This is a genomic window from Microbacterium sp. SWDP-B6 (assembly GCF_059803615.1).
Map to the genome: position 1 here is coordinate 1 of NZ_JAPFGV010000014.1, position 56723 is coordinate 56723.

Sequence of the window (56723 nt, forward strand, 5' to 3'; positions counted from 1 at the left end):
AAGCTAAGCCTCACAGCGCCGATGGTACTGCAGGGGGGACCCTGTGGGAGAGTAGGACACCGCCGGACTTCTTTTAAACAGAAGAGCCACCCAATGTTGGGTGGCTTTTCTGCGTTAACGTGCGTTCGCGATGCGAGTGCCTCGACTGGCGCGGCACTCGCGGCCCTGCGAGATCCGCTATCGCTTGAGCCGTGACTCGAGCACGGATGCTGTCTCGCGGACAGCGGCTGCGAGCACGGTCTCGTCGAGATCCGTCCCGGCCCAGGTCACCGCGACAGCGGCTACGGGCCAGCCCGCGTGATCGCAGACGACCGCGCCGACGCTGCGCAGGCCCTCTGCCACCTCGCTGTCTTCGGTGGCATAACCTCGTGCACGCACCGTGCGCAGCAGCTCGCGCAGCTCGCTCGGCTTCCGAGGCCCGAGTCCGGTGCGGTCGGGAAACGCTGACGTACTCGGGTAGAGAGCTCGCACCTGCTCTCGGGGAAGCGCTGCCAGCATCGCGCGCCCCGACGCGGTCAGGTGGGCAGGAAGCCTCACTCCCACATCCGTGATGAGGGCCTGGCGTCGTGGGGCCCGCTCCTCGACGATGTAGAGCACGTCGCCGCCGCTCATCACCGCGAGGTGCGCACTCTCGCCGAGGCGGTCGGAGAGGGCGGCGACGAGTGGGCGCCCCAGACGCGCGAGCGGCTGCTGTCGCGCATACCCACCGGCGAGCTCGAACGCCGAGGTGCCGAGACCCCATCGTCGGTCCTCGCGCAGGTGGAGCACGAATCCGTGCTCGGCGAGGGTGGCCAGCAGGTGATAGACGGTCGAGCGCGGCAGCTCGAGTTCGCGAGCGATGGCTGATGCGGCGACCGGGGCCGGCCGCCCGGCGAGGTACCGCAGGATCCGCAGCGTGTTGTCGGCCGCCGGGACCTGTGCTGCGGCATCCGCTCTGTCTGGGATCACAGACAAAGGATCCCACGAACCGGTGTCGCCCGCGACCCTGCGGGTGTGGAATCGAGACATGACCGAACTGTCCTCCGTCCTCGTCGGCGATGCCCCACTGAGCCACGCCGATGTCGTCGCGGTCGCCCGCCACGGTGCGCCGGTGGCGATCAGCCCCGCAGCCCTCGCCCGAGTGGCGGACACACGCCGGGTGATCGACGGACTGGCCGCCGATCCGAACCCGCACTACGGCGTCTCCACCGGATTCGGCGCGCTCGCTACGACGTTCATCGCTCCGGATCGCCGGCTGCAGCTGCAGGCCAGTCTGATCCGCTCGCACGCGGCCGGCACCGGCGCGGAGGTGGAGCGCGAGGTCGTGCGCGGTCTGCAACTGCTGCGCCTGCAGACCTTGACCTCTGGGCGGACGGGCGTTCGCCCGGTCGTCGTCGAGACCTACGCGGGGCTGTTGAACGCGGGCATCACACCCGTCGTTCGCGAGTACGGCTCACTCGGCTGCTCGGGCGACCTTGCTCCCCTCGCACACATCGCCCTCGCTGCGATGGGCGAGGGCGATGTCCGCGCGGCGGATGGCGAACTCGTCGCGGCATCCGCGGCGCTCTCGGCTGCGGGCATCGAGCCGCTCACCCTCGTCGAGAAGGAGGGGCTCGCGCTCATCAACGGCACCGACGGCATGCTCGGGATGCTCGTGCTGGCGCTGCACGACCTCGAGACCCTGCTGCTCACCGCCGACATGGCCGCGGCGATGTCGGTCGAGTCGCAGATGGGCACGGATGCCGTGTTCGCGGCCGACCTCATGGCTCTTCGTCCGCAGTCGGGGCAGGCGGAATCGGCCTCGAACCTGCGGTCGTTCCTGCGGGACTCGCCGATCGTGCACAGCCACAAGGGGCCGGAGGACGGCCGCGTGCAGGACGCGTACTCGCTGCGCTGCTCGCCCCAGGTGCACGGAACCGCGCGCGACACGATGGGCTATGCCTCGATGATCGCCGAGCGAGAGCTCGCCAGCGTGATCGACAACCCGGTCATCACTGTCGACGGCCGCATCGAGTCGAACGGCAACTTCCACGGCGCACCCGTCGCAGCCGTCCTGGACTTCCTGGCGATCTCCGTGGCTGACGTCGCGTCGATCTCGGAGCGCCGTACAGACCGGGCGCTCGATCCGGCCAGGAACCACGGCCTGCCCCCGTTCCTGGCCGACGAGGTCGGCGTCGACTCTGGGCTGATGATCGCTCAGTACGCTTCCGCAGGCATCGTCTCGGAGCTCAAGCGCCTCGCCGTGCCGGCATCCGTCGATTCGATCCCTTCGTCGGCGATGCAGGAGGATCACGTGTCGATGGGCTGGGCCGCGGCCCGCAAGCTCCGTCGGGCGATCGACGGACTCGCCCGTGTCATCGCCATCGAGATCCTCACCGGCGCCCGCGCGCTCGACCTGCGCGCCCCGCTGCAGGCAGGCCCTGCGACCGGTGCCGTGCGCGATCTGGTGCGCACCGTCGCCGCAGGACCAGGACCCGACCGATTCCTCTCCCCAGACATGGAAGCCGTGACCGCACTCGTGCAGTCCGGCGCAATCGCCCGCATCGCAAAGGAGCACGCGCATGACTGACACCACGGCCCCCGACTCGACGACGACGACGAGCACCGCCCCCGACTCGAGGACGACGACCGCGACAGGACCGCGCGTCGTTCGCGCCGCCCGCGGCAACCAGCGCACGGCCAAGAGCTGGGGCGCCGAAGCCGCCAAGCGCATGCTGATGAACAACCTCGACGCCGAGGTGGCCGAGCATCCCGAAGACCTCGTCGTCTACGGCGGCACCGGCAAGGCGGCGCGCAGCTGGGAGGCGTACGACGCGATCGTCCGCACCCTCGACGAGCTCGAGCCGGACGAGACGCTGCTCGTGCAGTCGGGCAAGCCGGTCGGCGTCTTCCGCACGCACGAGTGGGCGCCGCGAGTGCTGATCGCGAACTCGAACCTCGTGGGCGACTGGGCGAACTGGCCCGAGTTCCGCCGGCTCGAGGAGCTGGGGCTGATCATGTACGGGCAGATGACCGCGGGGTCGTGGATCTACATCGGAACCCAGGGCATTCTGCAGGGGACCTACGAGACGTTCTCGGCCGTCGCCCGGTCGCTCGGCAGAGACTCGCTGAAGGGAACGCTGACTCTGACCGGCGGTGCCGGCGGAATGGGTGGCGCGCAGCCGCTGGCGGTCACCCTCAACGACGGTGCCGTCCTCATCGTCGACGTCGACGAATCGCGCCTCGCCCGTCGTGTCGAGCACGGCTACCTCGACGAGTACACGACCGACCTCGACGCGGCGATCGCCCGGGTCGTCGCGGCGAAGGACGCCGGCGAGGCCCTGTCGGTCGGCGTCGTCGGCAACGCGGCGGAGGTCTTCCCCGAGCTGCTGCGCCGCGGTGTGCCGATCGACATCGTCACCGACCAGACCAGTGCGCACGACCCGCTCGCCTACCTGCCCGTCGGCATCGCAGTCGCCGAGTGGAAGGCAGAGGCCGAGCGGGACGCCGAGGAGTTCACCCGCCGCTCGCGCGAATCGATGGCGCAGCACGTCGCCGCGATGGTGGCCTTCCAGGATGCGGGGGCCGCGGTCTTCGACTACGGCAACTCGATCCGGGCCGAGGCGCAGCTCGGTGGCTTCGACCGCGCCTTCGAGTTCCCGGGGTTCGTGCCGGCGTACATCCGCCCGCAGTTCGAAGAGGGCCGTGGGCCCTTCCGCTGGGCCGCTCTCTCGGGAGATCCCGAGGACATCTACAAGACCGATCGTGCGATCGCCGAGCTGTTCCCCGAAGACAAGGCTCTGCACCGCTGGCTCGAGAAGGCCGGTGAGAAGGTGCACTTCGAGGGCCTGCCTGCCCGCATCTGCTGGCTCGGCTACAAGGAGCGTCACCTGGCGGGCCTCAAGTTCAACGAGATGGTGGCCTCCGGCGAGCTCGCCGCCCCGATCGTGATCGGCCGCGACCACCTCGACTCGGGTTCGGTCGCCTCGCCCTATCGCGAGACCGAGGCCATGAAGGACGGGTCGGATGCCATCGCCGACTGGCCGCTGCTGAACGCGCTGCTCAACACGGCATCCGGCGCATCGTGGGTGTCGCTGCACCATGGCGGCGGCGTTGGGATCGGCCGCTCGATCCACGCCGGCCAGGTCACCGTGGCCGACGGCTCGGCGCTCGCCGCCGAGAAGCTCGAGCGCGTGCTCACCAACGACCCCGGCACGGGCGTCATGCGACACGTCGACGCGGGGTACGAGCACGCTCGCGACATCGCCCGCGAGCGCGGCCTGAAGGTGCCGATGCTGTGAGCACCTCGCTGATCACGAACATCGCTGAGCTGACGACCAACGTCGGCTCATCCGACGGCGACCGCTTCGGCACCCTCGTCGAGGCGGCCGTTCTCATCGACGGCGAGCGGATCGCCTGGGTCGGCTCGGCCGACGACGCACCGGATGCCGACGAGATCGTGGACGCGGGCGGACGTGCCGTCATCCCCGGGTTCGTCGACAGCCACAGCCACCTGGTGTTCGGGGGCGATCGTGCCGCCGAGTTCGAGGCGCGGATGGCCGGGCAGAAGTACGCGGCCGGCGGCATCCGCTCGACCGTCGCGGAGACCCGAGCGTCGAGCGACGATCAGCTGCGCGCGCGGCTGCGGGGATTCGTCGACGAACTGCTCGCTCAGGGCACCACCACGATCGAGATCAAGAGCGGCTACGGGCTGAGCGTCGCGGACGAAAAACGTCTCGTGCGCCTCGCTGCCGAGGTCACGCCGGAGGTGACGTTCCTCGGTGCCCATGTGGTTCCCGCGGACTACGCCGGCCGTGCCGACGAGTATGTCGACCTGGTGACCGGGCCGATGCTCGACGCCTGTGCACCGCACTCGAAGTGGATCGACGTGTTCTGCGAGACCGGGGCGTTCTCGGTCGAGCAGTCGCGGCGGGTGCTCGACGCCGGCATCGCGAAGGGACTGATGCCGCGCGTGCACGCGAGCCAGCTCGGCCCGGGTGACGGAGTCCGTCTCGCAGTCGAGCTCGGCGCGGCATCCGTCGACCACGGCACCTACCTGACGGACGCCGACACCGCAGCGCTCGCCGGATCCGACACCGTGCTCACCCTGTTGCCCGGGGTGGAGTTCTCGACCAGGCAGCCGTATCCCGACGCCCGCCGACTCATCGACGCGGGAGTCACCGTGGCGATCGCCTGCGACACGAACCCGGGGTCGAGCTTCACCTCCTCCATGCCGTTCTGCATCGCGATCGCCGTGCGCGACATGGGGATGACACCCGCCGAGGCCGTGTGGGCGGCGACCGCCGGGGGAGCGCTGGCACTGCGGCGCGACGACGTCGGCGTCATCGCACCTGGGGCGCGGGCCGACCTCGTGCTGCTGAAGGCTCCCACCCGCATCCACCTGGCCTACCGCCCGGGGGTGCCGCTCGTCGAGCAGGTCTGGAAAGACGGTGTCGCGGTTTTCCACGCTCGCGGAACGGAGGATCATGGCCCTGTCGCACGATGACCTCTGGCCGCGTGCCGGGTCGTGGCCCGCGTTCGCCGCAGGGGATGATGCGGATGCCGTGCTGCTCGGTGTTCCTACGTGGCGCACCTCGCTGTCGCCGACCGGCGCGCACGCGACACCCGCCGCGATCCGGGAGGCGCTCACCCGCTACAGCGCCACCCTGATGGGTCCGCCGGTCGTCGACCTCACCGAGGCGCTGCGCGTGCTCGACGCGGGCGACATGGCCGAACCAGACGGAGAGGACGGCATCGCTGCGACGGTCGCGCGGGTGCGCGAGCTCGCCGATGCCACGCGCCTCGTCATCGCGCTCGGCGGCGACAACGCTCTGACCTACCCGGTCGCGCGGGGCGCTCGGGCCACCGGACTGATCACGATCGACGCCCACTTCGACCTGCGCGACGGGATCTCGAACGGCTCACCCGTGCGGCGGCTCGTCGAGGATGCGCCGGAGGGCGAGCGGATCGATCCGACGCGGATCGTCCAGATCGGCATCGCGGACTTCGCGAACTCCGCCGCGTACGCCGCGCGCGCCGCCGACTGGGGCATCCGCGTGATCACCCTCGACGAGGTGCGCCGAAGGGGCATCGCCGAGGTCATCGCCGAAGCCACGCGCATCGCGGGAGCGGGCGCCGGTGCCCGCATCCACCTCGATGTCGATGTCGACGCCGCCGACAGGGCCGCAGCGCCCGGTTGCCCGGCATCCGTCCCCGGCGGCTTCGCCGCGTGGGAGCTGCGCGCGCTCGTCCGCGCGCTCGTCGCGGATCCGCGGGTCGTCAGTGCGGACATCGCCGAGGTCGACGCGACGGCCGACGCCGATGACATGCGCACGGTGCGCCTCGCCGCGCTGTGCGTGCTCGAGATGCTCGCCGCCCTCGCCACCCGATGACTGCGAGTTCTCTCCGCGCAGCGTCGATGATGCTCGTTCGCGCGGGCGGCGTGCCGAACCTCAGAGGCCGGCAGCCCTCTCCAGCTGCGCGAGCCTCTCCTGCGGGTTCCCGGTGAGCGTCACGATCGGCGGCGCACCACCGGCGCGTTCGAGGTCGTCGAGCGCATCCATAAGAGCGCTCTCCATCGCCTCTCGGAGGGCCGGATCCTCGTCGTCGGGAATGTCGATCGGGTGCCGCAGGTCCAGCGGCACGACGGCGATCAGATCGATGTGGGCCATGGAGGTCTCGACCAGCTCCTGGGCTCGAGAGAGCAGGGCGCCGTCGCCGCGTCCCAGCATCTCCAGCGCGGTGAGGTAGGCGAGGAAGTCGACGGGACCACGTTCCGAGATGACGGAACTCTCTCGCGCCGACTCTCGCAACCGAGAGACCGTCACGCGGAGCTGCGCCACGAAGCTCGCCGCGCCAGTGGGCGCCCCCGACTCGACGTCGTCGAACGGATCGCCGAGCACCGTGTACTCGGGATGTGCCGCGCGGAAGTCTGAGATCAGGGTGCTCTTGCCGCTCGCGTGCGTGCCCGACACGACGATCCGCACGCCTCAGACTCCGGGGATGACCAGGTGCGCGATCGTGAAGATCGCGAGGCCCGCCAGCGCGCCGACGAAGGTGCCGTTCAGGCGGATGTACTGCAGGTCGCGGCCGACCATGAGCTCGATCTTCTCGGTGGTCTCGATCGGGTCCCAGCGCTCGACGGTGTCGGTGATGATCGACGCGATGTCGTGGCGGTAGCGGTCGACGAGGAACACCGCGGCATCCGACACCCACGTGTCGACGCGGTGCTGCAGTGCGGCATCCGTCGTCAGCCTGTCGCCGACTTCCCGCAGAGCCTGAGCCGCGCGGACGCGCAGCCCGCTCTCGGGGTCGGCGAGGGCGGCGAGCAGTCCGTTCTTCGCCGTGTTCCACGCCTCGGCGGCGAGGGCGCCCACGCGGGGGCTGTCGAAGAGCGACGACTTGGCGTTCTCGAGCTTGGCGCGCGTCTCCGGGTCGTTCTGCAGGCTGTCGGCGAGGCGGGCGAGGTACCCGTCGACCGCGAGACGGGCCGGATGCTGCGGATCGGCCTGCACGGCGCGGACGAACTTCACGGCCTCGTTGTAGGCCGTGTCGTCGACGAACCGGTGCGCGAGCTTCGGCACCCATCCGGGCAGCCTGCGTGAGATGAGACCCGAGAACGACTCGGCGTTCGCGTCCAGCCAGCGGCCGATGCTGTCGGCCGCGAGGTCGACGGCGCCGTGATGCGCGCCGGCCTCGACGATCTTCTCGAGCCAGGCGCCGGCGGGCGGGCCCCACTCGGGGGAGACGAGGTGCTCACGGGCCAGGTCTGTGATGAGGTCTCGCACGTCGTCGTCGCTGAGGGCGTTGAGCACGGCGGTCGCGATCGTCGCTCCCTCGGCGCCCACGCGCTCGGCGTGGGCCGGCTCTCGCAGCCACTCGCCCGCGCGCTTCGCGATCGCGGTGCTCGCGAGCTTGGTGCGCACGACGCTCGCCTCGAGGAAGTTCGTCTCGACGAACTCGCCGAGCGTGCGGCCGATCTCGTCCTTGCGGTTCGGGATGATCGCGGTGTGCGGGATCGGCAGGCCGAGTGGACGACGGAACAGCGCGGTCACGGCGAACCAGTCGGCGAGGGCACCCACCATGCCGCCTTCGGCGGCGGCGCGCACATAGCCGAGCCACGGCTGCCGTTCCTGGAACGCGAACGCGAAGACGAAGACGACGGCCATGAAGATCAGCGCGCCGAGCGCCACGGCCTTCATTCGTCGGAGAGCGCGAAGTCGCGCCTGGTCTGCGGGCGACAGGAGCGCCATCGGGGTTCGCGGCATGACGTCATCCTTTCACGGGGAGTTCGAGCCGAGTACGGCGTACCGCATCGAGTCCTGTCGTCCGTCGAGAGATCTGGGCTGTGTAGTACCATCACTACATTCGGAATCGAGGTACATCGTGTTCACCATGACCGCTCGAGAATTCAACCAGTCCGTCGCGCGCGCTCAGCGCGTCGCCGACGACCAGCCCGTGATGATCACGAAGCGCGGCGAGCCCGCGTACGTGCTCTTGAGCATCGACGAGTACGAACGGCTAGCCCCGGCCCGGCCCGGGTCGATTCTCGAGTTCCTCGCGATGCCGGAGGAGGACCTCGTGGACGACGACGGCGAGTTCGATCGCATCATCGACGAGATCGTCGCCGACCGGAAGACGGACTTCGGTCGTCCTCCGATCGAGTTCTGACCGATGTATCTGCTCGACACGAACACGTTCTCCGACGCGAGGCGCGGATTCGGAGCCGGCATCGCCGCTCGCACCTGGATGGAGAGCGGGGAGCCCGAGGCTCTTCACATGAGCGCCATCACCGACTATGAGCTGGAACTCGGTGTCCTCGGACTCCAGCGGCGCGACCCGCGTCAGGCGAGAGCACTCCGACGCTGGCTGGACGCGCTCCGACTCGGGCTCGGCTCCCGCATCCTCCCCGTCTCTCCGCAGATCGCGCGGACGTGCGCCGCTCTCAACGTGCCGGATCGTCGTCCGTGGGCTGACGCGCTGATCGCGGCCACAGCGTTGCATCACGGCCTGACTCTCGTGACGCGCAACACGAAGGACTTCGAGATCCCCGGCCTGTCGGTGCTGAACCCGTTCGAGGACTGACAGCGGCAGAGGCCGAGTACCCTCGAAACGTGATCGAAGACATCAAGAAGCGTGCACTGCACCGCACCAGCATCCTCGAAGGTCAGATGCGCGGAGTCGCGCGAATGATCGAGAACGAGGAGTACTGCATGGACATCATCACGCAGTCCCGCGCGATCCAGCGCTCTCTGGAGTCTCTCAACCGCCTGCTGCTCGAGAACCACCTGCGCACGCACGTGACGCACATGTTCGACGAGGGCGGGGAGGAGCGCGACAAGGCCGTCGACGAGCTGCTCAAGGCGTTCGACTTCGACCGCAAGTAGAGCCGCGCTCCTCCTCTCGATCAGCGTCCGCCGCCGAACACCTCGCCCTCCATGGCGTCGTAGCCCTCGGCCTGCGGGTCTCCGTGCGAACCGCCCGACAGCGCGTACTCCTCTTCGGGGGAGAGCACGAGACGGTGCCGGAAGAACAGGCCGAAGCCGAGCAGGATGATCACATAGACGATCGCGATCGCGATGATCGCCGGGCCGAACGTGGGGTTCAGCAGGAAGCCCACGAAGATCAGGGCGGCGATCACGAGGGCGATGACCGCACCCGGGATTCCCCACGGGCTCACGTACGGGCGGTCGACGTTCGGGAACTTCTTGCGCAGGATGATGAACGACACGAGCTGCAGTCCGTAGGCGACGACTGCTCCCCAGACGGCGATGTTCAGGACGATCGCACCGGCGACCGTACCCGCGCCCTCGGAGTCGACCGCGGTGAGCACGTCGAGCACGATCAGCGCGACGAAGCCGATGGCTGCACCCACCGTGAGGGCGACCCACGGCGTCTGGCGCTTTCCGGTGAGCGAGAGGAAGCGCGGGTAGTACCCAGCGCGCGACAGCGAGTACATGTTGCGTCCGTAGGCGAACATGATGCCCTGCAGTGAGGCGAGCAGGCCGATGAGTGCGAACAGCGCGAGCACGGCGGCGAGCTGGTCGCCCACGATCGCGCGGAAGCCGTCGAGCAGCGGTTCGCCGGCGGTGCCTGTCGCTTCGGCACCGAGCACGCCGGTGTTGAGGAACAGCACCAGGAGGCCCGTGACGATGAGGGTGCCGCGAGCCCAGAACCCCGCCTTGGGGATGTCGCGCGTCGGGTTGTGCGATTCCTCCGCCGCGAGCGGCAGCTCCTCGATGCCGAGGAAGAACCACATCGCGAAGGGCAGTGCGAACAGGATCGGCAGGACGCCGTGGGGGAGGAACGCCGTCTGGCCCTCGTCGGGCACGATGTCCCACAGGGCATCCCACGAGAACGCGCCCGAGAAGAGCGCCATGGCGGAGAAGACCAGGATGATCCCGATCGAGATCACCGACACGATGATCGCGAAGCGGAACGAGATCGCCGCGCCCGCGGAGTTCAGGGCGATGAAGACGATGTAGAGGATGAGGTACCAGACCCATCCGGGCAGCTCGAGGCCCAGCAGCTCACTCGTGATGCCGTTCGCATACGACGCCGAGAAGTAGACGATCACCGCCGTGGTCGCGACGTACTCGATGGTCTCGGCCGCGCCGGTGACGAGGCCGCCCCACGGGCCCATGGCTGAGCGGGCGAACGAGTAGGCTCCGCCGGTGTGCGGCATCGCGGCCGCCATCTCTCCGATGGCGAAGATCATGCCGTAGTACATCGCGACGAGGATGGCGAAGGCGATGAGCATCCCGCCGAAGCCTGCGAAGTCGATGCCGAAGTTCCACCCGGAGAAGTCGCCCGAGATCACGGCGGCGACCGCGAGGCCCCACAGGCCCCAGACTCCGGCAGACCTCTTCAGCGTGCGTTTCTCGAAATACTCACTCCCGGCGCGTGTATAGGTCGCTCCGGCGACCTTGCGGGATTCATTGCTCTGCTGGGACATCCGCTCTCCGTTCGCATGCGTGCAGGCGCCGGGTGCACCTTGCGGACGATTGTGACAGTCAATGGTGGTTTCGTCTACCTTTAAACGGCAAGGTGATCTACTCTGAGGGCGAAGCCGGTCGGCCGATCGCTTCACAGCACGAGAACGGAGCGTCAGATGGCGGGCAACCTGAGCATCGACCAGCTGGATGCCGGCATCGCCGCCGGCGAGATCGACACGGTGATCGTGGCCTTCGCCGACGCGCAGGGCCGGCTGGTCGGCAAACGTGTGTCGGCGCGGCTGTTCCAGGAGGACATCCTGGCCCACGGTGCCGAGGCGTGCGACTATCTGCTCTCGGTCGACGTCGACATGAACACCGTCGACGGCTACGCGATGTCGGGCTGGGATCGCGGCTACGGCGACATGGTGCTCAAGCCCGACGTCGAGACGCTGCGCAACATCCCCTGGCTCGACGGCACTGCTCTCGTCATGGCCGACCTCGTCTGGCAGAACGGCGAGCCGGTCGGGCCCTCGCCCCGTGCGATTCTCGACCGTCAGCGCGACCGCCTCGCTGAGCGGGGATGGACCGCCTACTCCGGAACTGAGCTCGAGTTCATCGTCTTCGACAACACGTATCGCGATGCGTGGGCGCGCAAGTACGAAGGTCTGACGCCCGCGACCGATTACAACGTCGACTACAACCTGCTCGCCTCGACCCGTATGGAGCCGCTGCTGCGCGACATCCGCAACAGCATGGACGGGGCAGGGCTCTACTGCGAGGGCGTGAAGGGCGAGTGCAACTTCGGTCAGCAGGAGATCGCGTTCCGCTATGCGGAGGTGCGAGAGACCGCCGACCAGCACGCGATCTACAAGAACGGTGCGAAGGAGATCGCCGAGCAGCACGGGCAGGCGCTCACGTTCATGGCCAAGTTCAACGAGCGCGAGGGCAACAGCTGTCACATCCACCTGTCGCTGCGCGACGAGTCGGGCGCTCCGGTCATGGCGGGCGACGGCGAGCACGGCTTCAGCCCCGTGATGGAGCACTGGATCGCCGGCATCCTCGCCACGCTCCGCGAGTTCACCCTGCTGCTCGCGCCGAACATCAACTCGTACAAGCGCTTCGCGAAGGGCAGCTTCGCGCCGACGGGAGTCGCGTGGGGAATCGACAACCGTACGTGTGCCCTGCGCGTGGTCGGTTCAGGCTCGGGGCTCCGGGTGGAGAACCGGGTGCCCGGGGGAGACGTGAACCCGTACCTCGCGATCTCGGCGATCATCGCTGGCGGGCTGCACGGCATCGAGAACGAGCTGCCGTTGCCCGAGCGGTTCACCGGCAACGCCTATGAGGCCGGGGTCGATCATCTGCCGACGACCCTGCGCGAGGCCGCGAAGCTGTTCAGCGAGTCGACCATCGCGCGCGCGGCGTTCGGCGACGACGTGGTCGAGCACTACCTGAACCAGGCCCGCATCGAGGTGGAAGCCTATGACGCGGCCGTCACCGACTGGGAGCGCATCCGTGGCTTCGAGCGCCTCTGACCCCAGGCCGCTGATCGGCGTCACGACGTACCTGGAGCGCGCGCAGCAGGGGGTGTGGGATGTGCGGGCGGCGTTCCTGCCTGAGCAGTACCTCACGAGCGTGACCTCCGTCGGCGGCATCGCGCTGCTCCTGCCTCCGCAGGATCCGGATGCCGCGGATGCGGCCATCTCGGGCATGGACGGCCTCGTGCTCTCGGGCGGTGCTGATGTGGCCCCCGAGCTGTACGGCGAGGACCGGCATCCGCTCACCGACCCCGCCCGCGTCGACCGTGATGCATGGGAGCTCGCCCTGTTCCGGGCGGCGGAGCGCCGTGGCATCCCGGTGCTCGCGATCTGCCGCGGTCTGCAGCTCGTGAACGTCGCCCGCGGCGGCACCCTGCAGCAGCATCTGCCCGAATCGCTCGGCACCGAGAAGTACCGCATCGGCGGCGGCGTCTTCGCCGAGAACGACGTCGAGGTGTCGACCGACACTCCGCTCGCCGAGATCATCGGCGAGACCGAGATGCGCGTGCACAGCTACCACCACCAGGGCGTCGGTCGACTCGGCGACGGTCTCGTGGCGGCTGCGCACTCCGACGACGGACTCGTGCAGGCCTTCGTCGACACCTCGGCCGGCCACATCGTCGGCGTCCAATGGCACCCCGAGGAGAACGCCGAGGATCGGCGGCTCTTCACCGATCTCGTCGCACAGGCCCGCGCGTTCGCCGCGCGGCGGAAGGAGGACGCCCGATGAGCGCGTTCACAGTCATCAACCCGTCGACCGGAGCGGCGATCCGCGAGATCGTTCGCGCCGACATCGGAGAGACGGATGCCGCGATCGCGCGCGCCGTCGTGGCGCAGCGCCGATGGGCCGCGCTGGCCCCGGTCGCTCGGGCCGATGCCCTCCGCGCGTTCGCTCGCACGGTCGAGGCCGCGGCCGAAGAGCTCGCCCAGCTCGAGGTGCTGAACTCCGGGCATCCGATCGGTTCCGCCCGATGGGAGGCCGGTCACGTCGCGCAGGTCCTCAACTACTACTCCGCCGACCCTGAGCGACTGTCCGGCCGGCAGATCCCGGTGGCAGGCGGACTCGATGTCACCTTCCACGACCCCTACGGCGTGGTCGGCGTCATCGTGCCGTGGAACTTCCCGATGACGATCGCCGCCTGGGCGTTCGCGCCGGCGCTCGCCGCAGGGAACGCCGTGGTGCTGAAGCCCGCCGAGCTCACCCCTCTCACGGCCATCCGCCTCGGCGAACTCGCTCTCGAAGCGGGGCTCCCCGAAGGACTCTTCGAGGTCGTCACCGGATCGGGCTCGGTCGTCGGGCAGCGGCTCGTCGAGCATCCGGATGTCCGCAAGGTCGTGTTCACCGGGTCGACCGAGGTCGGCATCGAGGTCGCGGCCGGATGCGCCCGAGCGCTCAAGCCCGTCACGCTGGAGCTCGGCGGCAAGAGCGCCAACATCGTCTTCGCCGACGCGGACCTCGAGAAGGCCGTCGCGGCGGTTCCGGGTTCGGTGTTCGACAACGCGGGTCAGGATTGCTGCGCCCGCAGCCGGCTGCTGGTGCAGCGATCGGTGTACGACCGATTCCTCGAACTGCTCGAGCCCGCTGTCGCTGCGTGGCGAGTAGGAGACCCGTCGAGCACCGACACCGACATGGGACCGCTCATCTCGGCCGCACACCGCGACACGGTCTCGGGGTTCCTCGACGACGCGAACATCGCCTTCCGCGGCAGCGCACCCGAGGGTGACGGCTTCTGGTTCGCCCCGGCCGTGGTGCTCGCCGATCCGTCCGACCGCATCGCGCAGCAGGAGGTGTTCGGCCCGGTCGTCGCGGTCATGCCGTTCGATGACGAAGCCGATGCGATCCGGCTCGCGAACGACACCGCCTACGGGCTCGCCGGCTCGATCTGGACCGAGAACCTCGGCCGCGCCGTGCGCGTCTCGCGGGGTGTTCAGAGCGGCGTGCTGTCGGTCAACTCGCACTCGTCGGTGCGATACGCGACGCCGTTCGGCGGCATGAAGGCCTCGGGTCTCGGGCGTGAGCTCGGGCCCGACGCCGCCGAGCACTTCACCGAGACCAAGAACGTCTTCTTCGCGACCGACGAATCCTGACAGCGACACCCGGCCCGACCTTTTCACTGCAACGGAGAAACACACATGAGCATCGATCTGACCCAGCGCCTCAAGGACCGCGTCGCCATCATCACGGGTGGCGCGAGCGGAATCGGCTTCGCCACAGCCCAGCGCTTCGCCGCCGAGGGCGCGTTCGTCGTCATCGCCGACGTCGACCCCGCCACGGGCGAAGCGGCAGCGGCCGAGGTGGGCGGAGCGTTCCGCATCGTCGACGTGGCCGACGAGGCCATGGTCAACACGCTCTTCGACGGGGTCGCCGCCGAGTTCGGGCGCATCGACATCGCGTTCAACAACGCCGGCATCTCGCCCGCCGACGACGACTCGATCGAGACGACCGAACTGCCGGCCTGGGATCGGGTGCAGGACGTGAACCTCAAGAGCGTGTACCTGTGCAGCCGCGCGGCGCTTCGCCACATGGTTCCGGCCGGTCGAGGCTCGATCATCAACACGGCCTCCTTCGTGGCGCTGCTGGGATCGGCCACCTCGCAGATCAGCTACACCGCATCGAAGGGCGGCGTGCTCGCGATGTCGCGCGAGCTCGGCGTGCAGTTCGCCCGGCAGGGAGTGCGCGTGAACGCCCTGTGCCCGGGACCGGTCAACACCCCGCTGCTGCAGGAGCTCTTCGCAAAAGACCCCGAGCGCGCGCAGCGCCGACTCGTGCATGTGCCGATGGGACGCTTCGCAGAGCCGTCCGAGCTCGCCGCCGCTGTGGCCTTCCTCGCCTCGGACGACTCGTCGTTCATCACCGCGAGCGCCTTCGTCGTCGACGGCGGCATCACCAACGCCTACGTCACCCCGCTGTGAAGCGCGATCATGTCGCTGTGACAGGCTGAGAAGCATGAGCGAGAACCCCTCCGACGGCGATCTCGTCGAGGTGCGCCGGGCGGTCTACCGGCCGCTGCGCCGAGGCAACGCCCTCGAGGATGCGGTCGCTCGCCTCGTGCAGACCATCCGTCTCGGCGTGGTCGCGCCGGGGGAGTCGCTGCCGCCCGAGCGTGAGCTCGCGGCATCCTTCGGAGTGAGCCGCGACACCGTCCGCGAGGCGATCCGCGAACTCGCGGACACGGGGTACCTCGTGCCGAAGCGCGGTCGATACGGCGGCACGTTCGTCGCGGATCCGCTGCCCCAGCCGTCGGATGCCGGGGCCGTGACCGCTGCGGAGCTCGACGACGTGCTGGGCCTGAGGCGGGTGCTCGAGACCGGGGCGGTGCGCGCGGCCGCGAGTCGTTCGCTGGATGCCGCGACGCGCGCCGACCTGTGGGCGCGGCATGAGGCGGCTCTCCCCGCCGGGCCCGAGGAGTATCGACGGCTCGACACCCTGCTGCACCTCGCGATCGCCGAGGCCGCCGGCATCCCCTCGCTCGTCGCTCTGCTCGCCGAGAACAGGGCCGATGTCAACGCATGGCTCGACACGTTCCCGTTGATGCCGCGCAACATCCAGCACTCGGGCGAGCAGCACGAGCGCATCGTCACCGCGATCCTGGCCGGGCGGCCGGATGTCGCTGAAGCCGCGATGCGCGATCATCTCGCGGGCTCCGAAGCGCTGCTGCGCGGCTTCCTGATCTGAACCCGCGCAGCAGCGGCTGCGCCTCACGGCACTGTCAGCTCACGGCGCTGTCAGCTCGTGGCTGCCTCGTCGGCGACGGCGAGAGCCTCGTCGAGCACGGTGAGACCGCGCACCAGGTCGTCTTCGCTGATCACGAGCGGCGGGGCGACGTGCATGCGGTTGAAGTGCGTGAACGGCCAGACGCCGGCCTTCTTGGCGGCGGCGGCGAAGGCGGCGACCGGCGCAGCATCCGCTCCGCTGGCGTTGAACGGCACGAGTGGCTCGCGCGTCTGCTTGTCGCGCACGAGCTCGACGGCCCAGAACAGGCCGCGGCCGCGCACCTCCCCGACGCTCGGGTGGGTGTCGACCCAGCGGTGCAGGGTCGGCTCGACGATGCGCTCGCCGAGGTCGCGCACGCGCTCGAGGATGCCGTCGCGACGGAACACCTCGAACGTCGCGACGCCCGCGGCACAGGCGAGCGGGTGGCCCGAGTAGGTGAGTCCGCCGGCGAAGGGCGTGGTGTCGAAGGCGCGCGCGATGCGCTCGGAGATGACGACGCCACCGAGCGGCACGTAGCCCGAGTTCACACCCTTGGCGAAGGTGATCAGGTCGGGGCGGCCGTCGTATGCGTCGATGCCGAACCACTCGCCGAGCCGTCCGAAGCCGACCATGACCTCATCGGCGATGTAGACGATGCCGTAGCGATCGCACAGCTCGCGCACGCCCTGCAGATAGCCGGGCGGCGGCACGAGCACGCCGTTGGTGCCGACGACGGTCTCGATGATGATCGCGGCGATGGTCTGCGGTCCCTCGAGCTGGATCGTCTGCTCGAGGTGGGCGAGCGCGCGCTCGGACTCCTGCTCCGGCGTCTCGGCGTGGAACGGCGAGCGATAGAGGTAGGGCCCGAAGAAGCGCACGGCGCCCGAGTCGGGAGTGCCGTTCGCCCACCGGCGAGGGTCGCCCGTCAGCGAGATCGCGGTCGACGTGGAGCCGTGGTAGCTGCGGTACATCGAGAGGACCTTGTGGCGACCGGTCGACTGGCGCGCCATGCGCACCGCGTATTCGTTGGCCTCGGCGCCGCCGTTCGTGAAGAACACCTTCTCGAAGCCCTCGGGCGCGACCTCGACGATGAGCCGGGCCAGCTCGCCCCGCACGTCGTTGGCCATCGCCGGCTGGATCGTCGAGAGACGCCCCGCCTGCTGCTGGATCGCTGCGACGAGGTCGGGGTGCTGGTGCCCGAGGTTCAGGTTCACCAGCTGGCTCGAGAAGTCGAGGTAGGCATTGCCGGCGTAGTCCCAGAACGTCGAGCCCTCACCCGCGGCGACGGGGAGCGGATCGATCAGGCCCTGCGCGCTCCACGAGTGGAACACGTGGCCGCGGTCATCCGCTCGCACCTGCGCCTCGGCCTCGGGGGCAGGCAGCGGGTGGGATGCACCATGGCGGTCGGTGAAGTTCGTCATGTCTCGTGTCTCAGTTCTCTGTCTGCTCGGAGCTCAGTGGTTGCTCGGGAAGCCCAGGTCGATCTGCGAGGGCGTGTGGTCGGGCCAGCGGGTGGTGACCACCTTCGACCGAGTGTAGAAGTGCACCGACTCGGGGCCGTAGATGTGCGAGTCGCCGAACAGCGAGTCCTTCCAGCCGCCGAACGAGTAGGCGCCGATCGGCACGGGGATCGGCACGTTCACGCCGACCATGCCGACCTCGATGTCGAACTCGTACTGACGGGCGGTGCCGCCGTCTCGCGTGAAGATCGCCGTGCCGTTGCCGTAGGCGTTCGCGTTGACGAGCTCGACGGCGTCGGCGTAGGTCTCGACGCGAACCACCGAGAGCACCGGGCCGAAGATCTCGTCGTCGTACACCTTCATGCCGGGGGCGACCTGATCGATCAGGCTGACGCCGATGAAGAAGCCCTCCGAGTCGAACTCCTTCGTCGTGCCGTCGACCACGACGGTCGCTCCTTCTGCAGCGGCTCCGGTCACGTAGGAGGCGACGCGGTCGCGGTGCTCGCGGGTGATGAGCGGGCCCATCTCGCTCGCGGTGTCGGTGCCGGCGCCGATCGTGAGGCCCTCGATGCGCGAGGCGATCGCGGCGACCAGGTCATCGGCGATGTCGCCGACCGCGACCAGCACCGAGACGGCCATGCAGCGTTCGCCGGCCGAGCCGTAGGCGGCCGAGACGGCGGCGTCGGCTGCGGCATCGATGTCGGCATCCGGCATGACGACCATGTGGTTCTTCGCGCCGCCCAGCGCCTGGACGCGCTTGCCCGCAGCCGAGGCGCGCTGGTAGATCGAGCGCGCGATCGGCGTCGAACCGACGAAGCTGATCGCGTTCACGCGTGGCGACTCGAGCAGCGCGTCGACCGCCTCCTTGTCGCCGTGCACGACATTGAGCACTCCATCCGGAAGACCCGCCTCCTGGAAGAGCTTGGCGAGCCAGACCGACGCGGACGGGTCCTTCTCGCTGGGCTTGAGCACGACCGTGTTGCCGCACGCGATCGCCGAGGCCACCATCCACAGCGGCACCATCACCGGGAAGTTGAACGGCGTGATCGCGGCGACGACGCCGACGGGCTGCTTGACCGAGTGCACGTCGACGCCACGCGAGACCTGTTCGCTGCGCTCGCCCTTGAGCAGGTGCACGAGTCCGGCGGCGAACTCGACGTTCTCGATGCCGCGTGAGACCTCGCCTGCGGCATCCGAGAGCACCTTGCCGTGCTCCGACGTGACGATCGCGGCGAGCTCGGGCGTGCGCTCCTTGAGCAGCTGGCGCAGCCGGAAGAACACGTCGGCCCGCTTGATGAGGCTCGTCTCGCGCCACGCCGGAAGAGCGGATGCCGCGGCGGCGATCGCCCGGTCGACCTCTCCGGTCGCGGCGAAGGCGACCTGCTTCGAGACCTGTCCGGTGGCGGGATCGAAGACCTGACCCGTGCGCGCCGCCTCGGCGGTCTCTGCTCCATTGATGATGTGACGGACGATGTCCACGGGGCTCCCTCGCAGTGCGTGATCCGCATCGAACACTCTGACCGGGGTTCGATACGCTGGCTTCCTCCCATGATCACAGAGCACGGAGGACAGTCTTGGCGTCAGAACGTAGCGACATCAGGGTTATCCGGACAGACCGTCCGGCGCACAGCGTGTACCTCACGGTCGCCGACGTGCTGGCCGACCCCGCCGTGCAGGCGGGCGAGCCTGACGTGCTCGTCGGGGGTGCGGCGTTGGATGCTGCGGTGCGGTGGGTGCACGTCTCCGACAGCGTCGGCGTCGCGCGTCTGCTCGACGGAGGAGAGCTGCTTCTGACGACGGGTGCAGGGTGGCCGTTCGACGACGGAGAGCTGCGCGCCTTCGCATCGAGGCTGCATCGAGCGGGCATCGCCGGAATCGTCTTCGAGCTCGGGACAGCCCGCGATGCCGTGCCGCAGCCGGTCGTGGATGTCTGCGCGACGGTGGGCCTCGCGCTCGTCGCCCTCACCCGCGAGGTGAAGTTCGTCGCCGTGACCGAGGCCGTGCACCACGCCCTGATCGCCGCGCAGACGCACGCGCTGCGTGAGCGGCAGCATCTGCACGAGCTCTTCACCGCGCTGAGCCTGCAGGGGGCGCCGGCCGACGTCGTGGTGGCCGAGACCGCCCGCGCCCTCGGCGCCCCGGTGGTGCTCGAGAACCTGGCACGCGAGGTGATCGCGGCCGAAGGGCTCGGGATGCCGATCGCCGAGGTGCTCGACGGTCGAGGGGGTGCCGAGCAGGTGCCCGTGCAGGCGAGAGGAGTGCGCTGGGGCACGCTTCTCGCGCTGCCCGGCCCGGCACACCCCGCCGGCCGCGTCACCGTGCTCGAACAGGGTGCGACGGCGCTCGCGTTCGGCTGCATCGCCGACGGCGGTGACGCGGAATGGTCGCTGCTGGCGCAGCGCGCCGTCATCGATGACCTCCTCGGTGCGCGGTTCGCCAGGGCGGACGACATCGATGCTCGGCTGCGCGCAGGGGGCTTCGCGCTCGCCGAACGCCAGTGTCACGGGATCGTCGCCCGCGGCTCGGCGTCCATCAGCGAGCTCGCCTATCGGGCGCGGCAGGCAGGCTTCGCGGTCGTGGCCGCCCGCGTCGACGACGACGATGTCGCGCTGCTCTCGCTGCCGGCATCCGCGGTGCTGTCCGACGAGGTGCTGCTGCGCATCGCCGGCCCCGACCGCGCCGTCTTCGTGGGGCCGGTCTCCGACGACGTGCTCGGTCTGCTCGGCTCTCTGCGCGCCGCGCGCGACCTCGCCGACAGCGACAGGGCTGAGGCCGGGGCGAGGGTGCGCCGCGTCGACGACCGCCCGCTCGAGCGGCTCGTCGCCACTCTGCGTGACGACCACCGGCTGCACGAGCACAGCGAGCGGATGCTGGCGCCGCTCATCCGTCACGATCAGGAGCGGAGAGGCGATCTGCTCGACGTGCTCGCCGCTCTCGTCGCGCACCCGGGAAACCGCTCGGCGGCCGCGGCGGCGAGCCACCTGTCGCGATCGGTGTTCTATCAGCGGATCACGCTGATCGGGGACCTCCTGGGCGCCGACCTCGACGACGGCGAGACGATCGCGGCGCTCCACCTCGCACTTCTCGCGAGGCGGCGCACCGCGGCATCGGCCTGAGCCGTCTCCGGAGCCCCTGAAGCGAGCGTCAGAGAACCGACTGCGCGTCGGTGAGCACGCTCCGCAGGATCTGCTCGATCTCACGGAACTCGGCCGGGCCGACCGTGAGCGGCGGCGCGAGCTGGATCACGGGGTCGCCGCGGTCATCGGCGCGGCAGTAGAGCCCGGCCTCGAACAGCGCGGGCGACAGGAAGCCGCGCAGCAGCCGCTCGGACTCGTCGTCGTCGAACGTCTCGCGCGTCGCCTTGTCCTTCACGAGCTCGATGCCGAAGAAGTAGCCGTCGCCGCGCACGTCGCCGACGATGGGCAGGTCGAGGAGCTTCTCGAGCTCGGCGCGGAACAGGGGCGAGTTCTCGCGCACCCGCTCGTTGAGCCCCTCCTCGTCGAAGATCGCGAGGTTCTCGAGCGCCACGGCTGCCGAGACGGGGTGGCCGCCGAACGTGTAGCCGTGCGGGAACGACACGTCGCCCTTCGAGAACGGCTCGTAGATCCGGTCGCTCACGATGGTGGCGCCGATCGGCGAGTAACCGCTCGTCATGCCCTTGGCGCAGGTGATCATGTCGGGCACGTAGCCGAGGCCGGTGCAGGCGAAGGTGTGTCCGAGGCGGCCGAACGCGCAGATGACCTCATCCGAGACGAGCAGCACGTCGTGGCGGTCGCAGATCTCGCGCACCCTGGCGAAGTAGCCGGGAGGGGGCGGGAAGCATCCGCCCGAGTTCTGCACCGGCTCGAGGAAGACGGCGGCGACGGTGTCTGCGCCCTCGAACAGGATCATCTCCTCGATGCGGTCGGCGGCCCAGCGTCCGAAGGCCTCGAGGTCGTCGCTCGGGCCGCCCATCTCGGCCGCTCGGTAGAAGTTGGTGTTCGGCACCCGGAAGCCACCGGGCGTGACGGGTTCGAACATCGACTTCATCGCGGGGATGCCGGTGATCGCGAGGGCGCCCTGCGGGGTGCCGTGGTAGGCGACCGAGCGCGAGATGACCTTGTGCTTGGTGGGCTTGCCCATCAGCTTCCAGTAGTGCTTCGCGAGCTTGAAGGCCGTCTCGACCGCCTCGCCGCCTCCGGTCGAGAAGAACACGCGGTTGAGATCGCCGGGTGCCTCATCGGCCAGGCGATCGGCGAGCTCGATGGCCGCCGGGTGCGCATACGACCACAGCGGGAAGAACGACAGTTCGGATGCCTGCTTCGCCGCGGCCTCGGCGAGGCGGCGGCGTCCATGCCCGGCGTTGACGACGAAGAGACCCGAGAGGCCGTCGAAGTAGTCCTTGCCCTTCGAGTCCCAGATGCGGTGGCCGTCGCCCTTGACGATGATCGGCACGCCGCTCTTGTCCATGGTCGACTGCCGTGTGAAGTGCATCCACAGGTGGTCTTTGGCCATGGCCTGGAGTTCGGCCTCGGACGGAGTCGTGCGTTGCGTGCTCATCTGGTCCCCCAGTTGTAGAGCTGCTTCTGCAGCTTGGCGTAGATGAAGGTCTCGGTCGACAGCACCCCGTCGATCGGGCGGATGTGGTCGTTGATCAGCGCGAGGAGGTCTTCGTCGTCCTCGCAGACGACCTCGGCGAGGATGTCGAAGGATCCGACCGTGATCACCACGTAGTCGATCGCGGCGATCTCGGCGATGGCCTCTGCGACGACGCGAGTGTCGCCCGAGACGCGGATGCCGATCATCGCCTGTCGAGGGAAGCCCAGCTGCATCGGATCGGTCACGGCGACGATCTGCATCACGCCGGACTCGGTGAGACGCTGCACCCGCTGGCGCACGGCGGCCTCGCTCAGGCCGACCTCACGCCCGATGTCGGAGTACGAGCGCCGGCCGTCCTCCTGCAGCAGCTCGATGATCGTCTTGGCCACACCGTCCAGTGGCGGATGCTTCTTCGAGGACATCATGATGCGATCCTCGCACCGCAGCGGGCTGTCTTCAACCGATTCCGCAGAATCGGCGGAGCTGCAGCGGGTAAACCGCAGAATATCGCGGTCAGGACTCGAGCGGGCCCAGCCAGGCGCTCGCCGCGGTGGAATGCGCAGACTCGGGGTCGGAGGGGTGGAATGCCCCTGCCAGGACGTCACGATAGAGCCGCGACAGCTCGTTCGACGAGAAGTACGAGCCGCCGCCGGCGACCAGCATCGCCTGGTCGACGACGTGCTTCGACATCGTGATCGCCCGGTGCTTGACCCCCGAGAGCAGCGTGAACCACCGGGCGCCGTTGTCGACCTTCTCGTCGACGTCGCGCGCGAGGACGGCGATCTGCGGCGGAAGGGCGTCGTACGCGAGGCCCATGTCGGCGATGCGCCAGCGGATGTCGGGATCCTGGCTGTACGCGGCACCTGTCTTCTTCGAGCGGCGCTTCTGCGCGGTGAGCACGGCCAGGTCGAGCGCACGGCGCGCGATGCCCGTGTAGACCGAGGCGAGGAGGATCTCGAAGACCGAGAAGATCCCGAAGACGATCGGGTCGGGGTTCGGACCCGGATCGATGCGGCGCACCACGTGCGCAGCATCCGCCGTGGCTCCGTCGAGTCGGGTCGTGCGGCTCTGCGTGCCCCGCATGCCGAGCGTGTCCCAGTCGTCGCCCGTCACGACCGCATCGGTGCGGTCGACGAATGCGAAGACGAGCTTCGGGGCGTCGGCGCTCGTCGTGTCGAGGCCGTGCAGCCCGAGCTTCGTCCACACGGGCGCGAGCGAGGTGAAGATCTTGGTGCCGGTGAATGCGTAGCCGCCGTCGGCGGTGGGTGCGGCCTCGGTGTCGCTGCCGAACAGCACCAGGTCGTTGCCGCCCTCGCTGATGCCGAAGGCGAAGACCTCGCCGGCGACCGCGCCGTCCTGCACGAACTCGAGGCCGGGCACGCCGCGGTCGGAGAAGACCTTGGCGACCCCGGTCCAGACGAGGTGCATGTTGATCGCGAGCGCCGTGGCCGGGGCGGCGGTCGCGAGGCGCTGCTGGAGGATCGCGGCCTCGGCGAGTCCGAGACCCGCGCCTCCGCGGTCGGCGGGGACGAGGATCGACAGGTAGCCGGCGTCGCGCAGCTCGGCGAGGTCCTGTTCGGGGAACGTGTTGTCGCGGTCGTGGATGGGAGCCCGCTCGCGGATGCGCTCGAGCAGGTCGTCGGGAAGATACGCGGTCGGGTCGAACGTGCTCACGCGAGGGCCTCTCTCAGCTGTCGGACGGTCTCTTCGGGCTTGTCGCGGTGCAGCGAATGCCCGGATCCCTCGACGACCGACATCGTGACGAGAGGGTTCGAGGCGAGAACGGAGGCTGCGACATCGCCGGTGAAGATGCTGTAGACCGCCGGATCAGAGGCGATCACATGGGTGGGGACGGCCAACCGCGCGGCATCAGCCGTGACATCCCACGGCGTGTTCTGCGCACTCGTCTGCTCGACCGCCCATGCACTCGCTCGGTGCACGGCATCGACCTTGAGCTCCCAGTCCTGCGGATGCCAGTGCGGATGCTCCTGCTGCACCAGCTCCACCCTGTTGTCGGCGAAGGCACGCTCCTGGCTGCGACGCACGATCGCGGCATGGCGGCCGTCGACGAGGATCGCCGGGTCGAGCAGCACCAGGCGGCGGGTCCACTCCGGAGCGGATGCTGCGGCCGCCGTGCCGGCGGCGCCGCCGAGAGAGTGGCCGACCACGGCATCCCACGCTCCACCGCCGTCGGGCTCGGTCGCGACGAGATCTGCCGCATAGGCGGCGACCGAGTAGTCGAGGGCCCTCGGGGCGTCGCCGTGACCGCGCAGGTCGACCGCGGTCGCATGCCATCCGGCGTCGGCGAGGGCGGTGCCCACCCGCCACATGAGAGCAGCGGAGGAGCCGAGGCCGTGCACGAGGAGCACTCGGCGATCGGAGGCCGGATCACCCCAGGAGATGCGGGGCAGCGTGAGCGGTGCGGGCATGCAGCAAGCCTACGACCGGGTCGTAGGGGGGAGGCGTGCGGAGTTCAGGGCAGCGGTGGCAGGTCGCCGTGCGTGGTCAGCACCCGCGCGGCTGCGGTGTGTCCGGCAGAGAGTCGCTCGGCGAGCTCTGCGCCGTCGAGCGTCGTGGCGAGGAACCCGGCCGCGAAGGCATCGCCGGCGCCGACCGGCTCGACGACCTCGACCCGCGGCGCGGGTACGAACACCGGCTCGTCGTCGCCGAGGAACGCGGTCGCGCCGACGTCGCCGTCCTTCACGATGAGCAGCCCGCAGTTCGGAAGGTGTGCGCGGATCTCGACGGCGGTGGCGGTGCCCCAGACGCGCTCGGCCTCATCTCGACCGACGAAGGCGATGTCCGCGGCATCCGCGAGCCGGGTCAGCGTCTCGGCCGCATCCTGCATCGTCCACAGCGCCCTGCGATCGTTCACGTCGAACGAGACCAGCGCGCCGGCTGTGCGCGCGTCGACGAACAGCTGATCGACCATCGCGCGGCAGGAGGGGGAGAGCGCCGGGGTGATGCCGGTCGTGTGCACGATGCGGACGCCGGCGAGCTGCGGGGCGTCGAGGAACCCGGGCGCCATCAGCGACGCCGCCGATCCGCGCCGGTAGTAGTAGACGGACGACGACTCGGTGCCCGGATCCTTGAACATGACGCCGGTGGGCGCATCCGCATCCGTCGTCACCCAGAGGTCGACGCCGCGGCGCGCGAGCTCGGTCGAGATGCGCACGCCGATCGGATCGTCGCCCAGGCGCGAGGCCCAGGCGGCCCGATGCCCTGCCGAGACGAGTCCGACGGCGACGTTGCCCTCTGCTCCGGCGAGCCCCAGTGCTGCCGTCTCGGTCTCGGCGAGCGGTGCGCCCAGAGCGGTGACGAGTCCCATGGACTCGCCGATGCAGACCACCTCAGGGGCGATGGATGCGGGGGAGGACGCAGAGCTCATGAAGGGGTGACCGCCAGGGGTTCGGTATCGGGGTGGGGACTCGCATCGCGATGACGCAGATCGGGGAAGGAGCGGACGAAGACGATCGAGACGACGAGTCCGGCTGCGGCGAAGAGCGTCGCCGCGAGGTAGGCGCCGCGGGGATCCGTCGCATCGACGAGGAAGCCCGCGACGGCAGAGCCGGCCGCGGCGCCGATCAGCTGACCGGTGCCGGCCCAGCCGAAGGCCTCGGCCGTCTCGCTGAACTTGACGCTCGCGGTCGTGATGGCGAACAGCACGGCGAGAGCCGGCGCGACGCCGATGCCGGCGACGATCAGGGTGCCGCCGAGCCAGAACTCGTTGAGGGAGAACATGGTGAGTGCGAGGCCGACCGTGACGATGGTGAGGCGGCGGGCCATCGCCCAGGGCCCGATGGGGATGTGTCCGAACGAGAGGCCTCCGGCGAGGCTGCCGACGGCGAACACCGCGAGCACGAGGCCGGCCGCCAGGCTGCCGTGCTCGAACGTCGCGACGACACCGACCTCGACCGCGGAGCACGCGCCGATGAGCAGGAATCCGATGATGGTGGCGAGCAGCACCGGCGGTTTGAGCACGACCTTGCCGAGGGCGCTGCGACTTCGCGGGATGCGCACGCGGCCGACCTCGGGAGAGAGGATGAACCACGCTCCGCCGCCGACCAGCACGACCGCCACGAGCAGCAGCCCCACGGCCGTGCCGATCTGCGTCGACACGAGCGTGATCACGACGGGGGCGAGCACCCAGATGATCTCCTGCAGCGAGGCGTCGAGAGAGAAGAGCGGGGTGAGCTGTGTCGAGTTCACGAGCTTCGGATAGATGGTGCGCACGGCGGCCTGCACCGGCGGGGTCGAGAGGCCGGCGATCATGCCGAGCGCCATGTATCCGGGGACGTTCAGGGGGAGCAGCGCCAAGCCCAGCACGGCGACCACGCACACGCTGAGCGTGAGGGCGAGCACGCGGCGCATGCCCCAGGCGCCCATCCATCGACTCGTGATCGGGCCGGCGACGGCCTGCCCGACGCTGGTCGCGGCGAGCACCAGGCCCGCCGAGCCGTATGAGCCGGTCTGCTGTTCGACGTGCAGCAGGATCGCGAGCGAGGTCATCCCGTTGGGGAAGCGAGCGGTCAGCTGTGCAGCGATCATGCGCGCCACTCCGGGCGTGCGAAGAAGGTCACGATATCCCGCCACGGGTCAACGCTACCGGGAGGCGCGGACGCCGGTCGAAGCGGCTCATCCGCGACACGCCGCGACACGCCCAAACCGAGTTTCCACAGAAAATCCGATGTCAGAGGTGAGGCGTACGGTCCGACCTGTGGATGGATCTCTCACAGGTCGTTCCCAGCCGCGATTTCTCGCGGTTCGGAGCTGCTCCCGAGGTGCCCGAGCCTGTGGAAGAAACGGTGGAGAACCTGTGTTGTAACAGCGGAGAGCGGTGGAAAACTACACGTATGTAACTACTACCCCTAGTGGTCACCCTGAATGTCCGTACCTATATGTAGTATTGAGATCCCGGTGAGGGTCTACCGGAAAACAGCCTGATACAGATGCAGGCCAGAGATTTGAGGGGAAGCGAAAAGATGTCGATCACGGTCTACACGAAGCCGTCCTGCGTTCAGTGCAACGCCACCTACCGCGCGCTCGACGCCAAGGGCATCGAGTACGAAATCCTCGACCTGTCGGAAGACGCGACCGCACTCGAGCAGGTCAAGGCGCTGGGCTACATGCAGGCGCCGGTCGTCGTCACCGACGAGGGCCACTGGTCGGGCTTCCGTCCCGACAAGATCGACGAGCTCGCCTCGCGTCTGGCGTGATCCGCCATGAGCGCCGTCGCGACCGCCGCGCCGCTCCTGGTCTACTTCTCGAGCGCCTCGGGTAACACCGCGCGCTTCGTCGAGAAGCTCGGGCTCCCGGCCCGACGCATTCCCCTTCTCCGGCAGCAGGAAGATCTCGTCGTCGACGAGCCCTTCGTGCTGGTCACCCCCACCTACGGCGGGGGTGAGGGGCGCGGCGTCGAACGAGGCGCGGTGCCCAAGCAGGTCATCCGGTTCCTCAACGACGAGCGCAACCGGAATCACATCCGCGGAGTCATCTCCGCGGGCAACTCCAACTTCGGCGACTCCTTCTGTCTCGCCGGTGACATCATCAGCCGCAAGTGCAACGTGCCTCACTTGTATCGGCTCGAGATCTTCGGCACACAAGACGATGTAGATCGCGTGAGCGACGGATTGGAGCGACGGTGGGTACCGCAGTTGACGAGCAGGCAGGAACCGACTCAGTGACGGACACGGTGGCGTTCAAGATGAACCCGACCTATGAGGGCCTGGACTATCACGCCCTCAACGCGATGCTGAACCTGTACGACGCGAACGGGAAGATCCAGTTCGACGCCGACAAGCGGGCGGCACGCGAGTACTTCCTGCAGCACGTCAACCAGAACACGGTGTTCTTCCACTCGCTCAAGGAGCGTCTCGACTACCTGGTCGAGAAGGAGTACTACGAGCCCGCCGTGATCGAGCAGTACTCGCTCGAGTTCATCCAGAAGCTCAACGACCTCGCCTACAGCAAGAAGTTCCGGTTCGAGACGTTCCTCGGCGCCTTCAAGTACTACACGAGCTACACGCTCAAGACGTTCGACGGCAAGCGCTACCTCGAGCGCTTCGAAGACCGCGTCGTGATGACGGCCCTCGGCCTCGCCGGCGGCGACGAGAACCTCGCGGTCGCCCTGGTCGAGGAGATCATCTCCGGCCGTTTCCAGCCCGCGACGCCGACCTTCCTCAACTCGGGCAAGGCCCAGCGCGGCGAGCTCGTCAGCTGCTTCCTGCTGCGCATCGAAGACAACATGGAGTCGATCGCCCGCGGCATCAACTCCGCTCTCCAGCTCTCCAAGCGCGGCGGCGGCGTCGCTCTGCTGCTCTCGAACATCCGTGAGGCCGGCGCTCCGATCAAGCAGATCGAGAACCAGTCATCGGGCATCATCCCCGTGATGAAGCTCCTCGAAGACAGCTTCAGCTACGCCAACCAGCTCGGCGCCCGTCAGGGTGCCGGAGCGGTGTACCTCAACGCGCACCACCCCGACATCATGCGCTTCCTCGACACCAAGCGCGAGAACGCCGACGAGAAGATCCGCATCAAGACGCTGTCGCTCGGCGTCGTGGTTCCCGACATCACGTTCGAGCTCGCCAAGAACGGCGAGGACATGTACCTCTTCTCGCCGTACGACGTCGAGAAGGTCTACGGAGTTCCCTTCGGCGACATCTCGGTCACCGAGAAGTACCGCGAGATGGTCGACAACCCGCGCATCAAGAAGACGAAGATCAACGCACGCGAGTTCTTCCAGACGATCGCCGAGATCCAGTTCGAGTCGGGCTACCCGTACATCATGTTCGAGGACACGGTGAACAAGGCCAACCCGATCAAGGGCCGCATCAACATGTCGAACCTCTGCAGCGAGATCCTGCAGGTGAACACGCCGACCACGTACAACGACGACCTGTCGTACGACCAGATCGGCAAGGACATCTCCTGCAACCTCGGCTCGATGAACATCGCGCTGTCGATGGATGCCGATGACCTGGGCCAGACAGTCGAGACGGCGATCCGCGCGCTGAGCGCGGTGAGCGACCAGAGCCACATCCGCTCGGTCCGCTCGATCGAAGACGGCAACGACCGTTCGCACGCGATCGGCCTCGGTCAGATGAACCTGCACGGCTTCCTCGCTCGCGAGCACGTCCACTACGGCTCCGAAGAGGGCATCGACTTCACGAACATCTACTTCTACACGGTGCTGTTCCACGCGCTGCGCGCCTCGAACAACATCGCGATCGAGCGCAAGCAGGCCTTCGACGGCTTCGAGGACTCGACGTACGCGTCGGGGGAGTTCTTCGACAAGTACATCGAGCGTGCCTGGGTTCCCGAGACCGAGAAGGTCAAGGAGCTCTTCGCGGGCAAGCACATCCCGACGCAGGCCGACTGGGTGGCGCTGAAGTCGTCGATCCAGGAGCACGGCATCTACAACCAGAACCTGCAGGCTGTGCCCCCGACCGGCTCGATCTCGTACATCAACAACTCGACGTCGTCGATCCACCCGATCGCGTCGAAGATCGAGATCCGCAAGGAAGGCAAGCTCGGCCGCGTCTACTACCCGGCGCCGTTCATGACGAACGACAACCTGGAGTACTACCAGGACGCATACGAGATCGGCTACGAGAAGGTCATCGACACCTACGCCGCCGCCACCCAGCACGTCGACCAGGGCCTGTCGCTGACGCTGTTCTTCAAGGACACCGCCACGACGCGTGACATCAACAAGGCTCAGATCTACGCATGGCGCAAGGGCATCAAGACGATCTACTACATCCGTCTGCGTCAGATGGCGCTCGAGGGCACCGACATGACCGAGTGCGTCTCGTGCATGCTCTGATCCGGCTCTGACCACAGGAAACGACGAAGAACAATGACTCCTCACCCCCCGCTCAAGCTGGTCGACAGCGTTCAGGCGATCAACTGGAACCGCATCCAGGACGACAAGGACCTCGAGGTCTGGAACCGTCTGGTGAACAACTTCTGGCTGCCCGAGAAGGTGCCGCTGTCGAACGACGTCCAGTCGTGGAACACGCTGACGCCCGACGAGCAGCTGCTCACCATGCGCGTCTTCACCGGTCTGACTCTGCTCGACACGATCCAGGGCACGGTCGGCGCCGTCTCGCTGATCCCCGACGCGATCACCCCTCACGAAGAGGCGGTCTACACGAACATCGCGTTCATGGAGTCGGTGCACGCGAAGAGCTACTCCTCGATCTTCTCGACGCTCGCGTCGACGAAGGAGATCGACGAGGCGTTCCGCTGGTCCACGGAGAACCCGAACCTTCAGAAGAAGGCTCAGATCATCATGGATTACTACCAGGGTGACGACCCGCTCAAGCGCAAGGTCGCCTCGACCCTGCTCGAGTCGTTCCTGTTCTACTCGGGCTTCTACCTGCCGATCTACTGGTCGTCCAAGGCGAAGCTCACGAACACGGCCGACCTGATCCGCCTCATCATCCGTGACGAGGCCGTGCACGGGTACTACATCGGCTACAAGTTCCAGAAGGGTCTCGAGAACGAGACCGAAGAGCGTCGCCAGGAGCTGAAGGACTACACCTTCAACCTGCTGTTCGAGCTCTACGACAACGAGGTGCAGTACACGCAGGATCTCTACGATGGCGTCGGTCTGACCGAGGACGTCAAGAAGTTCCTGCACTACAACGCCAACAAGGCGCTGATGAACCTCGGCTACGAAGCGATGTTCCCCTCGACCGTGACGAACGTGAACCCGGCGATCCTGTCGGCGCTCTCGCCGAACGCCGACGAGAACCACGACTTCTTCTCGGGGTCCGGCTCCTCCTACGTCATCGGCAAGGCCGAGGCCACGGAAGACGACGACTGGGACTTCTGAGTCACACGTTGAGCATGATGAAGGGGCGGATGCTGCGGCATCCGCCCCTTCGTCATGTCGTCGCCGCCTCAGGCGTGCTCGTCGGCCAGGCGGGCTCGGCGCTCCTCTTCCCGCTTGGAGTAGGTGGCGGCGCGGATCGCGTCGTCGGACTCCAGGCCCGTTCCCAACGCCCCGCCGAGTGTCGCCGCCGACGCGACGAACCAGGTGAGCACGAACAGATCGCCGACTTCGACGGTTCGGCCGAGGGACTCGCTCATCACCGACGTGTCGAGCACGAAGAGCGCCCAGGCCAGATTCACGACGTACAGCGCCAGATAGCAGATGACGCTGCCGATGGTCAGGGTCAGCAGCGTCGAGGTGTTGTAGAGACGGGATCTCTCACGGGCCTGGAGTGAGTCGTCGTCTGGACGGTCCCAGAGCCTGCCGTCGATCACGATCCACGCGATGATGATCGTGATGGAGGCCACAGTCGCCGCCACCAGGCGCCAGCCCGACAGTGAGCTGGCGAGCGACCACACGGTCGGCTCGATCGTCGCCACCGCGCCGGTCGCCAGCGCTGCGACCAGCGCGGACTTGAGCCCGGCGGCGAGCAGCCACGGACGGTTGGCCAGCACCATCCCCAGAAGCACGCGCCCGCGGGCACTGAGTCCGGGCAGCGGCAGGCGCTGCTCCTCCGGCGAGGCGGGCTCGGCCATCCCGTCGACGAGTCCCCGCACCGCGTGACGGGCGCGGCTCTGCACCCGGAACCCGCCCAGGGCGGGCAGCGACAGCACCGCGGACTGGCGACGAGGATCGATCGCCGCCAGCAGGTAGCGGCCGTCATCGTCGCGAAGCGGAAGCTCGGTGACGCCGATGACGAGATCCCACCCGTTCTGCTCGGCATGCGCACGTAGCCGCTCGAGGGCGACGTCGACGTCTTCAGACCCGAGGGTGAACGGCTCGCTGACGAGTTCGACGATCCAGCTGTCGGCCGCAGCGGCGAGCGGTGGCGTGAGGTCGGTCATCCGACGCGCGACGGTAGTGGGCGAAGCCGGGTCGGCTACGAGGCCCACTCGGATCGGCTCCATCTCCGCAACCTACACCCGCCTCGCGTCGGCCGCATCGGCTTCTGCGATTGCCGCCCTCCGGGGATCACCGACGAGTGGGCCGCCTCTCCGCCAGTAGCCGAGGAAGGAGACGCGGTCCTTCGCGATGCCGAGGCCGGAGGTCAGGTACCGGCGAATGCCCGTGGTCGTGCTGGACTCACCCGCTATCCACGCGTAGAAGGCGGTGTCGTCGCGGGCGGACGCACCGTGGACGGCGCCCCAGGCGTGCACGGCCCGTTCGATCGCCTCCGAGTCTCCGGCATCGCGGAGCACACGGTGCACGCGCGCCGTGTCGGGGGCCGCAGGCGAGACGAGATCATCGGCGGCGTCACCGCATTCCAGGAAGACCTCGGCGCGGGCGTCCGGCACGAGGGAATCGAGGATGCCGCGCACTGCCGGGAACGCCGTCTCGTCGGCGACGATCAGGAACCGCCGCGCGTCGCCCGGATGCCAGTGCAGCCCGTACCCGGTCCACCCCATCCGCGCGTCCGGCCCGTTGACGACGAGGCGGTCACCCGGGGCCGCCGCGGCCGCCCATGCCGACGCGGGTCCGGCTGGTTCGTGGAGGAAGAAGTCGATGTCGATCTCGCCGACCTCCGACCGGATCGCGGACGGCGTGTACGTGCGGAGCACATTGCGCTCGTCCTCGGGCAGCGCGCGCCACCGTGCATACCAGTCGGAGGGATGCGGTGTCGGCTCGTCGAGCAGTCCGAAGTCGGCGATGCTGCCGTCTGCCAGAGGCAGCACGACTTTGATCCGCTGATCCGTGCCCCAGCCGGCGAAGTTCCGCAGACTCTCTCCGCCCAGAGTCAGCCTGACGAAGTGCGGACTGAGCATCACCCGCGCTCGCACCTCGACCGGGAAGGCGCTGTAGGCCCAGGGGCGCTCGGCGGTCACGATCGCACTCCGGCAGGAGTCGACCCGCGCAACGGCACGACCAGCGGTCCTCCGGTGACAGGGTCGTCGATCACGACGTTCGCGAGGCCGAACACCTGCTGCACCCGTTCGCTCGTGATCACCTCACTCGGCGGGCCCTCGGCGACGATGCGCCCCTCGCGCATCGCGATGATGTGGCTCGCATACCGCGCGGCGTGATTGAGGTCGTGCAGCACGGCGACGAGGGTGCGGCCCTGGGCGTTGAGATGCGCGAGCAGTTCCATGAGATCCACCTGGTGGGCGACGTCGAGGAATGTGGTCGGCTCGTCGAGCAGCAGCAGGTCGGTCTCCTGCGCGAGGACCATGGCGACCCAGACGCGCTGACGCTGGCCCCCCGAGAGTGCGTCTACCGGGCGGGAGGCGAGGTCTGCGGTGCCGGTCGCGTCGAGAGCGTGCTGCACGGCCCTCTCGTCGGCATCCGACCACTGGCGCATCAGGTTCTGATGCGGGTAGCGGCCGCGGGCGACGAGGTCGGCCACGGTGATGCCGTCCGGGGCTGTCGCGCTCTGCGGGAGCAGCCCCAGTCGGCGGGCCACCTCCTTCGCCGGGTACTCGCTGATCGACTTGCCGTCGAGCACGACGCGCCCGCTCGAGGGCGGCAGCAGGCGCGACAGGCCGCGCAGCAGCGTGGACTTGCCGCAGGCGTTCGGCCCGATGATCACCGTGAAGCCTCCAGCCGGCACGGCGACAGAGAGGTCGCGGAGGATCTCGGTGCGGTCGTATGTGAGCGTGATCCGCTCTGCTCTCAGGCGCGAGGTGGCGGTGGGATCGGGCGAGGACGGGTTCTCAGGCACGGCGGCGGATCTCCAGGACGATCATCAGGACGAGGTAGGCGCCGCCGACCGACACGGTCACGACGCCGACGGGCAGGGCGGTGGGCAGCAGGTGCTGTGCGATGAGGTCGGCGCCGAGCAGGAGGACTCCTCCGAACAGTGCCGACAGCATCAGCGAGAGGTGCGGGGTGCGGGCCACGAGGCGCGCGATCTGGGGCGCGGCGAGAGCGACGAACGCCACGGGGCCGGCGACGGTCGTCGCGGCGGCCACGAGCGCCACGCCGATGAGCAGCGCGACGGCCCGGATCCGGCCCGGCCGAGCCCCTGTGGCTGCGGCCATGTCGTCGCCCAGCTCGAGCTGACGCAGGCGCGGCACGAGCATGAGGGCTGCGACGGCGAACGGCAGCGCGCACAGCAGCGCTCCCGCGAGCGGACCCGCGCTGACGCCGTTCAGCGACCCGGTGCCCCAGGCCGAGGCGAACATCGCGGTCTCCAGCTCGATCTGCAGGAGCATCCAGGTGTTCAGCGACGCGAGGACCGCCGAGACGCCGATGCCCACGACGATGAGGCGGAAGCCCTGCACGCCGCCTCGTGCGGAGAGCAGCCAGATCACCAGAGCCGTCGCGAATCCGCCGATGAGAGATCCGGCGGTGAGCACCGGCCAGCTGCCCGAGACGAGCACCAGTGCGATGAGCATGCCCGTGAAGGCGCCGTTGGACAGGCCCAGGATGTCGGGACTCGCCAGCGGATTCCTCGTGACGGTCTGGAACAGCGCACCGGCGATGCCGAGGAGCGCGCCGATCGTGATCCCCGCGAGTGCCCGAGGAAGTCGCCAGTCGATCACGACCGTGCGGTGCATGGGGTCGCCCCCGCCGAGGAGAGTCTGCACGACCTGCTGCGGGGCGAGCGGATAGCTTCCCATTCCCAGCGCCAGGATTCCCAGGACACCCAGAGCGGCCGAGGCCAGGAGGCCGATGAGGATGCTGCGCCGGCGCACCGGCATCCGCAGCGGCCCCAGGTGGAGGATCATCTTCGCGCCGGCGGCGTCGACGGGTGCCGAGGTGGCCGATGCGCTCACAGTGCGCTCGCTCTGCGCTGCCGCGCCAGCACGATCAGCACCGGCGCGCCGATGAACGCCGCGACGATTCCGACCGGCACCTCCGCCGGGGCGATGATGACCCGACCGAGGACGTCGGCGAGAAGCAGGATCACGGGTGCCAGCACCGCGGAGAGCGGCAGGATCACCCGCTGATCGACGCCGAACGTCCAGCGGATCACGTGCGGCACCATCAATCCGATGAACGCGATCGGCCCGGCGAGGGCGGTGGCTGCACCAGCGAGCAGCGTGACGGCGATGATCACCCCGATGCGGATGCCGGCGACGTTCGCGCCCTGTGCCCGCGCGACGTCTTCGCCGAGGCCGACGGCGTTCAGACCTGGACCGAGCAGCAGCGCGAGCACGAGCCCGGCAGCGACGAACGGGAGAACCGGAACGATCACGTCGAAGCCACGTCCGAGGAGCGATCCGGCGTTCCAGCTGCGCATCGAGTCGAAGGCGTCGGGGTCGCTGAGGGAGATGCCGGTGGTGATGCCCGAGAGCACGGCTCCGAGTGCGACTCCGGCGAGCGTGAGGCGGAGCGGATCGGCGGACCCGCGCCCGGCCGAGCCGATGAGGTAGACGGCGACCGTGACGATGAGCGCCCCGAGGAAGGCGAGCCAGACGAACTGCGACACGTCACGCAGCCCGAGCAGGCTCACCCCGAGGGCGACCGCGAGCGCGGCGCCGGCGTTCACGCCGAGGATGCCCGGGTCGGCGAGCGGATTGCGGGTGAAGGCCTGGATGAGAGCGCCGGCCACGCCCAGGGCCGCACCGGCGACGAGCCCCGTGACCGTTCGAGGTATGCGCAACTCGAACAGGACGTAGTCCGTCTCCGGAGTGCCCCCGCCGCGCAGTGTCGTCCAGACAGCCTCGGGGGAGAGGGGATTGGCGCCGATCGCGAGGGAGAGGGCGACAGCGACTGCGAGTGCAGCGAGGAGGACGATCGCACCGCCGACCGCTCGAACGCCGCGTCGGGGACCCCGCACATGCGGAGCCCCCGATGTCTCGACCGAGGCGAGAGCGGTCACCGGCTCTCTTCGAGGTACGCCTCGATGTCGTCGAGCACGGCCTGCGCGCCCTTCGGCCCGACTCCCGACACCCAGTAGCTCGTGTCGACAGGGGTGACCGAGGGGAAGGCTGCGGAGTTCTGTGCGATCGCGGCGGGGATCTCCGAGGCGTCGTCGACGTCGGTCACGGTGACGAACACGTGGTCGGCTTCCGCCGAGACGATGTTCTCTGGCGAGATGTCGGCCTGCAGGCCGTCGGCCCACTCCTGCTCGGGGATCGTGAACCCGGCGCATTCGAGGAGGCTGCCCGAGAACGACACCGGCCCGTAGAGGCTGAGGGTCGTCTCGTCGCGGGGACGGATGAGCTGCGCGGTCTCGCCGTCGACCGCGTACTCGTCGGCCAGCGACTCGCAGCGCTCGTCGACTTTCGAGAGCAGATCGGCGACCTCCTCTTCGCGGCCCAGCGCTTCGCCGATGAGCATCGCGTTGTCTCGCCAGGGGTCGGCCTGCGTCTCGATGAACACCGTGGGGGCGATGGCGGAGAGCTGCTCGTAGAGCTCGGAGTGCCGGGCCTCGGTTCCGAGGATCAGGTCGGGTTCGAGCGCGGCGATGGCCTCGAGGTCGGGTTCGGGAACCGTGCCCACGGGCTCGACACCGTCGGCTCCGAGGTACGCGGGCGCACCCGCGACGTTGCTCGCGACCGCCGCGCCGACCGGCTCGATGCCGACCGCGACGGCAGTGTCGAGCTCGAGCGGTTCCAGAGTCACCACGCGCTGGGGCTCGTCGGGGACCGCCGTGGTGCCGCGGGCATGCTCGACGTCGTGAGTGCCGGCGGATTCGCCTGTCGCATCGGTGGCGGCGGTCGGCTCAGGGGCGCAGCCGGCGAGCAGGATCAGCGCGCACGCTGAGGCGGCGAGGGTCGTGGAGGCACGACGGCGGGGGCGGGAGGGCATGGTGAATGACCTTTCGGGACCGGGGAGGGGAACGACATCGATCGGATCAATGTTGGTTAGGCAACCCTAACAGCGGGGCCCACGTTCCACGCAACACGGCGCGTCGGGTCTGCTCCTCGGCGCTCCAGCGAGGGTGCATTCACGCGACACATGAAGGGGGCGGATGCCGCAGCATCCGCCCCCTCATCTGTCCTGCAGGCTGAGACCAGTCGGCTCTCAGGCGGGAGCGTCGTCCGGGTCGAGCGCGCGCAGAGCGTCTTCCTCGACCTCATTGTCGGCGGTCAGCTGCTGTTCGGTGTTCTCGTCGCCGCCGAGGGCCGCGTCGCGGTCGGGGCTGGCGTCGCCCTGAATGGCGCCGCGAGGCGATTCTCCGTGCGAGCTGTCGCCCTGGATCGCGCCACCCTGGGCTGCGCCCTGAGCGTTCTCTTCGTCGGCGTCGCCCTGAATGGCTCCGCGGGGGGAGTCGCCGTGCGAGCTGTCGCCCTGGATGGCACCGCCCTGGGTCGAGCCCTGGGCGTTGCCGTGGAGCTCGTCGCGCTCGACGGACGACTGCCCATCGGGCGCGGTGTTGTGCTGAGGGTTCTGCTCAGGAGAACCTTCGGCGGGCTCTTCGGCGTGCGGGGTGCGTCCTGTGTTCTGGTCCATGCGGCGAACGTACGTCCGCCCCGCCCGCACGTGGAGGGCATTGACAAACCGCAGTCACCCGCTCAGAACTCCGGGTCGTCCTTCTTCGAGGTGCGGATCGGCGTCGTGACGGCCGCTTCATCGCTGAACTCGACCGGGTCTGCCTTCTCGACGATGTCGGCGCGGTCGACGACGTTCAGCGGCCTGGTCTCGTCGAGCGTCATCAGGAACCGGCTGTCCTCCGAGCGGTGCAGTCGGCCGGAGGTGAAGATCCAGATCGCGCCGATCGCACAGGCGACGAAGCCCGCGGTGCCACCGAGCATGATCGCCACGCGCGGGCCGAACGTGTCGGCCACCCACCCGGCGATGGGAGCGCCGACCGGAGTCGAGCCCATGATCACGGCCATGTACAGCGCGAGCACGCGCCCTCGCAGCGCAGGGGCCGTGGTCATCTGCACGTATCCGTTTGCCGTCGTGAGCAGCGTCACGATCATGAATCCGGTGAATGTCAGCGTGATCGCGTACGACAGATACGTCGGCATGGATGCGGAGATGAAGGCCGCGACACCGAAACCGCCCGCCGCGAAGACCACGACGCGCACGCGAGCGCGGTCACGCCTGGCCGCCAGCAGTGCCCCGGCGAGCGAGCCGATCGCGAGCACCGAGCTCAGCACTCCGTAGCCGTCGGCCCCGGCCCCGAACTCGATCGCCATGGTCGAGGCGAAGATCGGGAAGTTCATGCCGAACGCGCCGATCAGGAACACCGTCACGAAGACGACCCGCAGGTCGCTGCGACCCCAGACATAGCGGAAGCCCTCGGCGAGGCCGCCGGTCCGGCGGTTCTTGAGACGCGGCGCCAACTGCCCGGTGCGCAGCAGCATCAGCGCGACGAGCATCGCGAGGAACGTCACGGCATTCGCGATGAACACCCATCCGGAGCCGATCGCCACGATCAGCAGACCGCCGACGGCCGGGCCGATCATGCGGGCCAGGTTGAAGGATGCCGAGTTGAGGGCGACCGCGTTCGACGTGTCGCCGGCCGAGACCATGTCGGAGACGAACGCCTGCCGCGCGGGTGCGTCGAAGGCGTTGACGACACCGAACGCGGCGGCGAAGCAGAACATCATCGGCAGGGTCATCACGCCGTTGAGCAGCAGGACACCCACGGCGATCGCGAGCAGCAGCAGTGCGCTCTGAGTGGCGAGCAGGATGCGGCGGCGCTCGAAGCGGTCGGCGACCCATCCGGTGAGGCTCACCAGCACCAGCGGCGGACCGAACTGCAGCGCCATCGTGAAACCCATGGCCGCGGCGTCGTTGTCGGTGAGCTCGGTGAGCACGACCCAGTCCTGCGCGGTCGCCTGCATCCAGCCGCCGATGTTGGAGACGAGGGCGCCGGCGAACCAGATGCGGTAGTTGATGTTCGAGAACGAACGGAACATCGCGCTCATCGGTCGACCACCTTTCGCATCAGGGCGCTCGCTTCTCGCAGCGTCGTCAGTTCCTGCTCGGTGAAGTCCAGTTCGCCGAGCATCTCGGCCAGCAGCTCGTCGCGGCGCTTGATGGTCTGCGCGACGATCTCGGTGCCCGCCTCGGTGATGTCGACCTGCACGCGACGGCGGTCTTCGGCATCCGGAGTGCGGATCACGAAACCCTGCTCTTCGAGTCCGTTGATCATGCTCGTCATCGACGGTGCAGTGACCCGCTCGCGCTCTGCCAGGGCCGTGATCGTGCGCCGGCCGTGCATGCGCAGCGTCGCGAGCACCGCGAGCTGCGCGTCGCTCATCGCGTCGACGGCACGGGCCGAGCGCAGGCGCCGTGCGAGTCGGAACGTCGCCATGCGCAGGTCTGTCGCGGTGAGTTGGAGGGAATCATCGGTCGCAGACATTACTTAGACAGTCTAAGTAATTTTGCCAAGGATGGGAAGCGGGCGTCGGATCGGCCGCCGCCGACAGGCCAGAATGGACGCATGACCCGATCCGTTGCTCTCGAGCTCGCCGTGCAGGACCCGACCGGAGTGCGCATCGCCGGCGCGGTCGGCGCCGTGCGCGTCGAGCTCGCTCAGGCTCTGCCTCTCGGCGGCCTCACTCCGTCGCCGGCGACCCTCGACCTGTCGATCGACGCGGCACGAGCCGTCGGGGTCGAAGTGCATGTGCTCGTCCGGCCCCGAGCCGGCGGTTTCACCTACTCCGCCGACGAGATCGCGATCGCAGAGAGCGACGTCCGCCGTGCGATCGAGGCGGGCGCCGACGGTGTCGTGATCGGTGCGCTCGACGAAGAGGGGCTGCTCGACATCCCCGCCATGCGGCGACTGCGCGACGCCGCCGGCGGAGCATCCGTCACCCTGCATCGCGCGATCGACGTGACTCCCGACCCCGTGGCGACGCTCGTCGCCGCCAGGGATCTCGGCCTTCGCCGTGTGCTCACCTCGGGTGGCGCCTCGGTCGCGATCGACGGCATCGACACCCTGCGCGCGCTCGTCGCCGAGGCGGCCGGAGAGATCGAGATCATGGCGGGCAGCGGAGTGGATGCCGCCAGCGCTCCCGCCCTCGTCGCAGCGGGCGTCGACGCTCTGCACTTCTCCGCCAAGCGCATGGTGCACGAAGACGGCGGAGTGCGCATGGGGTCGGCATCGGACGGCGTCGGTGGATACGAGGTCACCGACCTCGCGATCGCCCAGGGCGTCATCGCCGCGCTGTCGAACTGAGCCGCATCGCGCGGTCGAGCTGAGGCTCGTCCCGCAGTCGCCCTGACGCATGTCGCGCACCCTCAGTAGGGTGGGGGCGTGACCGATACGCGCGAATTCACGGATGCCGACGGCATCGCCATCGTCTACGACGTGCACCCGGCGGTGGGCGATGCGCGGGGAGTCGTGCAGCTGCTGCACGGTGTGGGCGAGCACGCCGGGCGCTACGGGGCGCTGATCGCCGCGCTGACCGAGGCCGGCTTCATCGTCTACGCCGACGATCACCGAGGGCACGGTCGCACCGGCATCCGCCAGCACGGAGGCCCCGCCAAGCTCGGCCGCCTCGGCAAGGGCGGACTGCGCGCGGCGCAGGCGGCGATCTGGCAGCTCACCGGCATCATCAAGGACGAGCACCCCGACCTGCCGCTCGTGCTGCTCGGACACTCGTGGGGATCGTTCCTCGCGCAGATGCTCGTGAACGACCACCCCGAGGCGTGGGATGCCGTGATCCTCTCGGGGTCGGCTCTGCGCACACCCGGATCGCTCAACGCGGCACCGCTCAACGCCCGCTGGGCGGCGGACGACGCCACCGGCCTCGAATGGCTGAGTCGCGACCCCGCCGTGTGGACCTCGTTCGATGAGGATCCGCTCACCACGGATCAGCCGCTTCTGAAACTGTTCGGCCCGGTCGAGGCGGCCAAGCTCTACGGTCGCCCGCGCAAGGACCTCGGCCGCGACATCCCGCTGCTGCTGCTCGTCGGCCGCGACGACCCGGTCGGCGGCCCCCGCAGCGTGCACAAGCTCGCCGACGAGTACCGCACGCGATCGGGGCTCACCGACATCACGACGCTGGTCTACCCCGATGCGCGTCACGAGATCTTCAACGAGCTGCAGCAGGACGAGGTGCGGGCCGACATCCTGTCGTGGCTCGACACCCGCATCCCCCCGCGCTGAGCCCCGCCCGGCGGAGCCGGCTTCTGTCCGGTCGTTGAGCCAGCAGCGAAGCAGCGAGACGAAACGTGGCGAGTGCACGCAATCGGATCACTGCGTTTCGTCTCGGTCGGCTTCGCCGTCCTCTCTCAACGACCGGGGTCGGGCGCCTTTTCGCGCGTCCGAGTGTTACGCCCGATGAACCCCCGTTACAGCGGGTGAATCCGCGTGACGGCATCCCGGCATACCGGTCTTCCCTCCGCATAGATTCGCGGCGAGAGGCAGGTGTGGGGTGGGTTTCGAAGACGAGTGGCGTGCGTGGCATGACTCGCGGGAGCGCTATGCCGGCGCCGAGTACGGCCCGGCCGCGCTCGAGTCGACGAACTGGCTCATCACCGAGCCCGCTGCCGTCGAGGGGGTGCCCGGGCTCTGGGCGCTCACGGGAGACGGAGGGATCCGCGGCAGCGATCTCGGCACCACCGGGTCGGTCGTCACGCTGAGGGGCCGTGACACGCTGCGGCTCGGACGCCGCGAGCTGCGCGTCTTCGACAGGCGGGGGGAGGTGGCGCTGCGGGTGTTCAACCCGAGGCGGCCGGAGCGGGAGCGGTTCAGCGCGATCGACGCGTATCCGCCTCGGAAGGGATGGCGGATCGCCGCGGTGTTCGAGCCGACGCCCGGCGAGACGATCACCGTCACCTCGGTGGATGGTCGCTCGCACGAGTCCGACCTCGCCGGTCGGCTGCGGTTCACGCTCGACGGCGTCGCGGTGGCGCTCGCCGCGACCCGCACGCCCCAGGGCGGCCTGAGCGCGATCTTCGCCGACGGCACCAACGGCACCGAGACGTATCGCTTCCGCTTCCTGCCGATCGAAGAACCGGCATCCGACGGTTCCGTGGTCATCGACTTCAACCGCGCATACCTGCCTCCGTGCGCCTTCTCCGATCAATACGTGTGCCCGCAGCCGCCGCCGGGCAATCGCTTCTCGGCGCCGATCCGCGCGGGCGAGCGGGCTGTCGTGCTCGGGCGGTAAATCCGCGGCGGACCGCGCCCCAGCGACGGCCTCGCCTTAAGCTGTAATCGTGCACGGTGAATTCAAGGTTCCAGGAGGAAAGCTCGTCGTCGTCGACCTCGAGGTCGAAGACGGCAGGATCGCTCGCTTCCGGCTCGCCGGCGACTTCTTCCTCGAACCCGACACGGCACTCGACGACATCGACCGGGCGGTCACCGGGCTGCCGGTCGAGACGGATGCCACGGCCATCGCCGCGGCGGTGCGCGGTGCGCTGCCCGAGGGTGCGCAGCTGCTCGGGTTCACTCCCGAAGCCGTCGGCACGGCCGTGCGTCGAGCACTCGTCACGGCACCGGGGTGGAACGACTTCGACTGGGAGATCGTGCACGAGAAGGCGGTCTCGCCGCGCATGAACCTCGCGCTCGACGAGGTGCTCACCTCTCGGGTCGGTGAGGGGCGCCGTCGTCCGACGCTGCGCATCTGGGAGTGGGACCAGTCGGCCGTCGTCATCGGCTCGTTCCAGTCGTACCGCAACGAGGTCGACCCCGAAGGCGCTGCCCGCCACGGCTTCGACGTCGTTCGCCGCATCTCGGGCGGTGGCGCGATGCTCATGGCCGCGGGGCAGATCATCACCTACTCGCTCTACGTGCCGGCATCCCTCGTGCAGGGCATGACCTTCGCCGACTCCTACGCCTTTCTCGACGACTGGGTGCTGCAGGCGCTGCGCTCGCTCGGCATCGACGCGATCTACCAGCCGCTCAACGACATCGCCAGCTCCTCGGGCAAGATCGGCGGAGCCGCGCAGAAGCGCCTCGCCAACGGGGGAGTGCTGCACCACGCGACCCTCTCGTACGACATCGACGGCCAGATGATGACCGAGGTGCTGCGCATCGGGCGCGAGAAGCTCAGCGACAAGGGAACCACCTCGGCGGCGAAGCGGGTGGATCCGCTGCGCAGCCAGACCGGACTCTCGCGGGCCGAGATCATCGAGCGCTTCAAGGACACGTTCCGCTCGCTCACCTCGGCGGAAGACGGCGCGATCAGTGCCGACGAGTATGCGGACGCCGAGGCGCTGGTCGAGTCGAAGTTCGCCACGGACACGTGGCTGCATCGGGTTCCGTGACCGACCCCTCGCCTGCACCTGCGTCTGATCCGGCGACGCCTGCCCCCGTCGTCCGCGGTGACGTCTCGATCATCCAGGGCGACAATCTCGCGGTCACGGCGACCCTGCCGTCGGCATCCTTCACGCTCGTCTACCTCGACCCGCCGTTCAACACGGGGCGCACGCAGGAGCGCCAGGTCGTCACGGCCCGTCGCACGTTCACAACTCAGCACGAAACGGGCGCCGACGGCGTCGCAGCCACGGAATCCCGCGGGTCGGATGCCGCAGCCGACCCGATTCTGCTGAATACTGAACCGGCGGGGCCCGGGGCCGAGGTGCGACACGGGTTCCACGGCCACGCGTACGAGCGGGTGCGCGGCATGCTGCGCACCTATGACGACCGCTTCGACGACTACGGCGCTTTCCTGATGCCGCGGCTCGAGGAGGCCTGGCGGCTGCTCGCCGACGACGGCACGCTCTATCTGCACCTCGACTACCGCGAGGCGCACTACGCCAAGGTCATGCTCGATGCGGTGTTCGGCCGTGACTGCTTTCTCAACGAGCTCATCTGGGCCTACGACTACGGCGCGAAGTCGCGCCGCCGCTGGCCGACCAAGCACGACACGATCCTCGTCTACGTCAAGAACCCGCGCGAGTACGTGTTCAACGCCGACGACATCGATCGAGAGCCCTACATGGCGCCCGGTCTCGTCACGCCCGAGAAGGCCGCACGCGGCAAGCTGCCCACCGATGTCTGGTGGCACACGATCGTGCCGACGACCGGACGTGAGAAGACGGGGTATCCGACGCAGAAGCCCGAGGGAATCCTACGGCGCATCGTGCGGGCATCCAGCCGCCCCGGCGACCGCGTGCTCGACCTCTTCGCCGGCAGCGGCACGACCGGAGCCGTGGCCTCGGCCCTCGGCCGCGACGCCGTGCTCGTCGACGACAATCCCGAGGCGGTGCGCGTGATGACCGAGCGGATGCCGCACGCCGTGGTGACCCGCGTCGGGGAGTAGGAGGGGCATCTTTCGACGCACCCGCGAATGTCGGAAACTCTGACTACTGTCGCGGTATGACCAGTTATACTCTTCCCATGAAGACGGCGATCTCCGTGCCCGATGGCGACTTCGCTCGTTTCGAACGCGTGGCTGCACGACACGGCATGAACCGGTCGGAGTTCTTCCAGCTCGCCGGGCGACGACTGGCTGATGAGTTGGAAGGCTCTTCGGACCTGACCCGTATCGCGAACCAGATCTTGGCTCAGGCCGATACCGATGCCGACGATGAGTTGTTCGTACGAGGCAACGAACAGCGGCTGCGCGAGAGCACCGACTGGTGATCCGCAGAGGCGACATCGTCTGGGTCGACTTCGGGATTCCGCGAGGCTCGGAACCGGCGAAAGTGCGTCCGTCCGTTGTAGTGCAAGAGGATTGGCTGCTCGACACGAACGTCACTACCGTCCTCGTCGTGCCACTGACCTCGAACACCGCTCTCGAGGGGTTTCCTGGCAACGTACTGGTGCCGGCCGCGGCGTCAGGGCTCGATCGCGACTCGGTGGCGAACGTGAGTCAGATCGGTCCGGTCACACGCGAGTTCGTCGACACCTACCCGGCCGGCCACCTCGCGCCTTATCTGATGGCGCAGATCGGGACCGGCATCCGTCTCGTCCTGGGAGTCTGAGGCGCCCGTCGTCACGTTTCATGCCGATCCCCTTCCGGTCACGCATGAGATGAAGATGGCTGCGGAGAGAAGGTGATCGCTATCGTGGGCGTCACCACCGAGCGGAGGGCTTCCCATGGGCGAGCACGTGAATGTCGACAATTTCGTCGTGGCGGAAACGGCGCGGATGTTCGCCGCCCTGCAGGCTGCGGCGGGCGGGGTGAACACGTTCCGCCACAATTCCGAGCCCGCCCCGATCGACGAACAGGCAGTGGTGCGCCTGAACCGGGACACGCTGTACAGCTTCGCCATCGCGGACATCAGTGCGGGGGCGACGCTGACGCTTCCCGAGGCGGGAGACCGTTACATGTCCGCGATGATCGTCAACGAGAGCCACCTGATCAACCGGATCTTCCACACGGCCGGTTCGTTCGAGCTGACACCCGAGGAGTTCGGCTCACCTCACGTGCTGATCGCCGTTCGCATCCTCGCCGACCCGGATGACGAGGCCGATCTGGCTGTCGTGGGAGATCTGCAGAAGGGGATCAGCGTCGAAGCGCGCTCGTCGGCCCCATTCGTCCTCGCCGAATACGATGCCGAATCGCTCGAGGAGACGCGCGGCGCCCTGTTGACGCTCGCGAAGGGTGTCGGCGGATACCACGGCATGTTCGGCACGGCCGAGGAGATCATCCCGGTTCGGCACCTGATCGGGACGGCATCCGGATGGGGCGGGCTGCCCGAATCGGAGGCCGTCTATGTCGGGGTCGACACCGCACTCCCGCCAGGCAGCTACACCATGACGATGAGGGATGCGCCGGTCGATGCGTTCTGGTCGATCTCCGTCTACAACGCCGAGGGATACTTCGAGCCCAACGCCGCCGGTCGCTACACGATCAACAGCATCACCGCGGAGAAGGCGCCCGACGGTTCCGTCACGGTCCGTTTCGTCGACGATCCCGACACCCGCACCCCGAATGCGATTCCTGTGCCTCCGGGGTGGAACCTTCTGGTGCGTCTCTACCGTCCGAAGGCCGCCTACTTCGACGGCACCTGGACCGTGCCGCTGATCACCGCCGACTTGCCACGCACGCCGTAGTTTCGCGGAGTCCGGTGTGAGTGAGTCTCGGCGTGCGAGTGAGTCTCGTCGTGACAGGGTGAGAGTCATGACCGAGTACGTCGAGGTGCAGACCGCCGCGGGGCGGGTTCGAGGGCGCTGGCGCCCGACGACGGGAGGGCGAGGTGCCGCGCGATCGGCGGGCTTCCTCGGCATCCCGTTCGCCGAGCCGCCGATCGGCGAGCTGCGGTTCCAGGCGCCGGTGCCGAAGGCGCCGTGGGAGGGCGTGCTCGACACGCTCGAGTTCGCGGCGACCGCGCAGCGCGGCGACCCCGGTGTGACGCTGATCCCCGAGCCGAGCGTCGAGGGCGACTCGACCCTGAACGTGAACGTGTTCACGCCCGACCCCGAGGCTTCGGGCCTGCCCGTGCTCGTCTGGATCCACGGCGGCGGCTACTTCGCGGGTTCGCCCGCGAGCCCCTGGTACGACGGCCGCAACTTCAACCGCGACGGCGTCGTCACCGTGTCGATCTCGTACCGGCTCGGCGTCGACGGCTTCGGCTGGATCGAGGATGCTCCGTCGAACCGCGGCGTGCGCGACTGGCTGCTCGCGCTCGAATGGGTGCAGCAGAACATCGCCGCGTTCGGCGGAGACCCGAGCCGCGTGACGATCGCGGGACAGTCCGCGGGCGGCGGGGCGGTGCTCACCCTGCTCGGCATGGAGAAGGCGCAGCACCTGTTCCACGCGGTCTACGCGATCTCGGGGGCGTTGGGCGATGTGTCGGCGACTCGCGCCGAGGCGTTCGAGCGTGCGCTCGCCGCCTCGGGTGGGGTGGCTCCGACAGTGGCCGGACTGTCGACGCTGTCGGACGAGCGCCTGCTCGCGCTGCAGAAGAAGGCGACCCAGCTCGGGCCGTCGTCACTGACGACCGTGATCGAGGAGGGGCTGCCACTCGGCCCGACGATCGACGGCGACCTGCTTCCGCGGCCGACCCGGGAGTCGTTGCGTGCAGGCGTCGGTGCCGACAAGCCACTGGTGATCGGCGCGACCGACGACGAGTTCACGATGGCGTTCGCGGGAAAAACGGCGAAGGCATTGCGGTGGGTACCGCAGTCCGTGCTGCTGAACCGGTTCGGTATGCCCAAGAGCATCCGTGCCGAGTATCTCGCCGCGAATGCCGACGTCGTGCGTCTCGGGAAGGCGCGTCTCGCGGGCCGGGTGCTGACAGATCGGATGTTCCGCACCACCGTGCCGGGCATCGCGGCCGACCGTGGCGATGCCCCCACCTGGCTCTACCGCTTCTCGTGGCCCTCGGGACGCTTCGGTTTCGCGGAGCACTGCCTCGACGTGCCGTTCTTCTTCGACTGCCTCGACGGCCCGTCGATGGAAGCCCTCGCGGGACCGAACCCGCCGCAGGAACTCGCTGACGACGTGCACGGCGCCGCGGTCGCGTTCATCACCGCCGGCGATCCGGGGTGGGGCAGGCACGACGGGGATGCCGGTGTCGTGCGGGTCTACGACCGGCCCACCCGTGACGTCGATGATGCCTACGCGTCGGTGCGGGCGCTGCTCTGAGTCGAGCGGCCGCCCGCCGCGGCGGCCGGGCTCACGTCACGCGGTAGGCGCGGTACCGCACGGCGTCCGCCTGCCGCTGGGCGACGGAGAGGAACAGCGAACGCTGCAGGTGCGCGAGCCCCGGTGCAGAGGTCTCGATCTGCACCGTGGTGCGGAAGTAGTACGAGCCGGCGTCGACGTCTTCGCCGCGGCGCAGCTGCTCGAGCACGTCGGGGGTTCCGGTGCGGAGCCCCTTCGCGTGCAGCAGCACAAGGTCGCCGTCGGTCGTGCGCGCCGAGTAGCGGCCGTCGATCTCGATCGTGCCGTCGGAGCGGACGATCTGCCAGTCGGCGCCGCCGGGCAGGATCTCGGCGTCGACGGCACCGGTGACGCGGCCGCCGAGGATCGGCACGACGCGTCTGTGGCCGACACTCGTGCTGCCGTGGTCCTCGAGCGGACCGAGGCCGACGGTGACGTCGAAGGCGAACTCGAAGGTCGGCACCGGGAGCAGATCGTGCGGGTCAGGGCTGCCCGTGGAGTCGATGCTCATGCGACCGGGGTGAGCGACGCGCGCTCGTTCAGGACCGACGGCAGGAAGCCGGCCGCGGTCTTGTACCCGGTCGCGATCTGCTCGCGTTCGGCGAACGGTATGACGTCGTCGATATCGTCGAACCCTTCGGGTGCACGCTCGGCCGCGAGCTGCATCACGCGCTCGGGACCGGTCGCCCTCGTGCTCGCGAGCAGAGCCGTCATGGCGGGGCGACGGGCGGCCTCGTATCCCGCGAGTGCCTCATCGATGTCGCCGGCGGTGGCGAGATGGAAGGCGAGGGTGCGGGCGTCGAGGATCGCCTGGGATCCGCCGTTCGATCCGTTCGGGTACATCGCGTGCGCGGCGTCGCCGAGCAGTGTCGTGCGCCCGAACGTCCACTGCGGCAGGGCGTCGCGGTCGACCATGGGGTATTCGAGGATCTCGTCGGCCGTGGCGATCGCCGTCGGCACGTCGAGCCAGTCGAAGTTCCAGTCGCGGAAGAGCTCGGCGATGGGGGCAGGATCGATCGCTCTGTTCCAGTCGGCGTCGCCCGTGCCCTCCACGCGGCGTTCGGCGATGAAGTTGACCAGCATCCGCCCGTCCGCGTCGACCGGGGCGAGAGGGTAGGCGACGAACTTCTGGTCGGCGTCGCCCGCCATGATCATGGTGCGCCCGTCGAGGAACGCGGGGATGCGCGTCACTCCGCGCCACAGGGTCAGCCCTCCCCAGGGAGGCGCTCCCTCGGTCGGGTACCGCAGCGCGCGCAGCGCGGAGTGGATGCCGTCGGCTCCGATGATCACGTCGGCGGTCGCCTCGACCGTGCCGGAGGATGTCTCGAAGGTCGCCGTCTCGGTGCCGTCGTCGTGGGTGGTGACGCCGATGAGGCGGTGATCGAGGCGGATGGGCTCGGCGAGACGCGCCTCGGCGAGGTCGCGCAGAGCGAGCTGCAGACGGCCGCGGTGCACCGAGAGCTGCGGCCAACGGTACCCGGCGTCGAGGCCGCGCGGCTCATGCCAGATCGGCTGCCCGAACCGGTTGTAGTAGGCCAGCGTGTGGGGCTCGACGCCCAAGTCGGCGATGGTGTCGGCGATGCCGAGCTCGGTCAGCTCGCGCAGGGCGTGCGGCAGCAGGTTGATGCCCACTCCGAGCCCGCGGATCGTGGCGCTCCGCTCGTAGACGCTGACGTCGTGCAGTCCGGCTTCATGCAGGCTGATCGCTGCGGCGAGTCCGCCGATCCCTGCGCCGACGATGATGATCTTCATCGATCTCTCCTGATCTCTGCTGCGTTCGGCCGCAGCGGGTGGGTGGGTGTGCCGGTTCTCAGGCGCGCATGTGGACCACGGCACCGCCGACGACGGTCACAGCGGTGCCCACGCTGATGAGCGCCTCGGTCGGGATCGCGAACGGGTCGACGGTCGACACCGCGATGTCGGCGCGGGCGCCGACGCGCAGCATCCCTCCTCCGCCCAGCACGAGCTCGGCGGATCTGCTGGTGTAGGCGGCGAGGGCCTCGGTGAGCGTGAGTCGCTGGGTGGCGTCGAGCGGTTCGCTCGGCGTGCCGTCGGGGCCGGGGAGCGTGCGGTTGACGGCCACGTGGATCGCGAGCCACGGATCGGCGGGCGACACCGGCCAGTCCGACCCCATCGCGATCGCGGCTCCACTGTCGGCGATCGCGCGGAACGGATAGCCGGCGCGCATGCGGGCGTCGCCGATCATCGGCACGACGGCCGGGTCGACCGATGCCCAGAGGCCCTGGATGTTGGCGGTGATGCCGAGCGGGCCGAAGCGGCGGGCGTCATCGGGGTGCACCATCGACAGGTGCGCGAAGTGGTGGCGCTGGCCGGTACCGTTGGCGCGGCGAGCGGCCTCGACCGCAGCCAGGGCGACGCGCACTCCGCGGTCGCCCATGATGTGCAGGTGCATCGCGAAGCCCTCGGCGTCGAGCGAGACGACGAGCGCCTCGAGTGCCTCGGCATCGATGTGCAGCTCTCCGCTGCCCGCGTGGCTGCAGTAGGGCTCGAGCAGGGCGGCGGTCTCGCCGTGGGGCACGCCGTCGACCATCGCCTTCGCAGTCGATGTGTCGAAGCCCGCTGCGGCGTTCGCGGCTCGGAGCGCGACGAAGCGCTCGACCAGCGCCGGCACCTGTGCGGCCGTCGTGCCAGGGGGCACCCACAGTGCGCCGGACGTGCGACTGCGCAGACTGCCGTCGGCGATCGTCGCGACGTAGGCCGCGGTGCAATCGGCCTTGCCGTTGTACTCGCCGAGAATCGCCTCGTGCCAGCCGGTGATGCCGAGGGTCCACAGGAATTCCTGCGCGTTGAGAAGACCGGCCGCGATCTCGGCATCCGTGCTCGGCGGAACGATCCGCCCGACGAGCTCTGCCGCCGTCTCGTTGAGGTACCCGGTGGGGTCGCCCTGCTCGTCGTGGTGGATGTGTCCGTTCGGGGGAGCGGGAGTGTTCCGGTCGACCCCAGCGAGCTCCAGCGCGCGCGAGTTGACCCACAGCGTGTGGTGTCCGGCGTCGCTCAGTGCCACAGGGCGGTCCGGCACGATCGCGTCGAGCATCTGCCTCGTCGGGTGGGGGAACAGCTCGTGGCTCCAGCCGCCGCCGGTGATCCACTCGGCATCCGTCGCGTTGGCCGCAGCCGCGATCAGCGACAGCGTCTCGTCGACGCTCGCAGCCGTGGTCAGGCCGCAGCTGAGCCGCTCGACACCCGCGAACGCCGCGTGGATGTGCGCGTCGACGAACCCGGGCAGGATGCCGCCGCCTACGGCGTCGATCATGCGGGTGTCGGGTCCCGCGAGGGCACGGATCTCGTCATCCGATCCGATCGCGATGATGCGCTCGCCGCGGATCGCGACGGCCGTGTCGGCGGTGCCGATCCGGCCGTCGAACACGCGACCGTCGACGATGCACACGTCGGCGGGAGAAGTGCGGGTCATGGTGGTGCCTCTCGTCGTTGCGGCCTCGCCGCTCGGGTCCTGCTCGTCGATCATCTCGTCACACCACTCGGAACACACGGATGACGACCTGGTCGTCTCCGGGGCGCGCGTAGCCGACGAACTGCGACTCGGCGAGCCAGCGCAGGGGCTCGGCATCCGTCTGGAAGACGAACGCCGTGCGGTAGTACAGATCCTGTTCGGAGGGCCGCCCACCGGCCTGGAACTGCGCGATGGCCGCCTCGTTCGCCCGCCAGTAGCCGCGGTTCACGACATCGACGAGGTGCCCGTCGATCTCGATCAGATAGTGCGCGTCGAGCTGGGTCGTCACGCCGTGATCGACCCACCAGTCGCCGCCGCCGGGCACCACTCGCCCCTCGGCGCGGGGTCCGGAGAGTCGCCCGCCGGTGATCGCGGTGAAGTGCAGCTCGCCGCCTTCGCCTCGGCCGATCCGCTGGGGCGGGGTCACATCGACCTGCAGCTCGAAGCAGTACTCGAACGCGGGGATCATCAGCTCGGTGTCGGTCATCGCCGTCTCCTCTTCATCGGTCGGTCGAGCCCGATCGTGGGGATCGGGGTGGTGCGCACCGGTATGCGCCGCTGCGGTACCCAGCCGTCGCCCGGGATCGAGTCGAGCAGCAGACGGGTGTATTCAGCCTGGGGGTTGTCGAGCACGGTCCCGGTATCGCCGCGTTCCTCAATGCGACCGTCGCGCATCACGACCACCTCGTCACACAGACGGCGGATGACGGTGAGGTCATGGGTGATCATCAGCAGGGCGACGCCGGTGTCGAGACGGATGCGCTCGAGGAGCGACAGGATCTCGACCTGCGTTGTCACATCGAGCGCCGACACGGCCTCATCGAGCACCAGGATGCGCGGTTCGGCGGCGAGGGCCCTCGCGATCGCGACACGCTGGCGCTGGCCGCCCGAGAGCGATCGGGGTCGTGCGTCGAGCAGGGCGACGTCGAGGTGCACCGACTCCATCAGCGCCGACACCCGGGCGGAGAGCGCCGCGCGGTCGTCGTCGCGGCGGTGCACGCGGATCGCCTCGGTGAGGCACTGCCGCACGGTCTGGCGTCGATCGAGCGACTGGTACGGATCCTGGAACACCATCTGGGCGGTCTTCGCGCGGGTGCGTCGTTCGGCACCCGATGCTGCCGGTGCGCTCCAGTCGTGCCCGGCGACGCGGACGGTGCCGGCGTCGGCGCGCTCGAGGCCGCAGATCACGCGGGCGGTGGTCGACTTGCCCGATCCGGATTCCCCGACGATACCGAGCGAGCCGCCAGCCGCGAGGGCGAACGACACGTCGTCGACGGCGGTGAGGATGTCGTGGCCTCGACCGTGCGCGACGCGCACCCGGAAGGATTTCTTCAGCCCGTCGACACGCAGCAGCGGCTCGGATGCGGTGGAGGGGGAGGCCGCGGCTGCGGGAGGAGTCACCGGAACGGCGTCGAGCGATGCCGACATCAGGATGCGCGTGTAGTCCTCCCGGGCATCGTCGCGCATGCTCGACCCGCGCAGCGTCTCGATGGTGCGGCCCTGCTTCATGACGACCACACGGTCGCACACCGATCCGGCCAGAGCGAGGTCGTGCGTGATGAAGAGCAGCGACAGATCGCGGTGGCGGCGCAGGTCGCCGATCACGGCCATGACCTCTTCCTGGGTCGTCACATCGAGCGCCGTGGTGATCTCGTCGGCGAGCAGCAGTCGGGGGTCCATCGCCAGGGTGGACGCGATCATCACCCGCTGCAGCAGCCCGCCCGACAGCTCGGCGGGACGCTGCCGCAGCCGGCGGGTGGGAGAGGGCACTCCCACCTCGTCGAGCAGTTCGACGGCTCGGCGCTCAGCGGCATCCGGAGTGAACCCGGCCACCGTGACCAGTGCCTCGGTGAGGAAGTCGCCGATCGTCCGCAGGGGGTTCAGGTGGGCACGAGGGGTCTGGAACGCCATGCCGATGCGCAGCGCTCGCAGCTCGCGGCGCCCTCGCTCGTCGAGGGATTCGAGATCCTGGCCCTCGACGCGAATGGTGCCGGCCGTGGTGAAGGTCTCTGGGAGCAGGCCGGCGATCGCCCGCACGCTGAGCGTCTTTCCCGACCCGGACTCGCCGACCAGTCCCACCGATTCGCCGAGGGCGACGTCGAGCGTGCAGTCGTGCACGAGCGTGCGGGAACCGTCGGGCGTGGGCATCGTGATCTCGAGGCCCTGCAGTTCCAGGACGGGTGTCGTCATCGTTCCTTCTCCTCTGCCCAGGTGGTGGCGCGGGCGCCGATGATGCCGACGGCGAGCACCGTCATGACGATGAGCAGAGCGGGGAAGATCGACTGCTCGGGCGCGCCGGCGAGGATCGCGGCCTGGCCGCCGGCGATCATGGATCCCCAGTCGGCCGCGGGCGGCTGCTCGCCGAGTCCGAGGAATGAGATCGCGGCGAGGTCGAGCATCGCGTAGCCGAACCCGATCGTGGCTTGAGCGGCGACGACGGGAATCAGAGCGGGGATCAGGTGGCGGAAGCAGATCGCTGCGCTCGAGACACCCTGCACGCGCAATGCGGCGATGTACGGCCGACCCAGTTCGCGAGAGGCCGCGGTCTGGGTCAGACGCGCGACGACCGGGATGTACGCGATCGACAGGGCTGCGACGGGGGCGACCAGCCCCTTGCCGAACATCGCGACCGCGAGCACGGCGAGCACCAGCCCGGGGATCGCGAAGATCACGTCGATCACGCGGGCTGTCGTGCCGCGGATGATTCCTCCGAACCAGGCCGCGGTGATCGCCAGGGTCATGCCGAATGTCGTGGAGAGGACGACGACGATCACCGGCGCCGTGACGCTGGCGGAGGCGCCGACCAGCACACGCGACAGGATGTCGCGACCGAGGTCATCGGTGCCGAAGAGGTGGTCGAGTGAGGCGGGGTCATTGATCGGCCCGGCATACAGCTGATCGGGCGAGTAGGGGGCGAGCCACCGGCCGGCGATCGCGATCACGGCGACGGCGGCGAGCACGACGACGGCCACGACCACGAGGGGGTCTCGCCGGGCGAGCCGACGAGTGGCTGCGGGGATGCGGCCCGCGGCGAGCTGACCGACGCTCATGCGTTCCTCCTGGTTCCTGCGGAGTCGGGATCGATTGCGGCGGCCAACAGGTCGGCGATCGCGTTGAGCACGACGAACAGGGCGACGAGCAGCAGGGAGACGACCTGCACGACCGGCAGATCCTTGCGGGCGGCGGCTTCGGTGAGCAGCGACCCGATGCCGCCGAGACCGAATGCCTGCTCGGCGATGGCCGAGGCGGCGAAGAGACCGGCGATCGTCGTGCCCGAGATCGCGAGAATCTGCGGAGCCGCGTTGTGGAAGACGTGCCGGCGGAAGACACGCCCCCACGGGATGCCGCGGACGCGGGCCGTCTCGACGTGCTCGGAGTGCAGCTGGGCGACCAGGGCGCTGCGGGTCACTCGACTGATGTACGCGATGAACATCAGCGCGAGTGACACCGCAGGGAGCACCAGGTGCCAGAGCCGGTCGAGCCCCTCCTCACCCGCCCCGAACGTCGGGAACCAGCCGAGCGAGGTCGCGAAGATCCAGATCAGCAGGATTGCGACGATGAACGTCGGCAGGGCCATGCCGAGCGACGTGGTGACCGAGACCACCATGTCGGTACGACGACTGCCGATCGCGGCGAGGATCCCGGAGCCGAGGCCGAACACCGCGATCAGCGCGGTGGTCAGCAGCACCAGCTGGAACGTCACGGCGAACCGTGCTCCCACGAGCTCGGCGACATCTGTCTTGTAGACGAACGACCGACCGAAGTCGCCGGTGACGACACCCCCGAGCCAGTGCAGGTACTGCAGCCACACCGGGTCGTCCAGCCGGTACTCTGCGCGGATCGCCGCGATGAGCTCCGGGGTCGGACGGGCCCCGCCCGCCAGCGCCGTCACCGGGTCACCCGGCGTGAGCAGAAGCGCCGAGAAGATGATGACGCTGGCGAGGAAGAGCGTGAGCGCGAGTCCGCCCAGCTTGCCGAGCACCGTCCTGATCATGAGGGTCTGTCCCGTCGTCGCAGACGACTCACTCGCCGCCGAGGCGCAGCGCCCAGGGGGAGCTGTAGATGGCGACGGAGGTGGTGATGCCGGTGAGGTCGTCGGACAGGTAGGTGAGCTGGTAGGCGCCGGCGAGCGTCACCTGCAGCTGGTCCGGGGCGAAGATCTCCTGCGCGCTCACGAACGCCTCGGCCGCGGTGGTCGCATCCGTCGCGGTGCGCGCCGCCTGGAGGTCGGCCGTCACCTCGTCGTTCGCGTAGCCCGACCAGTTGAAGATGCCGCCGAACTCTGCCGGCAGCATGAACAGCTGCGGGTAGCCGAGCACGCCGGGCACCTCGAGGTAGCCGGTCGTGGCGACGAAGTCGATGCCGTCGCGCAGCTCGGGAGTGTAGAAGAGTGCTCCGAAGTCGGCCGGCTGACGCTCGTCGATCGTGACGGTGAGGCCGATGTCCTTCGCCGCGCTCTGGATGATCGATGCCGTCTGCGAGAACTCCTTGGCACCGGCAGGAACGGCGAGCACCAGGGGCGTGGAGGTGTCGATGCCGGATTCGGCGATCAGGTCTTTGGCCGCATCGAGATCGACCTCGGGGGAGGGCAGCGCGTCGTAGGCGTCCTGGTAGGTGTCCTTCGCCTCCATGCCGCTCCAGACGAACGGCGGGACGATCGTCTTCTGCACCTGGCCGAGGCCCTGCAGAACGGTGTCGATGTAGGTGCTGCGATCGATGGCGAGGCTCAGCGCCTGGCGCACGCGCGGGTCGGCCGCCGCGCTGTCGGCCGAGGTCGGACCGAAGCTGTACGAGGCCGTGGAGGGCCCGGAGATCAGGCGGCCCTCGCCGTCTTCTGCTTCAAAACTCTGGCGCGACCCCGGCGGCACGTTGAAGGCGCCGTCGATCTCGCCGGCGGTGAGCGCGGAGGTGAGGGTGGCGCCGTCGGTGACGAAGACGAAGCGGATGCGCTCGGTGAGCGGTGCGCCGTTCCAGTAGTCGGGGTTGGCGGTGACGGAGATCTCGGTTCCGGGCTTCCAGTCGTCGAGCTGGTACGGACCGGCGCACATCAGGCCGCCGCCGGAGGTGCCGAGGTCCGCGCCGACGGTGTCGCCGAAGGCCTTGCTCATCACCGCGCCGCCCCCGCCGCCGAGAGCGTCGCGGAACGTCGTGTCGGGTGCGGTGAAGTGCACGACGACCGTGTCGTCGCCCGCAGTCTCGACGCTCTCGATCAGAGCGAAGGCCGCGTACCACTGCGACGCGGGGGTGCGGTTGCGCTCGAGGCTGTAGGCCACGTCTGCGGCGGTGACCGGGGTGCCGTCCCAGAAGGTGACGCCATCGCGCACGGTGATCTCGAAGGTCACCGGATCGACCCACTCCGCCTTCTCGGCGATGCCCGCTTCGAGGGTGAAGTCGGGTTCGACCGTGAGCAGGCTGTCGCAGAGGTTGGGGATGATGATGTTGGCCGATGACGAGGGGTCGAGCGTCTGCGGCTCGCCCTCGACGACCGCCCAGGTCACCTCGTCGACGGCGGTGGTGGCTGCGGGCAGAGCGGTGACGAGCGACGAGGCGTCGATCTCATCAGGGGACGAGTCGGTCGTGCCGGTGCGCGGCGCGCAGGCGGTGGCGACGAGAACGGTCGCTGTCGCCAGGGCGGCGGCGACGGTGAACCGGCGTCGGGTGGTGCGGATCATGTCGGGTCCTCTCAGATGCGTGCAGCGGGGGCGTCGTCGACCCCGCCGGGAATGGTGGTGCAGGCAGTGCTGG

At 68.9% G+C, this 56723-nt stretch carries 55 protein-coding genes and 1 rRNA gene; 27 read left to right on the forward strand and 29 right to left on the reverse strand.

Annotated elements, in window-relative coordinates; all coding sequences use genetic code 11:
• Positions 1–68, forward strand: a 5S ribosomal RNA gene (gene rrf / locus OPU70_RS14980); the annotation flags it as partial.
• 109 nt (positions 69–177) lie between these two features.
• Here the strand turns inward: rrf and OPU70_RS14985 are convergent.
• The gene (locus tag OPU70_RS14985) at positions 178–954 is read right to left on the reverse strand and encodes an IclR family transcriptional regulator (protein ID WP_498558190.1); all 777 of its coding nucleotides are present in this window, start codon (positions 952–954) and stop codon (positions 178–180) included.
• A gap of 52 nt (positions 955–1006) precedes the next feature.
• Between OPU70_RS14985 and hutH the strand changes: the two genes are divergently transcribed.
• Genes hutH through OPU70_RS15005 form a run of 4 tightly spaced genes read left to right on the forward strand, consistent with a single transcriptional unit; the run spans position 1007 to position 6350 of the window.
• Positions 1007–2548 (forward strand): histidine ammonia-lyase, encoded by a 1542-nt coding sequence (hutH, locus tag OPU70_RS14990; protein WP_498558139.1) that lies wholly within the window; start codon positions 1007–1009, stop codon positions 2546–2548.
• On the forward strand, positions 2541–4259 hold the full coding sequence (hutU, locus tag OPU70_RS14995) for a urocanate hydratase (RefSeq protein ID WP_475123216.1): 1719 nt from the start codon (positions 2541–2543) through the stop codon (positions 4257–4259). The genes hutH and hutU overlap by 8 nt, the downstream gene beginning before the upstream one ends.
• Positions 4256–5464, forward strand: a complete 1209-nt coding sequence (hutI, locus tag OPU70_RS15000) for an imidazolonepropionase (RefSeq protein WP_498558140.1) — start codon at positions 4256–4258, stop codon at positions 5462–5464. The genes hutU and hutI overlap by 4 nt, the downstream gene beginning before the upstream one ends.
• On the forward strand, positions 5445–6350 hold the full coding sequence (locus tag OPU70_RS15005) for an arginase family protein (RefSeq protein ID WP_475435902.1): 906 nt from the start codon (positions 5445–5447) through the stop codon (positions 6348–6350). Before hutI ends, OPU70_RS15005 begins: the two co-directional genes overlap by 20 nt.
• 60 nt (positions 6351–6410) lie before the next feature.
• Here the strand turns inward: OPU70_RS15005 and OPU70_RS15010 are convergent, their stop codons facing one another.
• Both OPU70_RS15010 and OPU70_RS15015 read right to left on the reverse strand, forming a co-directional pair.
• Positions 6411–6944: a DEAD/DEAH box helicase family protein gene (locus OPU70_RS15010; protein ID WP_475435900.1), complete on the reverse strand. Its 534-nt coding sequence runs from the start codon at positions 6942–6944 to the stop codon at positions 6411–6413.
• Between the two features lie 3 nt (positions 6945–6947).
• Complete coding sequence (locus tag OPU70_RS15015; RefSeq protein ID WP_498558141.1) at positions 6948–8225, reverse strand: DUF445 domain-containing protein; 1278 nt, start codon at positions 8223–8225, stop codon at positions 6948–6950.
• A 127-nt stretch (positions 8226–8352) separates the two neighbouring features.
• Here OPU70_RS15015 and OPU70_RS15020 point away from each other — a divergent pair, with 127 nt between their 5' ends.
• The 3 genes from OPU70_RS15020 to OPU70_RS15030 are packed head-to-tail and all read left to right on the forward strand — an operon-like array spanning position 8353 to position 9344.
• Positions 8353–8628: a type II toxin-antitoxin system prevent-host-death family antitoxin gene (locus OPU70_RS15020; RefSeq protein WP_052492856.1), complete on the forward strand. Its 276-nt coding sequence runs from the start codon at positions 8353–8355 to the stop codon at positions 8626–8628.
• 3 nt (positions 8629–8631) lie between these two features.
• Positions 8632–9042 carry a type II toxin-antitoxin system VapC family toxin gene (locus OPU70_RS15025; protein WP_367823906.1) on the forward strand — a complete coding sequence of 137 codons (411 nt, stop codon included), beginning with the start codon at positions 8632–8634 and terminating at the stop codon, positions 9040–9042.
• A gap of 29 nt (positions 9043–9071) precedes the next feature.
• Positions 9072–9344 (forward strand): metal-sensitive transcriptional regulator, encoded by a 273-nt coding sequence (locus tag OPU70_RS15030; RefSeq protein ID WP_042537810.1) that lies wholly within the window; start codon positions 9072–9074, stop codon positions 9342–9344.
• A 20-nt stretch (positions 9345–9364) separates the two neighbouring features.
• On the opposite strand, the gene OPU70_RS15035 is transcribed toward OPU70_RS15030, so the two are convergent.
• Positions 9365–10912: an amino acid permease gene (locus tag OPU70_RS15035; RefSeq protein WP_498558142.1), complete on the reverse strand. Its 1548-nt coding sequence runs from the start codon at positions 10910–10912 to the stop codon at positions 9365–9367.
• A gap of 156 nt (positions 10913–11068) precedes the next feature.
• On the opposite strand from OPU70_RS15035, the gene OPU70_RS15040 reads away from it, so the two are divergent.
• Genes OPU70_RS15040 through OPU70_RS15060 form a run of 5 tightly spaced genes read left to right on the forward strand, consistent with a single transcriptional unit; the run spans position 11069 to position 16103 of the window.
• Positions 11069–12424 (forward strand): glutamine synthetase family protein, encoded by a 1356-nt coding sequence (locus tag OPU70_RS15040; protein ID WP_042537814.1) that lies wholly within the window; start codon positions 11069–11071, stop codon positions 12422–12424.
• The gene (locus tag OPU70_RS15045; protein ID WP_079113591.1) at positions 12405–13157 is read left to right on the forward strand and encodes a gamma-glutamyl-gamma-aminobutyrate hydrolase family protein; all 753 of its coding nucleotides are present in this window, start codon (positions 12405–12407) and stop codon (positions 13155–13157) included. The genes OPU70_RS15040 and OPU70_RS15045 overlap by 20 nt, the downstream gene beginning before the upstream one ends.
• Positions 13154–14515 carry an aldehyde dehydrogenase family protein gene (locus tag OPU70_RS15050; RefSeq protein WP_042537818.1) on the forward strand — a complete coding sequence of 454 codons (1362 nt, stop codon included), beginning with the start codon at positions 13154–13156 and terminating at the stop codon, positions 14513–14515. Before OPU70_RS15045 ends, OPU70_RS15050 begins: the two co-directional genes overlap by 4 nt.
• 45 nt (positions 14516–14560) lie before the next feature.
• Complete coding sequence (locus tag OPU70_RS15055; RefSeq protein WP_042537821.1) at positions 14561–15340, forward strand: 3-oxoacyl-ACP reductase; 780 nt, start codon at positions 14561–14563, stop codon at positions 15338–15340.
• A gap of 34 nt (positions 15341–15374) precedes the next feature.
• Positions 15375–16103 carry a FadR/GntR family transcriptional regulator gene (locus tag OPU70_RS15060; RefSeq protein WP_056374309.1) on the forward strand — a complete coding sequence of 243 codons (729 nt, stop codon included), beginning with the start codon at positions 15375–15377 and terminating at the stop codon, positions 16101–16103.
• Positions 16104–16153: 50 nt separating this feature from the next.
• Here OPU70_RS15060 and OPU70_RS15065 read toward each other — a convergent pair whose 3' ends face one another.
• Both OPU70_RS15065 and OPU70_RS15070 read right to left on the reverse strand, forming a co-directional pair.
• Positions 16154–17542, reverse strand: coding sequence for an aspartate aminotransferase family protein (locus OPU70_RS15065; RefSeq protein WP_498558143.1), 1389 nt, complete (start codon positions 17540–17542; stop codon positions 16154–16156).
• Between the two features lie 33 nt (positions 17543–17575).
• Positions 17576–19060: a CoA-acylating methylmalonate-semialdehyde dehydrogenase gene (locus OPU70_RS15070; protein ID WP_056376324.1), complete on the reverse strand. Its 1485-nt coding sequence runs from the start codon at positions 19058–19060 to the stop codon at positions 17576–17578.
• Between the two features lie 95 nt (positions 19061–19155).
• On the opposite strand from OPU70_RS15070, the gene OPU70_RS15075 reads away from it, so the two are divergent.
• A complete protein-coding gene (locus tag OPU70_RS15075) occupies positions 19156–20697 on the forward strand; it encodes a PucR family transcriptional regulator (RefSeq protein ID WP_475435891.1) in 1542 nt (513 codons plus the stop codon).
• Between the two features lie 28 nt (positions 20698–20725).
• On the opposite strand, the gene OPU70_RS15080 is transcribed toward OPU70_RS15075, so the two are convergent.
• The 6 genes from OPU70_RS15080 to OPU70_RS15105 form a co-directional block, all read right to left on the reverse strand.
• The gene (locus tag OPU70_RS15080) at positions 20726–22120 is read right to left on the reverse strand and encodes an aspartate aminotransferase family protein (protein ID WP_475435889.1); all 1395 of its coding nucleotides are present in this window, start codon (positions 22118–22120) and stop codon (positions 20726–20728) included.
• Positions 22117–22584: an Lrp/AsnC family transcriptional regulator gene (locus OPU70_RS15085; RefSeq protein ID WP_153302254.1), complete on the reverse strand. Its 468-nt coding sequence runs from the start codon at positions 22582–22584 to the stop codon at positions 22117–22119. The genes OPU70_RS15080 and OPU70_RS15085 overlap by 4 nt, the downstream gene beginning before the upstream one ends.
• 88 nt (positions 22585–22672) lie before the next feature.
• Positions 22673–23833, reverse strand: coding sequence for an acyl-CoA dehydrogenase family protein (locus OPU70_RS15090; protein WP_498558144.1), 1161 nt, complete (start codon positions 23831–23833; stop codon positions 22673–22675).
• Positions 23830–24588, reverse strand: a complete 759-nt coding sequence (locus tag OPU70_RS15095) for an alpha/beta fold hydrolase (RefSeq protein ID WP_498558145.1) — start codon at positions 24586–24588, stop codon at positions 23830–23832. The genes OPU70_RS15090 and OPU70_RS15095 overlap by 4 nt, the downstream gene beginning before the upstream one ends.
• Before the next feature lie 44 nt (positions 24589–24632).
• Entirely contained in the window at positions 24633–25547 is a 915-nt protein-coding gene (locus OPU70_RS15100; RefSeq protein WP_498558146.1) for a sugar kinase, read from the reverse strand.
• Positions 25544–26752 (reverse strand): MFS transporter, encoded by a 1209-nt coding sequence (locus tag OPU70_RS15105; RefSeq protein ID WP_194285963.1) that lies wholly within the window; start codon positions 26750–26752, stop codon positions 25544–25546. Before OPU70_RS15105 ends, OPU70_RS15100 begins: the two co-directional genes overlap by 4 nt.
• 389 nt (positions 26753–27141) lie before the next feature.
• Between OPU70_RS15105 and nrdH the strand changes: the two genes are divergently transcribed.
• From nrdH to nrdF, 4 genes are read left to right on the forward strand one after another with little or no spacing between them, the layout of a single operon-like run.
• Complete coding sequence (nrdH, locus tag OPU70_RS15110) at positions 27142–27375, forward strand: glutaredoxin-like protein NrdH (protein ID WP_042537838.1); 234 nt, start codon at positions 27142–27144, stop codon at positions 27373–27375.
• Positions 27376–27381: 6 nt separating this feature from the next.
• A complete protein-coding gene (gene nrdI, locus OPU70_RS15115) occupies positions 27382–27843 on the forward strand; it encodes a class Ib ribonucleoside-diphosphate reductase assembly flavoprotein NrdI (protein WP_498558147.1) in 462 nt (153 codons plus the stop codon).
• A gap of 20 nt (positions 27844–27863) precedes the next feature.
• Entirely contained in the window at positions 27864–29984 is a 2121-nt protein-coding gene (nrdE, locus tag OPU70_RS15120; RefSeq protein ID WP_042537901.1) for a class 1b ribonucleoside-diphosphate reductase subunit alpha, read from the forward strand.
• A gap of 33 nt (positions 29985–30017) precedes the next feature.
• Positions 30018–30998, forward strand: coding sequence for a class 1b ribonucleoside-diphosphate reductase subunit beta (gene nrdF, locus OPU70_RS15125; RefSeq protein WP_042537843.1), 981 nt, complete (start codon positions 30018–30020; stop codon positions 30996–30998).
• Positions 30999–31066: 68 nt separating this feature from the next.
• Here the strand turns inward: nrdF and OPU70_RS15130 are convergent, their stop codons facing one another.
• The 9 genes from OPU70_RS15130 to OPU70_RS15170 all read right to left on the reverse strand — a co-directional run bounded on the left by OPU70_RS15130 (position 31067) and on the right by OPU70_RS15170 (position 39360).
• Positions 31067–32002, reverse strand: coding sequence for a hypothetical protein (locus tag OPU70_RS15130; RefSeq protein WP_498558148.1), 936 nt, complete (start codon positions 32000–32002; stop codon positions 31067–31069).
• Positions 32003–32074: 72 nt separating this feature from the next.
• Positions 32075–32980 carry a siderophore-interacting protein gene (locus OPU70_RS15135; RefSeq protein ID WP_498558149.1) on the reverse strand — a complete coding sequence of 302 codons (906 nt, stop codon included), beginning with the start codon at positions 32978–32980 and terminating at the stop codon, positions 32075–32077.
• Complete coding sequence (locus OPU70_RS15140) at positions 32977–33813, reverse strand: ABC transporter ATP-binding protein (RefSeq protein WP_056374287.1); 837 nt, start codon at positions 33811–33813, stop codon at positions 32977–32979. Before OPU70_RS15140 ends, OPU70_RS15135 begins: the two co-directional genes overlap by 4 nt.
• Positions 33806–34870 carry a FecCD family ABC transporter permease gene (locus OPU70_RS15145; RefSeq protein ID WP_498558150.1) on the reverse strand — a complete coding sequence of 355 codons (1065 nt, stop codon included), beginning with the start codon at positions 34868–34870 and terminating at the stop codon, positions 33806–33808. The genes OPU70_RS15140 and OPU70_RS15145 overlap by 8 nt, the downstream gene beginning before the upstream one ends.
• Positions 34867–35919 (reverse strand): iron chelate uptake ABC transporter family permease subunit, encoded by a 1053-nt coding sequence (locus OPU70_RS15150; protein WP_498558151.1) that lies wholly within the window; start codon positions 35917–35919, stop codon positions 34867–34869. The genes OPU70_RS15145 and OPU70_RS15150 overlap by 4 nt, the downstream gene beginning before the upstream one ends.
• Entirely contained in the window at positions 35916–36851 is a 936-nt protein-coding gene (locus OPU70_RS15155; RefSeq protein WP_042537852.1) for an ABC transporter substrate-binding protein, read from the reverse strand. The genes OPU70_RS15150 and OPU70_RS15155 overlap by 4 nt, the downstream gene beginning before the upstream one ends.
• A 216-nt stretch (positions 36852–37067) precedes the next feature.
• Complete coding sequence (locus OPU70_RS15160) at positions 37068–37496, reverse strand: hypothetical protein (RefSeq protein ID WP_042537854.1); 429 nt, start codon at positions 37494–37496, stop codon at positions 37068–37070.
• A gap of 62 nt (positions 37497–37558) precedes the next feature.
• Positions 37559–38914: an MFS transporter gene (locus tag OPU70_RS15165; RefSeq protein ID WP_082041035.1), complete on the reverse strand. Its 1356-nt coding sequence runs from the start codon at positions 38912–38914 to the stop codon at positions 37559–37561.
• Between the two features lie 5 nt (positions 38915–38919).
• Positions 38920–39360 carry a MarR family winged helix-turn-helix transcriptional regulator gene (locus tag OPU70_RS15170; protein WP_042537858.1) on the reverse strand — a complete coding sequence of 147 codons (441 nt, stop codon included), beginning with the start codon at positions 39358–39360 and terminating at the stop codon, positions 38920–38922.
• An 81-nt stretch (positions 39361–39441) separates the two neighbouring features.
• Between OPU70_RS15170 and OPU70_RS15175 the strand changes: the two genes are divergently transcribed.
• The 9 genes from OPU70_RS15175 (at position 39442) to OPU70_RS15215 (ending at position 47488) form a co-directional block, all read left to right on the forward strand.
• The gene (locus OPU70_RS15175; RefSeq protein ID WP_042537860.1) at positions 39442–40179 is read left to right on the forward strand and encodes a copper homeostasis protein CutC; all 738 of its coding nucleotides are present in this window, start codon (positions 39442–39444) and stop codon (positions 40177–40179) included.
• A gap of 78 nt (positions 40180–40257) precedes the next feature.
• Complete coding sequence (locus tag OPU70_RS15180; RefSeq protein WP_042537862.1) at positions 40258–41112, forward strand: alpha/beta fold hydrolase; 855 nt, start codon at positions 40258–40260, stop codon at positions 41110–41112.
• A gap of 268 nt (positions 41113–41380) precedes the next feature.
• Positions 41381–42118: a DUF1684 domain-containing protein gene (locus OPU70_RS15185; protein ID WP_079113581.1), complete on the forward strand. Its 738-nt coding sequence runs from the start codon at positions 41381–41383 to the stop codon at positions 42116–42118.
• Positions 42119–42167: 49 nt separating this feature from the next.
• Complete coding sequence (lplAB, locus tag OPU70_RS15190) at positions 42168–43217, forward strand: lipoate-protein ligase LplAB (RefSeq protein ID WP_498558152.1); 1050 nt, start codon at positions 42168–42170, stop codon at positions 43215–43217.
• Entirely contained in the window at positions 43214–44215 is a 1002-nt protein-coding gene (locus OPU70_RS15195; protein WP_042537909.1) for a DNA-methyltransferase, read from the forward strand. Before lplAB ends, OPU70_RS15195 begins: the two co-directional genes overlap by 4 nt.
• A 77-nt stretch (positions 44216–44292) precedes the next feature.
• The gene (locus tag OPU70_RS15200; RefSeq protein WP_042537868.1) at positions 44293–44538 is read left to right on the forward strand and encodes a hypothetical protein; all 246 of its coding nucleotides are present in this window, start codon (positions 44293–44295) and stop codon (positions 44536–44538) included.
• Positions 44535–44879 (forward strand): type II toxin-antitoxin system PemK/MazF family toxin, encoded by a 345-nt coding sequence (locus OPU70_RS15205; protein ID WP_042537871.1) that lies wholly within the window; start codon positions 44535–44537, stop codon positions 44877–44879. The genes OPU70_RS15200 and OPU70_RS15205 overlap by 4 nt, the downstream gene beginning before the upstream one ends.
• A gap of 115 nt (positions 44880–44994) precedes the next feature.
• Positions 44995–45954 carry a DUF1214 domain-containing protein gene (locus tag OPU70_RS15210; RefSeq protein WP_498558153.1) on the forward strand — a complete coding sequence of 320 codons (960 nt, stop codon included), beginning with the start codon at positions 44995–44997 and terminating at the stop codon, positions 45952–45954.
• Between the two features lie 67 nt (positions 45955–46021).
• Positions 46022–47488, forward strand: coding sequence for a carboxylesterase/lipase family protein (locus OPU70_RS15215; RefSeq protein ID WP_498558154.1), 1467 nt, complete (start codon positions 46022–46024; stop codon positions 47486–47488).
• A gap of 31 nt (positions 47489–47519) precedes the next feature.
• Here OPU70_RS15215 and OPU70_RS15220 read toward each other — a convergent pair whose 3' ends face one another.
• Genes OPU70_RS15220 through OPU70_RS15255 form a run of 8 tightly spaced genes read right to left on the reverse strand, consistent with a single transcriptional unit; the run spans position 47520 to position 56650 of the window.
• On the reverse strand, positions 47520–48017 hold the full coding sequence (locus OPU70_RS15220) for a DUF3237 domain-containing protein (RefSeq protein WP_498558155.1): 498 nt from the start codon (positions 48015–48017) through the stop codon (positions 47520–47522).
• A complete protein-coding gene (locus OPU70_RS15225; RefSeq protein WP_042537879.1) occupies positions 48014–49258 on the reverse strand; it encodes a flavin-dependent oxidoreductase in 1245 nt (414 codons plus the stop codon). The genes OPU70_RS15220 and OPU70_RS15225 overlap by 4 nt, the downstream gene beginning before the upstream one ends.
• Before the next feature lie 58 nt (positions 49259–49316).
• Positions 49317–50939, reverse strand: a complete 1623-nt coding sequence (locus OPU70_RS15230) for an amidohydrolase (protein WP_498558156.1) — start codon at positions 50937–50939, stop codon at positions 49317–49319.
• A gap of 58 nt (positions 50940–50997) precedes the next feature.
• Entirely contained in the window at positions 50998–51465 is a 468-nt protein-coding gene (locus OPU70_RS15235) for a DUF3237 domain-containing protein (protein WP_079113576.1), read from the reverse strand.
• Positions 51462–53168 (reverse strand): nickel ABC transporter ATP-binding protein NikE, encoded by a 1707-nt coding sequence (gene nikE, locus OPU70_RS15240; RefSeq protein ID WP_498558157.1) that lies wholly within the window; start codon positions 53166–53168, stop codon positions 51462–51464. Before nikE ends, OPU70_RS15235 begins: the two co-directional genes overlap by 4 nt.
• The gene (locus OPU70_RS15245; protein WP_498558158.1) at positions 53165–54028 is read right to left on the reverse strand and encodes an ABC transporter permease; all 864 of its coding nucleotides are present in this window, start codon (positions 54026–54028) and stop codon (positions 53165–53167) included. Before OPU70_RS15245 ends, nikE begins: the two co-directional genes overlap by 4 nt.
• Complete coding sequence (locus OPU70_RS15250; protein ID WP_231567464.1) at positions 54025–54960, reverse strand: ABC transporter permease; 936 nt, start codon at positions 54958–54960, stop codon at positions 54025–54027. Before OPU70_RS15250 ends, OPU70_RS15245 begins: the two co-directional genes overlap by 4 nt.
• A 40-nt stretch (positions 54961–55000) precedes the next feature.
• Positions 55001–56650, reverse strand: a complete 1650-nt coding sequence (locus OPU70_RS15255; protein ID WP_498558159.1) for an ABC transporter substrate-binding protein — start codon at positions 56648–56650, stop codon at positions 55001–55003.
• Positions 56651–56723: the final 73 nt, after the last annotated feature.

Excerpts from the sequence above, each read along its gene's own strand:
- hutH (WP_498558139.1), top strand. The coding sequence starts at position 1,007 with ATGACCGAACTGTCCTCCGTCCTCGTCGGCGATGCCCCACTGAGCCAC.
- hutU (WP_475123216.1), top strand. The coding sequence starts at position 2,541 with ATGACTGACACCACGGCCCCCGACTCGACGACGACGACGAGCACCGCC.
- OPU70_RS15005 (WP_475435902.1), top strand. The coding sequence starts at position 5,445 with ATGGCCCTGTCGCACGATGACCTCTGGCCGCGTGCCGGGTCGTGGCCC.
- OPU70_RS15015 (WP_498558141.1), bottom strand. The coding sequence starts at position 8,225 with ATGCCGCGAACCCCGATGGCGCTCCTGTCGCCCGCAGACCAGGCGCGA.
- OPU70_RS15020 (WP_052492856.1), top strand. The coding sequence starts at position 8,353 with ATGACCGCTCGAGAATTCAACCAGTCCGTCGCGCGCGCTCAGCGCGTC.
- OPU70_RS15025 (WP_367823906.1), top strand. The coding sequence starts at position 8,632 with ATGTATCTGCTCGACACGAACACGTTCTCCGACGCGAGGCGCGGATTC.
- OPU70_RS15035 (WP_498558142.1), bottom strand. The coding sequence starts at position 10,912 with ATGTCCCAGCAGAGCAATGAATCCCGCAAGGTCGCCGGAGCGACCTAT.
- OPU70_RS15040 (WP_042537814.1), top strand. The coding sequence starts at position 11,069 with ATGGCGGGCAACCTGAGCATCGACCAGCTGGATGCCGGCATCGCCGCC.
- OPU70_RS15050 (WP_042537818.1), top strand. The coding sequence starts at position 13,154 with ATGAGCGCGTTCACAGTCATCAACCCGTCGACCGGAGCGGCGATCCGC.
- OPU70_RS15055 (WP_042537821.1), top strand. The coding sequence starts at position 14,561 with ATGAGCATCGATCTGACCCAGCGCCTCAAGGACCGCGTCGCCATCATC.
- OPU70_RS15060 (WP_056374309.1), top strand. The coding sequence starts at position 15,375 with ATGAGCGAGAACCCCTCCGACGGCGATCTCGTCGAGGTGCGCCGGGCG.
- OPU70_RS15065 (WP_498558143.1), bottom strand. The coding sequence starts at position 17,542 with ATGACGAACTTCACCGACCGCCATGGTGCATCCCACCCGCTGCCTGCC.
- OPU70_RS15080 (WP_475435889.1), bottom strand. The coding sequence starts at position 22,120 with ATGAGCACGCAACGCACGACTCCGTCCGAGGCCGAACTCCAGGCCATG.
- OPU70_RS15085 (WP_153302254.1), bottom strand. The coding sequence starts at position 22,584 with ATGATGTCCTCGAAGAAGCATCCGCCACTGGACGGTGTGGCCAAGACG.
- OPU70_RS15095 (WP_498558145.1), bottom strand. The coding sequence starts at position 24,588 with ATGCCCGCACCGCTCACGCTGCCCCGCATCTCCTGGGGTGATCCGGCC.
- OPU70_RS15100 (WP_498558146.1), bottom strand. The coding sequence starts at position 25,547 with ATGAGCTCTGCGTCCTCCCCCGCATCCATCGCCCCTGAGGTGGTCTGC.
- nrdH (WP_042537838.1), top strand. The coding sequence starts at position 27,142 with ATGTCGATCACGGTCTACACGAAGCCGTCCTGCGTTCAGTGCAACGCC.
- nrdI (WP_498558147.1), top strand. The coding sequence starts at position 27,382 with ATGAGCGCCGTCGCGACCGCCGCGCCGCTCCTGGTCTACTTCTCGAGC.
- nrdE (WP_042537901.1), top strand. The coding sequence starts at position 27,864 with ATGAACCCGACCTATGAGGGCCTGGACTATCACGCCCTCAACGCGATG.
- nrdF (WP_042537843.1), top strand. The coding sequence starts at position 30,018 with ATGACTCCTCACCCCCCGCTCAAGCTGGTCGACAGCGTTCAGGCGATC.
- OPU70_RS15130 (WP_498558148.1), bottom strand. The coding sequence starts at position 32,002 with ATGACCGACCTCACGCCACCGCTCGCCGCTGCGGCCGACAGCTGGATC.
- OPU70_RS15155 (WP_042537852.1), bottom strand. The coding sequence starts at position 36,851 with ATGCCCTCCCGCCCCCGCCGTCGTGCCTCCACGACCCTCGCCGCCTCA.
- OPU70_RS15160 (WP_042537854.1), bottom strand. The coding sequence starts at position 37,496 with ATGGACCAGAACACAGGACGCACCCCGCACGCCGAAGAGCCCGCCGAA.
- OPU70_RS15165 (WP_082041035.1), bottom strand. The coding sequence starts at position 38,914 with ATGTTCCGTTCGTTCTCGAACATCAACTACCGCATCTGGTTCGCCGGC.
- OPU70_RS15170 (WP_042537858.1), bottom strand. The coding sequence starts at position 39,360 with ATGTCTGCGACCGATGATTCCCTCCAACTCACCGCGACAGACCTGCGC.
- OPU70_RS15175 (WP_042537860.1), top strand. The coding sequence starts at position 39,442 with ATGACCCGATCCGTTGCTCTCGAGCTCGCCGTGCAGGACCCGACCGGA.
- OPU70_RS15200 (WP_042537868.1), top strand. The coding sequence starts at position 44,293 with ATGAAGACGGCGATCTCCGTGCCCGATGGCGACTTCGCTCGTTTCGAA.
- OPU70_RS15210 (WP_498558153.1), top strand. The coding sequence starts at position 44,995 with ATGGGCGAGCACGTGAATGTCGACAATTTCGTCGTGGCGGAAACGGCG.
- OPU70_RS15215 (WP_498558154.1), top strand. The coding sequence starts at position 46,022 with ATGACCGAGTACGTCGAGGTGCAGACCGCCGCGGGGCGGGTTCGAGGG.
- OPU70_RS15220 (WP_498558155.1), bottom strand. The coding sequence starts at position 48,017 with ATGAGCATCGACTCCACGGGCAGCCCTGACCCGCACGATCTGCTCCCG.
- OPU70_RS15225 (WP_042537879.1), bottom strand. The coding sequence starts at position 49,258 with ATGAAGATCATCATCGTCGGCGCAGGGATCGGCGGACTCGCCGCAGCG.
- OPU70_RS15230 (WP_498558156.1), bottom strand. The coding sequence starts at position 50,939 with ATGACCCGCACTTCTCCCGCCGACGTGTGCATCGTCGACGGTCGCGTG.
- OPU70_RS15235 (WP_079113576.1), bottom strand. The coding sequence starts at position 51,465 with ATGACCGACACCGAGCTGATGATCCCCGCGTTCGAGTACTGCTTCGAG.
- nikE (WP_498558157.1), bottom strand. The coding sequence starts at position 53,168 with ATGACGACACCCGTCCTGGAACTGCAGGGCCTCGAGATCACGATGCCC.
- OPU70_RS15245 (WP_498558158.1), bottom strand. The coding sequence starts at position 54,028 with ATGAGCGTCGGTCAGCTCGCCGCGGGCCGCATCCCCGCAGCCACTCGT.
- OPU70_RS15255 (WP_498558159.1), bottom strand. The coding sequence starts at position 56,650 with ATGATCCGCACCACCCGACGCCGGTTCACCGTCGCCGCCGCCCTGGCG.